The following is a 57,671-nucleotide window of genomic DNA, read 5'->3' on the forward strand; positions in this document are numbered from 1 at the left end:
CGATCAAAGGCGGGATCGAGCGTTCGGCCTGTCCGCTCGACGATCCGAAATATGCCGACATCATGGTGAACATCACCGAAGTGGCGTTTGGCGGGTTGAAGGAAATCGACCCGTCAGAACTGGACGATACGTGGAAGGCGATTGTCGGGACACAGCAGCCCATCGCCACCTTGTGCGAAATCCGCGATGCGGCGGGCACGATGCTGCGCAACAAGGGCTATCTGGCGGCGGTGCAGGTGCCGACCCAGAAGATCGAGGATGGCAAGGTCCGCATGGAGGTGATCTATGCGCGAATATCAACCGTTCGGGCGCGCGGCGAAACGCGCGGAGCCGAAGCAAAGCTGCAGCAGTATCTGGGCAAGCTGACCGGCGACGAGGTGTTCAACCAGCGCCGTGCGGAACGCTATCTGCTGCTGGCGCGCGATTTGCCGGGTTACAACGTGCAACTGACGCTGAAGCCTGCAGGAACGGGGCCGGGCGATCTGGTGGCCGAAGTGGCGGTGCTGCGCGAGGGCTATGCGGTTGACATGACCGTGCAGAACCTCGCTGCAGAAGCGACCGGGCGGTTTGGCGGCCAGGTGCGCGCGCAAGTGTTCGGGCTGACCGGCATGGGTGACGTTACGTCGCTGTCCTATTACGCGACGTCGGATTTTACCGAGCAGCATATCCTGCAAGGCTCGCATGAATTTCGCCCCGGATCGGAAGGGCTGATCGTGGGCGGGCAGTTCACGTATGCCTGGACCAAACCTGACGTTGCGGGCTTGCCAGCAGGTGTCTCGCTCGATGCGCGCACGCTTTATGCCAGCGTTTATGCGCGTTATCCTGTGCAGCGCTCACTGGCGCGCAACATCTGGGTGAGCGGCGGGCTGGATCTCGTCAACCAGAACGTGGACTTTATCGGCCCGCTTACGCGCGACAAGATCCGGGTGGGCTGGAGCAGGCTGGATATCGACGCGATTGATACCGCGCGGGTGCAGCCGCGCTGGCGGCTCGCCTCGTCGCTGGAACTGCGGCAAGGCCTTTCGATCCTTGATGCGACAAAGGCGTGCGTCGGAGCGGGTTGCGCAGCGGTGGTGCCCACCAGCCGGTTTGACGGTTCGACCAGTGCGACGGTGGTGCGCTGGCAGGGTGAATATGAGCGGGCGCTGGGGAGCAAGGTTTCGTTCCTGCTCGCCCCGCGCGGGCAATACGCGTTCAATCCGCTGTTCAGTTTTGAGGAGTTTTCGGCGGGGAACTTCACCATCGGGCGGGGCTATGATCCGGGGCAGTTGATCGGCGACAGCGCGATTGGCAGCACCGCAGAACTGCGTGGGCCACGGCTTGCCGTAGGCAGTGACAGTGATTGGCGGGTGCAGCCGTTTGTCTATTTCGATGCGGCCTGGGTGTGGAACAAGGGCATTGCCGGGTCAGAACGGCTGACCTCGGCAGGCGGTGGCATTCGCTCGGAGATCGGCTCGCGCTTCCGGCTTGAGGCGACCGTGGCCGTGCCGCTTGAGCGCTTGAGCGGGCAGACTGAGCGTTCCAAACCCCGATTTCTTGTGACTCTCACCACACGGCTGCTGCCGTGGAGGAGCTTCTGATGCGTGCGATCTCATCGGCAACCATGAAGCAGATGCTATCGGCATCGGGGCTGGCACTGGCAACCGCGCTGGTGGCAACGGGAACATCGTTGAAGGCGCAGTCGTTCAACGCCACCAATTCCGTGGTTGGCGGCTCTGCAACGATCTTTGATTCGACCGGCACCACAACAATAACGGTTTCAACGCCAAGCGCGGTGATCAACTGGACGCCGAGCGATACCGCGCCAACGGGCGGGCCGATCAATTTCCAGACTGTGGGCACGACTGCAACCTTCCAGAATGACTTCAACAATCCCGACTTTGCCGTGCTGAACCGGATTGAGCCTTCGGGGTCGACGCGGCCAGTGCAGTTCAACGGCAATCTGATATCGCAATTGCAGCAGGTGTCGGCTGCACCGGTTCCAGGCGGCACGGTGTTCTTCTACAGCCCTGGCGGCATCCTGATTGGCGGCGGCAGCGTGTTTGATGTCGGCAATCTGGTGCTGACCACGTCCGACCTGAATTATGACGCTGCCACCGGGGCGTTCGATACCAGCGGCTCCTATGTGTTCGAGGCAGCTACGGTGCCGGGATCGCAGATCGTGGTTTCGGCAGGAGCGCAACTGAACGCGACTGTCGATGGATCATACATTGCGCTGGTTGCGCCATCGGTGGTCAACAATGGCACTATCGACGTTAACGGCGCGGCGGCGCTGGTGGCAGCAGATGCAGCGACGATCACGTTTTCGCCCAACGGCCTGTTCGACATTGAGGTTAATTCGGGCACAAGCGCCACCGGCACCGTCGCGGCAAACAACGGCACGATCACCGGGCCTGCGGCGGTAACAGCCGGTAACTTCTTCCATCGTGTCTACATGGTTGCCGTGCCGAAGAACGATGCCATCACAATGGCGATTGGCGCGGGAAGTTCGCTGGGATTCGACATTGCCGGTGCAGCTGATGCAAGCGGCAACACCATTATCCTCTCCGCCGGGCAGGATGTTGTCGGCGGAGACCCAAGTCTCACACCTTCTGCTGGAGGCGGCACTGGTGTCGCATCGATCACCGGTGCGGACAGCATGTTCACGTCTGCCGTCACGGGGCGGGCGACGGGCGCGATCAATATGGTGGCGAATACCGCAAGTGGCATTTCGTTCGCTGGCACAGCTACCTTGCGCGCCAGGGCTCCGAATTCGAGCATCACTGCCAATGCGGGTAGCGTGGTGAACTTTGCGGAAACACTTCTGTTTTCGGCCAGAGCTGACGGTACGTCAGCCACGCCGAACGCTCAAGGCGGCGGCGTGGCACTACGCGCGCTTGGCGGCGGGTCGATCAACGTTGTTGGCGATGCCACCCTAAGCGCGGAAGCCTTTGGCGCTGCATCCACGATTGCCAACACTGTCAGTGGCAACGGGACAGGCGGGAGCGTGCTTGTCGAGGCGGTGAACGGCGGGACTGTTTCCTTCCAATCCGATCTCGATGTATTCGCCGATGGGGTTGGCGGAGAGCCCACTCTTGCCGGGATCGGCGGTGGTATTGGCACTGGCGGATCCGTTGTAATTCGCGCTTCCGGCACGACCGGTTCAGCGATCAACGTGGGTGATGACCTTACGATCAGTTCGAGGGGCGAGGGCACGGACGGGACCGGTTGTGCCAATTGTCTGTTTGACGGGGAAAGAGCGGTAGGCGGGGCAATCTCGCTGTTTTCACTGGGTAATGGCAACAGCGTGACTGTTGTTAGCAGCACCAACCTTGATGTCGGCGCTGACGCAGGAGAAGCGTTGACTGGCATCGCAGGCGACGCTGCTGGCGGGATAATCACGGTTCGCGCGAATGACGGCGCGATCATGTCATTCGTTGATTTTACTGGCACCGCATCAGCGGGTGGCGGCGGCAGCACCGGGACTGCGGCGGGCAATGCCGATGGTGGTTTGATTGAATTCTCTGCCAGCGGCACGGGCATCGGTGGGATTGATGTTACCGGCAACATGACGTTGCAAGCTGATTCCTTTGGCGGAAACGCGCTCGCTTTGGGGGGCGCTGGGGGAACGGCAGCGGGCGGATCGATTATCGTCAGCGCGCGCGATGAGAAATTCATAGATGTTGGCGGCACGTTTGACGCGACCGCCGACGCGACGGGTGGCGGTGGCTATGCCGGACCGAGGACGGGCATTGGTGGTGCCGTAACGATCGAAGCGCGAACTGCCGCGAGCCTGACCATTGATGGTTCTGCTTCGGTCGTGTCGCAAGGGACAGGCGGGCTTGGCGTTGATACGCAGGCAGGCGGCTTAGGGTCCGGCGGCGTTGCGGAAATTGCTGCGTTCGGCGGTGTGGTTTCGATTGCAGGTGACACAACCGTAATCTCGCAAGGACGAGGCGGCGATCAGATCGGCAATGCTGCGGCAGGTGCCGGGCAGGGCGGTACAGCACAAATCGTGATCGGAACGAGCGGGCTGGTCGAATTGCTGCAGGCCGCGACGATAGTTGCGCAAGGGGTGGGTGGTGCAGGCACCAGCGGTCCCGATGTGGTCGGCGGCACGGGTACAGGCGGTCTCGCGCGGTTCAATCTTGGTGGCGGCACGCTCGACATCACCGGTGACTTGACGCTCGATTCCACCGGTTTCGGCAATGTTGGCTCGGCGCAAGGTGGTAATGGCCTAGGCGGAAGCACTTCGATCCTTCAGAACGGCAACACGCTGACCGTGGGCGGCGTCAGCTATATCGGCGCGGCAGGCAGCGGCGGATTTTCGGCCTTTGGATCTGCTGCGGGCAACGGCACAGGCGGGACAATCAGCATCAACGCAAGCGGTAGCACGGCTGTGCTTTCGCAAACGGGCACGGTGATCATCGAAGCGACTGGGTACGGAGGAGCGGGCCGGGACGGCGGCGCTGGCACAGGCGGGTCCATTCAGGTCACGGCGGCCGCTTCGACGATCAGCGCGGGTAGCGAATTGCAGGTGTTCTCGGACGGCCAAGGCGGCGATGGCGGGCCGAACGGCGGAAATGGCGGCTTGGGCACCGGTGGTGCGATCAGCCTGTTTTCTACAGGGAGCGCCCTTGGGGCAAGCAGCATAACCGCACCTGTTGTGAACATCAGCGCAACCGGACGCGGCGGCGATGGCACCAGCGAGGTCGCCGCCGGGGGCGTGCAGGCAGGCGATGGTGGCGCAGGTGTTGGCGGAACGGTGTCGCTAAACACGGCACCCGATGGCGGAACCATTGAAACGCTCCAGCTGACAGCGAGCGCTTCAGGCGTCGGCGGACTTGGCGGCAATGGTGCGTCGTCTTCGGGGCCGGGCGAGCACGCTGGGTCTGGTGGATCGGCGACAGGTGGCACGATCAACTTCGGTTCAGTTCTGGGCACTGGAACAGGGACCGGTGGCTTCGTGCTTGGCGATGTGCTGGTCGATGCCGGTGCCAGCGCCGGAAATGGCGGGATTGGTGGAGCAGGCACTCCTCCGGGGCGCGCGGGCAGTGGTGGAAATGCTACGGGCGGCGCTGTTACTATGCTGCTGGACGCTGGCGGCAGTACACTGACAGTGGACGGCTTGCTGCGGGTTGGGGCCAACGCGGTTGGCGGTGTGACCGGGCCTTGCTTCACGGCCTGCACGATCACGGCAGGCACGGGCACTGGCGGAACGATCTTCCTCGGGTCCAACGGCCTGACGACGGGCAACCAGATTTCGGCGACGACGCTTGACCTTTCAGCGTTCGGTGAAGGTGGGAGCAGCGGCGCGGCAAGTGGCGCGCAAGGCACTGGCGGCTCGGTGTTTCTGAGGCTCGGTTCGGGCATGACGCTCACGGCCGGGGACGTCACGTTAAGCGCCTTTGCCGAAGGCGGCGATTCCTTCTCCGACGAAGTGGCTGACCTGCTGGGTGGTGCAGCACAAGGCGGAAACGCGCAATTCATTGCGTCTGGAACAAGCAGCGCAGTCATATCCGGTCAGGTTGGGATATCTGCAAACGCAGCCGGCGGCTTCAGTTCAGGCGCGGGCGGCGTAGGGGGTAACGGCACAGCAGGAACCGCACGGCTGTTTAGCGATGGTGGTAACATTGCCATCAGCGGCAGTGCTGATCTCCGAGCCAACGGCACCGGCGGTAATGGTGGCACCGAGGGTGTTGCCGGTGCGGGGGGCACGGGTCTTGGCGGCAGTGCATTGCTCACGGTCGGTACGCCTACCTTGCTGGGCAACAACGGCCAGATTGCGGTGGCAGGAATCGTCAACGCCAGCGCGGGGGCGCTTGGAGGGGCAGGCTTCAACGCGGGTAGTGGAACCGGCGGGCTGACGGCAATCGTTGCGCGGCAGGGCACGCTTGTGCTTGGGCAAGTGATTGCAACGGCGGACGCCACTGGCGGGAATTCCATCAACGGTGGCGTTGGTGGCGCTGCGACTGGCGGCGCAATCGAGATATTCGCGCATAACGCAGTTGAAGGCGGCGCATTGCTGACCGCTGACAGTCTGCTCGCGCAGGCAACCGCTCTTGGCGGAGATGGCGGCAACATCTTCAATCCCAACGCACTTGGCGCGGTGGGTGGAACTGCCGAAGGTGGCGAAGTTTCCGTGTTTGGCAGTGCAGGCAACGGCCAGATCGATATTGAGACTCTTGATCTTTCCGCCGACGCGATTGGCGGGACCGGCGGCACTGCTGTGTTCGATATTGGCGGGACGGGTGGCCTTTCCACCGGCGGAGCGGTCCAGCTTGGCCTTGCCAGCGGCATCGATACCGGGACGATCAATAACGGTTCGGCAAGGTTCGGGACGGTCGAGGCAACGGCATCGGCCACGGGCGGCGAGGGCGGTTCAGCGGAATTCGTCGGCGGAACCGGCGGCACGGCAATTGGCGGCGGCGTTACGTTGCTGGCGCGCGGCGGACTTGTCACCATCGATAACGCCTCGACGTTTGAAGCGGACGCGACGGGCGGAGCGGGTGGGGCTACCATTACCCAAGGCGATGGCGGCAACGCCGTGATCAGCAACTTGGCCGGGGAAACCTTTATTTCCGGCGTCAAACTGCTGGTGACCAACCGTTTCGACCAGCCCACCCAGCGCGGAAGCCTGAATGCGGCGGGGCTTGCGTTCACGGCTGCTGCGGTTGGCGGTAGCGGCACCGTCAACGGCACCACTTCTATGGCGCAGAGCGCGGTTCGGTTGCAGATTACCAATGGCGATTATACGGGCACCGATCTTTCGATGATCGCGCTGGCAGACAGCGTCAGTGCAGCCGCCGTGCCCGATCAATTCACGATGCTTGGCGGATCGATGGATCTCAGCGGGAATCTGGGTATTTTGACGCCGGGTCAATTCTCGCTCAGGCTCGACAATGCAACGGCTGTGGCTGACAGCGTGGCAATCTCGGCGGAAAACTGGACTCTCAGCGGGACGGACCCGGCAGTTCTCGGCACGCTGACAGGCGTGTCGTCGCTCAGCCTCACGTCGGGGCTGGATCTGGTGGGCCACGCCAATCTGCGGTCCGATGTGGACGTCTCGCTATTTGCAGATGGGCGGATCGCGTTCGGCGATGTGGTCAGTCTGGGCAGCATTACGGCACGAAGCGGCGGCTCCATCATGCTGGGCGGGCTTTCCGCACAAGGGTTTGTGGATCTGTTTGGCGGCACCGATGTGGAAACCGGGCTGATTGCGGCCATCGGTTCGGTTTCGATCGGTACGCCCGGTTCGATCACCACCGGCAACGTGAATGCAGGCAGCGGGACGCCGGGCGCTACCGATCCGAACAGCATCGTTCTTGACGCTGGCAGCAATGTCAGCACCGGCAACCTGACATCGTCGAGCGATGTTCTGGTCATTGCAGGGGGCGACATCGGGACCGGCGTGATCGCAGGCTATGATGCGCTGATCCTTGGGCATGGCAACACCGCGCTGGGCGGATTCGATCTGGTGAACCGCCTGCTTGTTGCTGATCGCGCATTGGCATTTCCCGGACCGGGCGGCGAACTTGCGAGCAAGGATGAGATATTCGCAGCCACCCCGGTGGCAACTTTGGGTGCGGTCAGCATCAACGATCCGTCCGCTGCGGCATCGCTGCTGATTGCGGCGGGGACGACTGCGGACATCGCCGATATCACCGCCACTGGTGACATCAGCATTTCAAGCGGCGGCAACGCGACGCTGGGCATGTTGCAAAGCAGTGCCGGTTCAATCGAGTTGACGTCATCGGGCGGTTCGATCGCAGCGGGTGACGTCAGTGCCGCGTTCGGCCTTTCTGTCAGCGCCAATGGAGACCTGCAGCTCGGGGCGGTTTCAGGCAGCGGAGTGACACTGGACTCCGGCGCTGGATTGACTGCGGGCAACGTGGTCGCCGGGGCTTCAGGCATGACGCTGACGGCGGGTAGCAACATGCAGGTGGGCAATCTGACGTCTCTGGCGGATGTTGTTGCGGTCGCGTCGGGCAACCTGACTGCGGGGTCTGTGCAGGCGGTTGACGCGCTTCTGCTTGGCGGCGGGAGCGTGACGGCGAATAGCTTTACAGTGAGCAATCGTGCGCTGATCGCCAACGCTTCGATGGTGCCAAGTGGCGGCCCTATCGACAAGGCGCAGATTCTGGCGGCGGCTCCGGTGGCGACGGGTGGTGCAGTCACGCTTGCCAATGCTTCGAACGTCGGATCGCTGCGCATTGCGGCAGGGACCACGGCGGCGACAGCAGGTGTGCAGGCCAGCGGCAATATCGGCGTGACCAGCACCGGCAGTGGCAGTTTCGGCACGCTGGTAAGCACGGGCGGGAATGTTGAACTGATCGCGCGTTCCGGCAGTGTGGCTGCCTCGGCGATCAACGCGCGCCTCGATGTGCTGGCAAGCGGTGCAGGCGGATTGAATCTGGGTACGGTTGCCGGGCGCAATCTGGCGCTGCTTTCGGGCGGGAACGTGGTGGTCGGCACGGCGCGGGCCGGGGTGATCAGCAATGCTGCTGGCCAGATCACAGGGGCGACCGGTCAGTTGTACATCGCCAACGCGTCGATGCTACCGGTGACGGCGGTACCGGGAGCGATTGGTTACGCCGGACTGTTCGCGGCGACTCCGGTGGCAGCGGGCGGGACCGTATCGATTCAGAACGCGGCCATTGCAGGGCGCATTCTCAGTTCCTCCAACGGGGCGATGACCGGGGGAGCGCTGACAGGTTACAACCGGATTGACGTGATCTCGAATGCCGGGGTGACCGTGGCCCAACGCTGGTTCGCACCAGCGGTGCAGATATTCAGCGGCGATATCACGATTGTGGGCAATGGTGCAGGTTTGCCGCAGAGCCTGCCTACAGGCATCCGCACCACGCAGGATGGCACGGTCGGCATCGCCTCTATTTCGGCATCGCCCGCGCTGATTGGTGATGGGTTGACCGGATCTGGCTTTGCATTGAGCAATGCTGAAATCGCGTTGATTTCCACCGGTCAGTTGACCATCGCTGCGGCTGATCGTTCCGCCAATGCGATCGACATGCAGATCGGCCGGTTGGACCTGACCGTTGGCAGCAGCATTGGCAGCGGCACGGTGGTGGGTTCTGCCGGACGCCTGATCTTCGCCACGGGCAATGCCTCTACACAGACATTGGGCGGTGCGATCCGTGTAACCGGGGCGATCAACGGAACGGGGTTCGGTTCGGGCAATGTGCTGGAATTCAGCACAGGACGCTTCGAACTTGACGCAACGACCGGCTCTATCAGCCTTGCCTCCACCGGCACCACGCTGGGTGGCATCGCCGAATTCAACGCGGCGAACATCCATGTGGCGTCAGCAACTATTCTCGACAGGCTGGCGGCCAATCCGCTCTATGCCGGGCGGATTGCCGATCTGAATGCGCCGGCGACGGTGCAACGGCCTGACGGCGTGCTGCGGGCGCTGGGTCTCGACTTCTATCCCACCGGCACGCTCTATATCCAGAACACCGGCACCGCCCTGAATCCGGCAGGGTTTTTTGCCGACATAGAATTTACTGATGTGACCGCTCCGGCCAATGCGCAGGCGGGGTCGGTTTCGGTGGTGGTCAACGGCGCGTTCCAGACCCCCGCCGGGATTGTCGCTGGTGTGGATGCACACGCGCTTGCCGTGGCCGAGGCGGATGACCTTGCGCCATTCAGCGCTGACAGCCAGATCAACGGTTGTCTGTTCTCGGTGGCGGAGTGCATTGCGCCCGTTGCGGTGGACGAAGGTGAGCCGGATGTGATCGGCGCGATTTCGGCGCAGTTCGAAGTTGGTGCCAACGATCCTCTCGGCAGCACGCCTGCTTTCACCGAGGAACCAGCGGACGAGACTGGCGAGCCGGATGAGGAAGACGCTCAGGTGCAACTGCCCGTCGAAGATGTTGGCCAAGCAAGCCCGATTGTGCCGCCGATGAGCATTATCAACGACGGTCCGCTCGACACGCAAAGTGAGATCGAAGAACCCGTGACCGGCGGTGGCAACCCCGCGTTGATCGGTTCAATGGCAATCGGCACCGGCCGGACAGGAGACGCCCAGTGAGCGCGACTTTCGCACACTACCGCCGTAGCCTTTTTGGCTGCGCGCTTTCGGCCATAGCGCTGACGCTGGGCTGCGCCCCAGCCATCGCGGCTGATGCCTCGCAGCAGCCGCTCTCGGTCCGAAACTCGTTTCGCGTCGGCACTGCGGGCGTGACCTGCACGGCGCAGAACGCGCCGCTTGATGCGCGGCTTGGCGGTATGTTCGACCGGAGTTATCGCTTGAGTTGCCGCGATGCGGCGGGCGCGGTGGGCACGCTGATTGCAGTGCGGCGCGATGTTTCGCTGAGCAGCGAGCCTACCGGGTTGAACGGCATTGCGCTGGCCTGTGGCGAGGCCGGCTCTGTTACCATCGACGGGATTGGCCGGGTCGATGCCGTGAACTGCCGCGATCAGGGCGCAAGCGTCGGGTACAAGCGCTATCTGATCAAACGCGCAGGGATCACCTATCTGGTTGAGGGCCTTGCGGGTTATGATCCGGCGCTGCGACTGGCGCTGGCAAGCGTGGTTACCGATGCATCTGTGTCGGGTGAAATTCGCGTAGCAACGACGGAAGTCTCGGATACGGCGGCCTTTGCGCGGGTGCAGGCGGGCCAACTTGACCGGCTTGGTGCGCGCGATGAAGGCTATTTGCGCAACAATAGCGGTCGCTTTGCTGAATCGTCCGAGTTTTTTGAAGCATTGGCAAGCCGTGATCGCAGTTCAGGCGGCATGGGACTGGCCGAGGCTATGGCCAATCAGGGATTGCAGCAATCCAACCTTGGCAACTTCGTCGGATCAGATCGCCTGCTTACGCAGGCTGGAAGCGCAATTGCGCGCGGCGATGGCCTGACCGAACGGTTGCTTCGCAACTACCGTGCGATCGACCAGCTGAATCAACGAAAGCCTGATGCGGCACTGCAGGAATTGGCAAAGCCGGTAAGCGTAGTGGGCGGCACCTTCGACCGTGAGAGCCTGTCTGCCGGTTTGATCACGCGCCCCCTGGCCGAACAGATCAATCGCGAAAGCTCCGGTCTGAAGCGGCTTGGCGCAGTTGATCCTGGCCTGACGGATCTTGAACGCGGTGAAATTCTTGACGCGCAGGCTGTTGCGCTGGGCGCGACGGCTGCGCGGATGCAGGGGCGTTTCGCAGAAGCGCAAGTGGGATTCGAGGCGGCAACGGCAAGGCTGGCCAAAGTGCGCGATGGGCAAGTCGTGTCAACGGCTTGGCTCCGTTCGGAAATCGAAATGGAGCTGGCGCTATTGGCCGAGGCACAAGGGCGCAGCAGTGCGGTGGGGGCTGGTTATGACCGGGCGCTGGGCGTGTTGCGAAATGCTTTCCCGCAATCGCCTGCGTTGCTGGCAGCAGAAGCCCGCAAGGCGGCGTGGCTGAGCAGGTCTGGTAACGAGGCTGAAGCGTCGGCGCTTTACGCGCGCATCGTGGCAGACAGTTTGGTTATCCCGGACGCCGGTTCGACCTTGCGTGATCTGCTCGGCCCCTACTTTGGACTGCTGGCCAAGCGGGGAGGAGCAGAAAGCGCAGGCGCGGTGTTTACGGCTTCGCAAGTGCTGCAGCGCCCCGGCGTGGCGCAGACACAGGCCGTGTTCGCGCGGCAGATGTCCGAAGGCAATGACGAGGCTGCGGCGCTGTTCCGTCTGTCAGTGGCACGCAGCCGCGACATTGCCCGGACCGAGGCGACGATCGCGCAACTAAGCGCTGCGCCCGCGCCGGATGGGCAGCAAGAAGCCGCGCTTAAATCTGCGCAGGACAACCTGGCATACCTTCAGCGCGAGCAGACCGAGTTGACCAGCAAGCTGGCAGCCTTCCCGCGCTACAGCGTACTTGCGCCCAAGAGTGTGGAACTTGCCGAACTGCAAGCCGCGCTTCGTCCGGGTGAAGGGTATTTCAAGCTGATGAATGTGGGCGACAGGACATACGGCCTGTTCGCCACTGCACAGGACGCCCGGGTCGTGCCCATCGCGGCCAGTCCTGAAGTGCTCGCCAACGAAGTGCAGGCACTGCGCGATACCATCGTGAAGGTCGAGAACGGGCGACAGGTCAACTACCCGTTCGATGTCGAAAAGGCGCACGCGCTTTACAAGACGCTGTTCGGCCCCGTCGAGGAGATGCTGGGAGCGACCCGGCACCTGATTTTTGAACCCGATGGCGCAATGCTGCAATTGCCACCGACGGTTCTGGTTACCGATGCCAAGGGCGTTGCCGATTACAACGAACGGATGGAAAGCCCGGACGGTGATCCGTTCGATTTCACGGGCATAGCGTGGCTGGGGCGAGGCCGCGAAGTGTCCATCGCGGTCAGTCCGCGTGCATTCCTTGATATCCGAAAACTTGCTGCGTCATCGGCCCCGCGCAACTATCTGGGCCTTGGTCACAATGCCAAGCCAGCAGCGCGCCCGATAGCTGCCGTGGCCGATGAATGCGATTGGCCGCTGGCAACGTGGATGAACCCGATTTCGGCTGACGAACTGCTCTATGCGCAGGGCAAGCTCAATCGCGGTGGCAGTGCGGTGCGCACCGATATGGAGTTCAATGACACCGCGCTGCTGGCTGAGTCAGACCTCGATCAGTACCGAGTCCTGCACTTTGCCACGCACGGCCTTGTCACTGCCCCACGCGCTGGTTGCCCGGCGCGCCCTGCGCTGGTGACCAGTTTTGGTGGGGCGGATTCCGATGGTCTGCTCAGCTTCAAGGAGATCTTCGACTTGAAGCTCAATGCCGACCTGGTGATCCTTTCCGCCTGCGATACGGCCGGCGTTGCTTCGGTAGCGGCCAGTCGCGAGGCAGGGGTGACGAGCGGCGGCAACTACGCGCTCGACGGGCTTGTCCGTGCGTTTGTGGGCGCAGGGGCACGCTCCGTCATCGCCAGCCACTGGCCAGTGCCGGATGATTTCGATGCCACCAAGCGGTTGATCAGCGGGGTGATCGAATCAAAGCCCGGCCAAGGCCTCGCCAACGGCCTTGAGGGTGCGCAGGAAAAGCTGATGGACGATCCCAACACATCGCACCCGTTTTATTGGGCGGCCTTCGTGATTGTGGGCGATGGTGCCAAGCCGCTGCTTATCGCGCAGGCCCCGCAACCGGTCCAGACAGCCGCACGATGAGGTTCGGGTAACCGGTGCTTTCGCGTGGTTACGTAGGAATGCGCAGCCCGCCAGCCGACATGCTGGCGGGCTGAATTGTCTGGTTAATGTGCCGTCCTTCCTTGTGTGCAGGGTTTGCACCGGGAGAATGGCAATGTGGCTTGATCACAGCGAAGCGCAGGTTGCAAAGCCTTGGAATCCGCAAAGGTTGCCAGCCCCGCTCGTCGCCAACTACCGGCGCGGGATTCTGCGCGCCAAGGTTAACGTGCGGCACCTCACGCGCTTTGCAGCCTCGATTGAGTGCTTGGAATGCCCGCGCGTCGGGTCGCTGGTGTGGGTCACTTTGCCGGGCCTTGAAGCGCGCTCAGCCACAGTCGAGGCGAGCGAAGGCTTCGTTTCGCACTTGCGCTTCACCGAACCATTCCATCCGGCGGTGCTCGAGGCATTTTTGTGTGGGCGCATCGCGAGCATACACTGACAAGACATCGGATTGCCGCCCTTTCGGGAGTTTCCAGTCGATGTGTATGAAACCTGCCGCTTGCGGCTAACTACCTCAATCGAGGTAGAAAATGGCTCCCTGAGTAGGATTCGAACCTACGACCAAGTGATTAACAGTCACCTACTCTACCGCTGAGCTATCAGGGAGCAGCCTCGGTTGCCCGGGGCAGGTCCGCGCTAATAACAGGCGATTCCGGTTTGGCAAGCACCTGTTTTCAAATTTTCCTCAGACCATGAACTGTTCGGCGAAGATGCGGTCCTCAAGGCTCTGTCCGCGATCGAACAGCAGCGTCAGCCGATGCTCGGGCCAAGCCTTCACGCGCACCTCGCGCACATCGCGAACTTCCTTCTGGTCCGCCACGACGAGTACCGGGCGCTTCACCGATTCCAGCGCCTTGAAGACGATCTCGTAGGTATCAGGCAGAATCGCACCGCGCCATCTGCGCGGGCGAAAGGGGCTGATCGGGGTCAGCGCCAGCATGTTCGATGAAAGCGGCAGGATCGGGCCGTTGGCCGAAAGGTTGTAGGCGGTTGACCCTGCAGGCGTTGCCACCAGCACACCGTCGCAGGCAAGCTCAGGCATGCGGACCTTGCCGTTGACGCTAACTTCCAGCTTTGCGGTCTGGCGCGTTTCACGCAGGATAGACACCTCGTTGATCGCGCAGACCGAATGCATTTCGCCAGTGTTGGTCATGGCGGTCATGCGCAATGGCGAAATGGCGACGGCGGTGGCTTTTGCCAGCCGCTCGTCAAGGCTCCGTCCAGAACGATACTTGTTCATTAGAAAGCCGACGGTGCCAAGGTTCAAGCCGAAGGCCGGGATCACATGGTCGATGTCGAGCATGGTGTGGAGCGTCTGTAGCATGAAGCCATCGCCACCGATAACCACCGCCGCATCGGCCTGCTCCAAAGGCACCCATTCACGCTGCTGTTGCAGGGCGTCGCAGGCTTCCTGCGCTCGCTCCGTCGGAGAGGCAAGCAATGCCAGGCGGCTGTATTCAGGCATGGTGTTTGCGCCTCCCCGGCGTGTGCTGCTGCCGGGAGATATGGGGTGCCGGGCATTGGCGCAATGCACAAAAGCATAGGGTTGGCATGCAGCTTTCGGGCAGAGGCCAGGAACCTGAACGGTTTGGCAAGACTTGGCGGGCTATGGCCTCACCTCATGGGTGATCCCGCCGCCACATTCGCACGCGATCCGCTGACGGGCCTTGCCGGTTCGGCTGAGGCGCTGGCGTGGTTGGAATGCGCGCCGGAGCCGGATTTCCTGCAGGCCATGTTGATCGGCCTGCACCGCTTCCGCTCGGTCAATATCGCCTATGGCAGTGCTGGTGGTGATCTGGCGCTGGCAGAAATTGCACGCCGCATCCGCGACTTTGCGGTTGAGGAGCTTGGTCCTGCTGCGATTGTTGCGCGGATCGGCGGGGGTGAGTTTCTTGTTGCCTGCAATGGTGCCCTGCCGCGTGAGCGTTGGCAGTGGCTGGCAGAGGCGCTTGGGCGCACGGTCGGGCGTGCGCTGCCGGTGCATGGTGATGTCCTCCACTTGTTGCCGCGTATCGCCTTGCTGCGTCGCGGACCGGGTGAGAGTGGTGGGCGCATGATCGACAGGCTCGATCAAGCGCTGGGCAAACTTGAACAGCAACCGGGACGCCGCGTAATGTGGGCGGATGGCTCGCACCGGTCACGCGGGCGCAGCGCGGCGCGGCTTGAGGCAGATCTGATCGGCGCGATGGCGCGCGATGAGATTGGCTTGGTATTCCAGCCACAGTATTCCGTGAACAACGGGGCACTTGCCGGGGCGGAAGTGCTGGCCCGATGGGACCACCCGCAGCTTGGCCGGATCGGGGCGGAAACGCTGTTCGCCATTGCCGAGCGCGGCGATCACATCGCCCAGTTGTCCAGCCATATCGTGTTGCGCGCCTTGGCCGCTGACGTGTCTTGGAAGGGCCGCCTGCCGCTATCGATCAACATAACTGCCGAGGATCTGGCCGCCGACGATTTTGCGGCCAGTTTCGAACGCAAACTGGCCAAGACAGCTTTCCCGCCGGCGATGGTCACGCTGGAAGTGACAGAGCAGAGCCTGATCGGTGATTTCGTGCGCTCAGCCGAAACTTTGCGCGCGATTGCCGCGCTGGGCGTGCGGATTGCGCTGGATGATTTCGGCACGGGCTATGCCAATTTCCGCACGTTGAAAGCGCTGCCCATCGACACACTCAAGCTGGATGCCTCGCTGGTGGGTGATGTCGACAGCGATCCGCGTGATCGCGCAATCCTGAAAGCCATTGTCGCGATGGCGCGGGCGCTGGGACAAAAGATCGTGGTCGAAGGGATTGAGCGCGAAAGCCAGTTGGCCGTGCTGGCCGAGGAAGGCTGCGACGTATTTCAGGGCTTCTTGCGCTCCGGTCCGGTATCGGCCGATGCCATTGGCGAAATGCTCTAAGCGGCCTTCTTCTTTGCGCGATTTACAATCGCGGCAAGGCCCTTCGTCAACTGGACCAACCCGTTCAGCCGCCCTTCGGCTGTGCCCCATGCGCGGGTGATGACCAGCTTGTTGTCTGGACGCAGCTTAGCCACACCGTTCAACCGTTCAACATAGGCGATCAGGCCAAGCGGATCGGGGAACTGGTCCTTGTGGAAGCTGACCAGCGCGCCCTTGGGGCCAACGTCAATCTTGGCGATGTTGGCGGCGATGGCCTGACGCTTGACCTCGATCAGGCGCAGCAGGTTCTGCGTGGGGCCGGGCAAGGGACCGAAGCGGTCGATCATTTCGGCGGCAAGCGCTTCCACAGCATCCGCCCCATCGGCATCGTTCATGCGGCGGTAAAGCGCCATGCGCACGGCGAGATCGGGCACGTAATTCTCAGGGATCATGATGGGCGCGTCGAGCGTGATCTGCGGGCTTAGCGCCTCCCGTTCACGCGCAAGGCCAATGTCGCCTGCCTTGGCGGCGAGGATCGCATCTTCCAACATCGATTGGTAAAGTTCGAAGCCCACTTCCTTGATGTGGCCCGATTGTTCGTCACCCAGCAGGTTGCCCGCGCCGCGCAAGTCCAGATCGTGGCTGGCCAGTTGGAATCCTGCGCCAAGGCTGTCCAGATCGCCCAAGACCTTGAGGCGCTTTTCGGCGACTTCGGAAAGCGCAGTGTTTTCCGAATGGGTGAGGTAAGCATAGGCGCGGATTTTTCCGCGACCCACGCGCCCGCGCAGCTGGTAAAGCTGGGCAAGGCCGAAACGGTCGGCGCGGTGGATGACGATGGTGTTGGCGCTGGGAATGTCGATGCCGCTTTCCACGATGGTGGTGGACAGCAACACTTCGTACTTCTTCTCGTAGAACGCGCCCATGCGGTCTTCGACCTCGGTCGGACTCATCTGGCCGTGCGCGGCGATGTAACGGACTTCGGGCACGTTGAGCCGCAGCCATTCCTCGACGTCAGGCATATCGGCAATGCGCGGCACGACGATAAAGCTCTGTCCGCCGCGCTGGTGTTCGCGCAACAGCGCCTCGCGCATCACCATATCGTCCCACGGCATCACATAAGTGCGCGTGGCAAGGCGGTCGACCGGCGGGGTCTGGATCGTGGACAGTTCGCGCAGGCCAGACATCGCCATCTGCAGCGTGCGCGGGATGGGCGTTGCGGTGAGGGTGAGGACATGGACGTCCGCCTTCAGTTCCTTGAGCTTTTCCTTGTGGGTCACGCCAAAGCGCTGTTCTTCATCCACAATGACAAGGCCGAGGCGTTTGAATTCGATGGACTTGGCCAGAAGCGCGTGGGTGCCGATGACGATATCGACGCGGCCGTCGGTCAGCCCGATTTTGGTTTCGGCTGCTTCCTTAGCAGTCACGAGCCGTGACAGACGCCCGATTTCCAGCGGGAAGCCTTTGAAGCGCTCGACGAAGTTGGTGAAGTGCTGGCGGGCGAGCAGCGTTGTTGGTGCAACGACTGCAACCTGAACGCCGGACATTGCAGCAACGAACGCAGCGCGCAGGGCGACCTCGGTCTTGCCGAAGCCAACGTCGCCGCAAACCAGACGGTCCATCGGCTTGCCTTCGACCATGTCGGACAGGACATCGCCAATCGCGCGCTCCTGATCCTCGGTTTCGTCCCACGGGAAGCGGTCGACGAAGGGACCGTAGCTGGCAGGATCAACCGGGAGAATCTCACCCTGCCGCAGTGCGCGGTGGGCGGCCGTGGCCATAAGCTGGCCCGCCATCTCCAGAATGCGCTCGCGCATCCGCGCCTTGCGGCGTTGCCATGCCTCGCCACCCAGCCTGTCTAGCGCTACGCCATCGGAGTCTGAACCGTAGCGAGAGAGGACGTCTAGGTTCTCGACCGGGATGTAGAGCTTGTCGCCGCCGTGGTATTCAAGCTGCACGCAATCGTGCGGCGAATCCCCCACGCCGATGGCTTCAAGGCCGAGGTATCGCCCGATCCCGTGGTCCATGTGGACGACGAGATCGCCGGGAGTGAGCGCCGACAACTCCGCGAGAAACGCATCTGCATCCTTGCGCTTCTTCTTGCGGCGAACGAGCCGGTCACCAAGGATGTCCTGCTCGGTCAGCAGTTCCAGATCGTCACTGGCAAAGCCGTGGTCGAGCGGCAGGACGACCGCGACCGGCTTGCCCGTCGCGGCAAGGCCAAGCGCTTCCTGCCAGCTTTCCGCCATCAGCGGCGCGGCCTTGCCAGCTTCGGCTAGCAGCGAGGCGAGGCGAGAACGTGATCCGGTGGTATAGGCCGCGACGATCGGCTTTTTGCCGCGCGTGCCGAGGGCGGCGATGTATTTGGCCGCCGATTCATAGATATTGTTGCCGCCTGATGTGGCCGCAGCGCGCTCTGGCGTGAAATCGTGGCTTGAGCTGAACCCGAAATCGACGACCTGTTTCGATTCCGGCTCGGCAAAGATCGTGGTGCGGTGGACCGGCCAGCCCGCCAGCGCGCGGTCCAGTTCATCTCGCGAAACGTAAAGCGCGTCTTCGGCCAGTGGCCGATAACTGCCGGGGGCCTTGGACGAGGAATCGACGCGCGACTGGTGATAGTCCGTGATGTCAGCCACGCGCTGTTCGGCGGCCTTGATCGCGGTGCCATCAACCACCACGAGGTCATCTTCGCCCAAGTGGTCAAACAGCGTGACGAGCCGGTCTTCGAACAGCGGCAGCCAGTGTTCCATGCCCGCAAGGCGGCGACCGTCGCTGATTGCCTGGTATAGCGGATCGCCGGTGGCGTTGGCGCCGAACAGTTCGCGGTAGCGGCTGCGGAAGCGTTTGATGCTGTCTTCATCGAGCAGCGCTTCGCTCGCCGGGAGCAGAAGGTGGGTTTCAACTGGCTGCACTGATCGTTGCGTGTTCGGATCGAACAGGCGCAACGTTTCCAGCTCATCCCCGAAGAAATCGAGCCGCAAGCCGTGGTCCAGACCGGACGGGAAGATGTCGAATACCGAACCGCGCACCGCGTATTCGCCCGCGTCGACTACTGTATCGGTGCGTGAATAGCCCTGTCGTTGCAGCAGTGCGATCAGGCTTTCGCGCCCGATCTCCGCTCCCGGGGAAAGAAGGCGGGTGGATTCGCGAATGCGGAACGGGGTGAGCGCGCGCTGCAGCACCGCGTTGATCGTGGTGACCAGAAGCTGCGGGCCAGTGCGTTTGTGCTGGAGTTTCTGAAGTGCCGCAAGACGCCTTGAACTGACACTGAGCGCGGGCGAGGCGCGGTCGAACGGCAGGCAATCCCACGCCGGGAAGTCTATAACCTCAAGGTCGGGCGCGAAGAAGGCGGCGCTGTCCGCCACCGCGCTCATCGCGGCTTCATCCGGCGCGATGAACACCGCGCGGCCCTTTGCGGTGCGGGCAAGATCGGCCAGCACAAGAGGCTGCGCCCCGCGCGCGATGGACGCGAGTGTCAGCGGCGATTTGGCGGAGAGGATGCGGTTCAGATCTGACATGGCAAGGTTGCTAGTGCGCGAGACGCAGGATCAGCGAGGGATTTCAACGTAGTCGAGCTTGCGCATCACGTCCATCATGGCACCTGCATACTCCGGGGGCACAGATTGCGTGCCGAGCGCCCAAGCCATGATGTCCACGTCTTCTTCCTCGATCAACGCTTCGAACCACGCGACCTGATCGGCATTCCACGTGGCGTTGAAGCGATCGAAATAGCAGCCGATCATATAGTCCGCTTCACGCGTGCCGCGATGCCATGCGCGGAATTGCAGGCGCTTGAGGCGTTCGGGCGTAATCTCGGCTGCGCTGTTCGTCATGGCATTGCCGTTAGGCCGAACCTGCGCCTGAAACAAGGCCGCGCAGCCTGTTCAAGCGGGCATGTGGCGCAAGATCCCGGCACACGTGGCTTCCGCGCGCCGGGATAGTTGCCGCCCTACTTGCTGCGCAGCGCCGCGATGATCTGTGTAGGCTGGCGGTCCATGAAGTCCTTCGCCAGTTCACCGATGACAGCGCGCTGCACGGCCTTGCTGTAATGGTGCCGCAATTCGCCCAGCGTACGTGGCGGAGCGATGACTACGAGTTGTTCGATCTTGTGGTCCTGCACCTGCCGGTTCAGCCATTCGGCAACCGCTGCCGCATGCGCGTCTTCATCGCGCTGATTGCCCGATGGATTGGCGGAGCTGACCGCGTGGCGGCCGCCCGATCCGTGGTTGCTTTCAACCAGTTCTGGCGTTGCCATCTCGGTCAATTCAGGCTCGGCTTCCGTTCCGCTGTTGCGCAGGATCTGCCAGTCTTCACCATCGACAAGCGCGATGACGGCACCGTGGGGGATCAGCATTGTGTAAAAACTCCTGTGACTGTTGCCTACTGAACGGATGAGACGCGCACTTGGCTCCACGCTCTATGCGCTGCATCAAAATTGGCGTGATTTTCACACAGGCCACCATTGGCGAAATACGTGTGGTCGGACTATGTCGGCGCGATGCGTCCCGATGTGCTCAACCCGCTATTCGCCGAATCCGGCAGCCTGAAAGGTGTAGGGCCGGGGCTTGCCCGTCCGCTTGAGAAGCTTGGCCTGACGCGGGTGAAGGACTTGGCCTATCATTTGCCCGACCGCTTCGTTGCGCGGCGCGCCGTCGCCAATCTGGACGAGGCGGGCGTTGGCGAGCAGATCGTGGTGGCGCTAACCCCGCGTGAGTACAAGCAATCCGCCGGGCGAGGGCCGTTCCGGGTGATGGCCGAGGATGCGCTGGGCAACTACATCGCACTCACCTATTTCGGGCGGGCGTCCTATTCGGGCAAGAAGCAGTTGCCGCTGGACGAAAAGCGCTGGGTTGCGGGGCGTTTGGACCAGTATGGCCAGACGTGGCAGATGGTCCACCCGGATCATGTGAGCGAAGACAGCGCAGGCATGCTCGGCCATTTGAACGAGCCGGTCTACCCTTTGTCCGACGGGCTTACGCAGGGTCGCTTGCAGGCGCTGGTTCACCAGTCTCTGGAAGGACTGCCGGAGCTTCCTGAATGGATCGAACCTGGGCTGGCCGCAAAGATGGACTGGCCGCGCTGGCATGAAGCCTTGCCGCTGGCTCACAAGGCCGAACATCCGCAGGCGCGGGACCGGCTCGCCTATGACGAGCTTCTGGCCAACAGCCTTGCTCTGCTGCTGGTGCGCGAAAGCAACCGCGCCAAGAAGGGAACGCCGCTGCATGGCGATGGGCGTTTGCGGGCAAAGCTCAACCTGCCGTTCGAACTGACCGGCGCGCAGAAGCGCTCGATTGCCGAAATCGAAGGAGACGTGGCCCAAGGCGCGCCGATGTTGCGGCTGCTGCAAGGCGATGTCGGATCGGGCAAAACGGCGGTGGCGCTGAACGCCATGCTGATCGCGGTGGAGGCCGGAGGGCAGGCGGCGCTGCTTGCCCCGACGGAAATCCTTGCACGCCAGCATGCGGAAACGCTCAGCCGCATGGCTGCAGGCACCGGCGTGACCATTGCCCTGCTGACGGGGCGTGACAAAGGCAAGGCGCGCGAGTCGATCCTCATGGGGCTGCTGGACGGCAGCATCGACATTTGCGTTGGCACCCACGCAATTTTTCAGGACACGGTCGCTTATCGCAATCTTACGCTGGCAGTGATTGATGAGCAGCACCGCTTTGGCGTGGGCCAGCGGCTGATGCTGTCCCAAAAGGCAAAGCGCACGCCGCACTGTTTGGCGATGACAGCAACGCCTATTCCGCGCACGCTGACGCTGGCCCAGTATGGGGAGATGGACGTCTCACGGCTTGATGAGATGCCGCCGGGGCGTCAGGCAATTGACACCCGCGTGGTGGCGCAGGATCGCCTTGCCGATGTGATCGAAGGGATCGGACGACACATCGCCAAAGGTGCGCAGGCCTATTGGGTCTGCCCGATGGTGCGTGAACTGGAAACAGCCGACATTGCCGCTGCCGAAGCCCGCCACGCGCTGCTGTCAGAGCGGTTTGGCGATACCGTCGTCATGGTCCACGGCCAGATGCGGCCCGAGGCCAAAGACGCGGCAATGGAGCGCTTTGCACGCGGCGATGCCAAGCTACTGGTTGCGACAACGGTGATTGAAGTGGGCGTGGACGTGCCAAACGCCACGCTGATGGTGATTGAGCAGGCAGAGCGTTTTGGCCTTGCCCAACTGCACCAGTTGCGCGGGCGCGTGGGGCGGGGCAGCCAGCAATCGACCTGCTTGCTGCTGCGCGGTGATGCTTTGTCGGAAACCGGGCGGGAGCGACTGGCTTTAATGCGGGAAACGCAGGACGGTTTCAGGCTGGCGGAGGAAGATTTGCGGCTGCGCGGCGGCGGCGAACTGCTCGGCACGCGGCAATCGGGAGATACCCCGTTCAAGGTGGCCGACTTTGAACAGATCGCCCGGCTGCTGCCTTTGGCGCATGATGACGCGCGCCTTCTGATGGAGCGAGATGGCGGCCTTTCTTCACCACGTGGTGAGGCTGCACGAACGCTGCTTTACCTTTTCGAGCGTGACTGGGGCGTCCAACTACTCAGGGGCGGGTAAAGGCGAAGGCGGCGCACCTGCACGCCGCCTTCGTTTCGGGTTTACTTGCTCGGCGCTGGGGCCGCTGCACTCTTGGTTGCGTCGGCGAACTGTTCAGCGCTCATGCCGATGTAGAGGCCAGTCTCGGCCTTCGCCACGGATGTGCGCGGCAGCTTGACCTTGGCGGTTCCGGTATCGAGCACGAAATCGGTTTCGCTCACTTCGCTGATCTTTCCAAGCACGGTCGCCTTGTCTGACGCATGCACTGGCGCGTCGGCGACGATGGCGGATGCCAGTTCTGCCTGTGCAGCACCTGCGGCCTTCTCGGCGGCGGCATCAAGTTCAACCTTTGTCATGCCCAATACCGGACCCTTAGGCCCGGTGCCGAGCGCGGTCAGCGCCAGCGTAGCCATATTTTTGCCGGTATCGATCACGAAATTCGGGGCAGTTACGCTTTTGATGGTCCCGACTTCAGCACCGGCGGTGTCATAGACGGTTGCGCCCACGGTCGGTGTTGCGGTTGCCGTGGCGGCCGCACCAGCGGCAGCTTCCTGCGCCATAGCCGTGGTGGCAAAAGGTGCGGTCGCGGCAAGGAGGGCGAGGGTGAGATTACGGATTTTCACGGAAGGGTTTTCCTGTCCTGTTTATGGGTAGCCCTGCCAAGGTCGGCAATCCTGCGCTGAAGCGAAAGGGCTCTTGCGTTTGGCTGCCGGAAAATATGCGGTGAATTGAAGGACTTGTGCTTCAGTTGCGACGAGTTGCGGCAAATGCACAAACGAAAAGAGCGACCCGAAGGCCGCTCTGTTTCTCACCACTGAGGGTGAAGTGGTCGGGGAAAGAGGATTCGAACCTCCGGCCCCTGCCTCCCGAAGACAGTGCTCTACCAGGCTGAGCTATTCCCCGACCGATCCGCAAGCCAGTTACCCGGCTGCGAGGCAGGCGCGCCCTATACGAAGCACTTCCGGGGCTGGCAAGCGCGCGCACGAAGTTTTTTCCGCACGGAATTTTGCGGGGAATTTTCGCAGTCCGGCTTTTGCGCAGGCGTGCAGGTGCGGATAGAAGCGGTGCCATGATCGCATCGCCCGAATCCGCGCGCCATCCAGAATGGCAGTACCTTGATCTGATGCGCCGCATCTGGGAGCAGGGCGACGAGCGCGTTGATCGCACAGGCGTGGGGACGCGGTCAGTGTTCGGGGCGCAGTTGCGGTTTGACCTGTCGGAGGGGCGCATGCCGCTGCTGACGACCAAGCGCGTGTTCTGGAAAACCGCCACGCGCGAGTTCCTGTGGTTCCTTACCGGTGACACAAACATCCGCAACCTGTGCGCACAGGGCGTGGAGATCTGGACCGACTGGCCGCTGGACCGTTATCGCAAGGCGACCGGCGACCACATTTCCCGCGCGGACTTCTCAGCCCGCATCGTGGATGACGCAGCGTTTGCGCTTGCATGGGGTGACCTTGGTCCCGTCTATGGTAAGCAGTGGGTGAATTGGCCGGTTTACGAACCTGCGGGCGACGGCTTGTTCAGCCAGCGGCCCAAAGGCGTGAATCAGGTAGCCGACGTCATCGAATCTCTTCGCAAAAACCCCGGCAGCCGACGCCACATCGTGGAAGGGTGGAATGTGGCGGAAGTGGACCAGATGGCGCTGCCGCCGTGCCATAAGACCTATCAATTCCATGTCAGCGGCAACAGGCTGAACGGCCTGCTTTACCAGCGCAGCTGTGACGTTGCGCTGGGCCTGCCGTTCAACCTGTGGGGCGCGGCACTCTTTGTCCGGTTGCTCGCGCAGCAATGCGATCTGGAACCGGGTGAACTGGTGTGGATGGGTGGAGACACGCACCTTTATCTCAATCATGGGGATCTTGTCGAAGCACAGCTTTCCCGGGAACCGGACGGCGATCCGCGCCTTGCTATCCTGCGCCGACCCGATAGCGTGTTCGGCTATCGGATCGAGGATTTCGAGGTGACCGGATATTCGCCACAGGGCCAACTGTCTGCCCCTGTTGCCGTCTGACACTGCGATTGACTCGAAAAGGCGTGTGAAATAAAATAACACACGTTTATAACTTTGCACTCGTCGAGCTTTTGCATTCGCATAGGCTGATTCGGGTGCTGGAGAGTCAGATGCAGGTGTTCTCAAGATGAGTGGAACCGCGCGTGGCAACCTTCCGCCGCTTGCGCTTCACGTGCCGGAACCCAAGTTCCGGCCGGGCGACAAGGTCGATTATTCGCACCTGCAGATTTCGGTCGCCGGAGAGCAACCTCGTCCTGACGAGGGCTGTGCCGCGGTAGAAACGCATCCGCTGTGTCTCGACCTGGTGCGCGTTCTGGGCGAGGATCACCGGGCCGTTGGTCCGTGGGATCCGAAACTTGATGCCGACACGCTGCGCCGCATGCTGCGCACGATGGCGCTGACCCGCGCCTTTGATGATCGCATGTATCGCGGGCAGCGGCAGGGCAAGACCAGCTTCTACATGAAGTGCACCGGCGAGGAGGCCACCTCGGTTGCTCCGGCGATGGCACTGGCTGACGACGACATGGTGTTTCCAAGCTATCGCCAGCAGGGCATCCTGATCGCGCGCGGCTATCCCATTGTCGAGATGATCAACCAGATCTATTCAAACCGCGCCGACAAGCTGAAGGGTCGGCAACTGCCGATCATGTATTCGGCGCGCGAGGCTTCATTCTTTTCGATCAGCGGCAACCTGGCCACGCAGTATCCGCAGGCGGTGGGTTGGGCGATGGCGAGCGCGATCAAGGGCGATACCCGCATCGCTGCGACCTGGATCGGTGAAGGATCGACGGCGGAGGGCGATTTCCATTCGGCCATGACATTTGCGGCCGTTTACAATGCGCCGGTCATCTTCAACGTGGTCAACAACCAGTGGGCGATTTCGAGCTTTTCCGGGTTTGCCGGGGCCGAGCGGACGACCTTTGCAGCGCGTGCCATCGGTTATGGCATCGCCGGCATTCGCGTTGACGGGAACGATCCGCTGGCTGTTTATGCAGCAACGCAATGGGCCGCCAACCGTGCGCGTTCAAACGCCGGGCCAACGCTGATCGAGCACTTTACCTATCGCGCTGAGGGACACTCAACGTCGGATGATCCGGGCCAGTATCGCTCAGCACACGAGCGCGAAGAATGGCCGCTGGGCGATCCGGTCAACCGCCTGAAGCAGCACCTCATCGCGCTGGGCGAGTGGTCTGAAGAGCAGCATGTTGAAATGGACCGTGAATTGATGGAGCAAGTGAAGGCCGCAACCAAGGAGGCCGAGAAAAACGGCATTCTTGGCCACGGCCTGCACCACCCGTTCCGCACGATGTTCGAGGACGTGTTCGAGGAACTGCCCTGGCACCTCAAGGAACAGAGCGAACAGGCAATTCATGAGCGCCAGGTCAAATGGCCGGATTGGAAAGACGCATGACCTACGCACAGAATTTGGCCGATGAATCCCCGGTCAGTCTCTCGCAAGCTCCGGTCCGCCGTCTGAACATGATCGAAGCGATCAACGACGCGCTGGATATTATGCTCGAGCGTGATCCCGATGTCGTCGTGCTGGGCGAGGATGTCGGCTATTTCGGCGGCGTTTTCCGCGCGACTGCCGGCTTGCAGGCCAAGCATGGCAAAACCCGTGTGTTTGATACGCCGATCAGCGAATGCGGGATCATCGGCGTTGCGGTGGGGATGGGGGCCTATGGGCTGCGCCCGGTGCCTGAAATCCAGTTTGCGGACTACATCTATCCCGGGCTTGACCAACTCGTGTCTGAAGCAGCACGCCTGCGCTATCGTTCGGCGGGCGAGTTCACCGCGCCGATGACGGTGCGTTCGCCTTTCGGTGGCGGCATCTTTGGCGGGCAGACTCACAGCCAAAGCCCCGAGGCCCTGTTTACGCACGTTTCAGGCATCAAGACGATCATCCCCAGCACCCCGTATGACGCAAAAGGCCTGCTGATCGCGGCGATCGAGGACAACGACCCCGTCATCTTCTTCGAGCCGAAGCGCATCTATAACGGCCCCTTCAACGGCTACTACGACAAACCGGTTGAGCCGTGGGCCAAGCATGCGGACAGCGCCGTGCCGGAGGGATATTACTCCATCCCGCTGGGCAAAGCGCGGATCGTGAGGCCGGGGCAGGCTTTCACCGTGCTGGCTTATGGCACGATGGTCCATGTCGCCGCAGCAGTCTGCGCTGAAAAGGGCGTCGATGCCGAAATCATCGACCTGCGCACTCTGGTCCCGCTCGACATCGAGACTGTGGAAAAGTCGGTGGAAAAGACCGGCAAATGCCTGATCGTCCACGAAGCGACGCGCACCTGCGGTTTTGGCGCGGAGCTTTCGGCTCTGGTGCAGGAGCGCTGCTTCTATCACCTCGAAGCGCCGATAGAACGCGTGACCGGTTTTGACACGCCTTATCCCCACAGCCTCGAATGGGCCTACTTCCCCGGCCCGGTCCGCATTGGCGAGGCCATCGACCGTTTGATGAAAGCCTGAGTCATGGCAACATATACATTCCGCCTGCCCGACATTGGCGAGGGCATCGCCGAAGCTGAAATCGTCGCTTGGCACGTGAAAGTCGGAGACACGGTCGAGGAAGACGGCCGCCTTGCCGACATGATGACCGACAAGGCCACGGTTGAAATGGAAAGCCCGGTTACCGGGAAGGTCGTCTCGATCGCAGGCGATGTTGGCGATGTCGTGGCGATTGGTTCGGCGCTGGTAGTGATCGAGACCGAGGGGGAGGCGGCTGACGGGCACGCTGCGCCTGCGCCCACGGAAAAGGCTGTGGCTGAGCGGATCGAGGCGGAGAATCCCGATGCTGGTGATGTGGCGAAAGTTGAGGCTGCTGTCGCGCCGACTGCACCAGAGCCAATGCCCGCCCCGGTTGAGGTGGTCGAAGTTTCCGCAAAGCACGATGTCGACGCCAAAGTCCTAGCCAGCCCCGCCGTGCGTCAGCGCGCCAGCGATTTGGGCATTGACCTGTCCGAAGTGCGCTCCTCCGAGGAAGGCCGCATCCGCCACGCCGATCTCGACCAGTTCCTCTCCTACAATGCAAAGGGCGGATACCGCTCCGCAGGCCGCGAACGTGGCGATGAATTCATCAAGGTTATCGGCATGCGCCGCCGCATTGCCGAGAACATGGCCGCGTCAAAACGTCACATCCCGCACTTCTCCTATGTCGAGGAATGCGATGTGACCGCGCTCGAAGCGATGCGTGAACAGCTGAACGCCCATCGCGGCGATAAGCCGAAGTTGACGCTTCTGCCGCTGCTCATCACCGCCATCTGCCGTGCGCTGCCCCAGTTTCCGATGATCAACGCGCGGTATGACGATGAGGCAGGTGTGGTAACCCGCTATGGCGCGGTCCACCTCGGCATGGCGGCTCAGACCCCGGCAGGCCTGATGGTTCCGGTGGTCCGAAACGCGCAAAGCCTTAATCTATGGCAATTGGCGCGCGAGATTGTCCGCCTTGCAGAGGCCGCGCGCAGCGGCAGTGCAAAGTCCGAGGAACTGTCGGGTTCCACGCTGACGGTCACCTCGCTCGGCCCGCTGGGCGGCGTTGCGACAACCCCGGTCATCAACCGCCCTGAAGTTGCCATCATTGGCCCCAACCGCATCGTCGAGCGCCCGATGTTCGTGCCTGACGGCATGGGGGGGGAGCGTATCGAGAAACGCAAGCTCATGAACATTTCGATCAGTTGCGATCACCGGGTGGTGGACGGCCATGATGCTGCAAGCTTTGTTCAAGCAGTCAAAAAGCTGATCGAAACGCCGGTACTTTTGCTGGGAGATTGATGTGGTATCCTCCCTGAAAAGGGAGACGCCCATGCCGACAATCGATCCGCGTATCGATGCGCACATTGCCAAGGCAGGAGAGTTTGCCCGCCCGATCCTTGAACGCTTCCGCGCGCTGGTCCATCGCGAAATCCCGGACTGCGTCGAAGCGATAAAATGGGGCATGCCGCACTTCACATTGCGGGGTAAGAACCTCGCCGGGATGGCCGCATTCAAGGCGCACGTCTCGGTGTTCTTTCACGATGATGAGCAGTTGGGCGGCACAGGCCCCTTCCGCAAGATCGCCAGCCTTGACCAGTTTCCTGACGAGGAACAGGTCATCCAGCGGCTGAACGCGGCGGCGGAACGGCTCTCTACTGCGTCAACCTCTCCAAAACCGAAGGCCGCACCAAAGCCTGTTCCCGACGTGCCATCCAGTTTTGCCGATGCTCTGGAAACCGCCGCTGTGCGTGACCGTTTTGACGCGATGGCACCGGGTCAACGCCGGGAATACATCGAATGGATTGTAGAGGCCAAGACCGACGCCACTCGCGACAAGCGTATCGCGCATGCCGTCGAATGGATCGGGGAGGGCAAGCCACGCAACTGGAAGTACCAGAAATGCTGACCCAGTCGGGGCATACCAAAGGAAATTTGCGGAGAGCCGAAAATGCTGCACGAACAGCGTTGACAGCCCGCAAGCTCTGCCATAGAGGCGGCGCTCCCAAGGGTGAGCGGGTGTAGCTCAGTTGGTTAGAGTATCGGCCTGTCACGCCGAGGGTCGCGGGTTCAAGTCCCGTCACTCGCGCCATTGGGAAGATTTAAAAGGCGCCTTCGGGCGCCTTTTTCTTTTCCTGATTTCCGCGTCACGCGCTGTGGAAAACTTCCCGAAATCTGGCCGTTGACACTCCGCTGCACCTGCCATAGAGGCGCGTCTCCCAAGGGGCACGCGGGTGTAGCTCAGTTGGTTAGAGTATCGGCCTGTCACGCCGAGGGTCGCGGGTTCAAGTCCCGTCACTCGCGCCACCTTGGGAATTTCTTTCAGAAGCGGTTTGTCTGACGGTGCAGGGGCTTTACGCCCCGCTCCACTCAGACCTGCGCTTCAATCACCCCCAGCGCCCGGTTTCCATCCAGATCAGGAACCGCCGCAGGGGCAGCAGCCACACTGTACCGAACACGACATACGCCAGTGTCTGCAGCAGAACGTGCCACCCACCGATGATCGCCGAAGCTGATGCAACAGCAAAGACATAGACGCACAGCGCCAAGACCAGCCCAATGATGCCTACCGGTTTACGCCAGGTTGGGCGCCAATCCGGCCTTTCAGGTTGTGTCACGCTGCATGCTCCCAAGGTCCATAGATTCGCGTTGGCGTTACCACGGCGTGGAGCGGAACGTCATGCGGCTCACGGGGCAGATCGTCTACCAACTGGCAGTCCCACGCCAAGCCGATGGGCAGCGCCGATGGATTGGCCTCCAGCCAACGGTCATAATGCCCGCCGCCTTGCCCCAATCGGCCACCATCGGCTGCAAATCCGACCAAAGGCACAAACAGCACATCGGGGATAAGCATCGCTGCATCGCCTGCCGGTTGCACAATGCCCTTCCACGGGCCCGGCACAAGCAGATCATCCACCCACGGCGAGGCCCATTCGCGGAAGACCATTGGCGATTCGCGCGATTCAAACCACGGCAAGGCAACCTTGTGCCCTGCTTCGTGAAAGTGCCGTGCATAGGCGGTTGCCGGTGCTTCCGCAGGCCCGGCAAGATAAAGGCCAACTACAGCATCATCAGGAACGAGTGCAGCCACGGGCGAGGGCGGGCGTTTGAACATCAGCGCCATCACGCGCGGGTCAATCGCCAGAACATGGGCATTGCGCCGCGCTCTCAGTTCACTGCGCAGCGCATTCTTGGCTTCCACGCGAGGCTCCGTGATTCTGCAAAATAAGGAGGGTGACGGGCCCACCGTGGTCGTTAGCTCGGAAAATCCTCTGACGCCTCGACGTCAGGTGGGGACCGCTTGCCCGGGACCAGGATCCCAGACAGGGGCAGCCCCCTTGGATTGCTTATAGCCTCAGGGATGTTCATGCGGCTCGTGCCGGGCAGATCCCGTCCCCCTTGATCTAGGCACTCACTGGCCTTTTCTCAAGGGGCTTGTTCCAAAGTCGCCGCCACAGATTCTATCCGTTCGGCAAGTCGGGTCACGCGCTCGACGATCAGGTCGTCCACCTCGGCGATGGCCACGGGTTCGTCGGCTGTCGGTGGCGGTGCCACGATTGGCGCGTGCCGGTGTGCTTCGTGCAGTTCATCGGCCAGCATCAGCGCTGAAAACAGCAGCATGCGCGGCTCGGTCTGCCCACTGCCCATGCGGCTTGCGCGCTCGTCGATCATTCGGCCGAGCATCGCAATATGGTCTTCTTCGCCATCCGCACACGATACTGTGAAGGGACGGCCACCGATCATCAGTGTCAGGTTGCTCATTTGGGCAGGCCTGCCAACAGCAGGTCCAATTGCCGCAACTCCTGCGCAACCGTGTCTTTCAGCTTGCGGTGACGGACCTTGAGAAGCGCAAGCTCCTCGGCCGTTTCACCGCCCTGTTGTATAACCGCAGCTTCAACCCGCACGAGCGCTTGCTCAAGCCGGTCCAAAGCGGTGCCCAATCCATCCATCGTCATGGTCGATGAAACTACCAGATCGGGCCTTTATCGCAACCGTCGCTCAACCCTTATTCGGGGGAATGCTGTTGCATCGTGCTAAAGACAGCGCAGGACAACGCATTTGCAGCAAAGAACCCTGTCCCGCAGCCTTGACCCATCGCCCTGCCATGACCAAAGAGGCCCGGCTCCGAATCAGCGGATTTCGTGCGGGCCAGATGCTGGCGGCACGAACAGGGAAGGGCTAATTTCAAGCATGACACGCGAAACCACCGCGCTGGCACCTATGGCCAACGCGATCCGTGCGCTTGCCATGGACGCAGTCCAGGCAGCCAATTCGGGGCATCCCGGCATGCCGATGGGTATGGCCGATGTCGCCACGGTGCTGTGGACGCAGTTCCTGAAGCATGATCCTTCGGCCCCCGACTGGTCGGACCGTGATCGCTTCGTGCTGTCGGCCGGTCATGGGTCGATGCTGATTTATGCGCTGCTGTATCTGACGGGTTATGAAAGCCCGACGATGGATGACATCCGCAAGTTCCGCCAGATCGACAGCGTTTGCGCCGGTCACCCCGAAAACTTCCTGATCGATGGCGTTGAATGCACCACCGGCCCGCTGGGGCAAGGTGTGGCAATGGCCGTCGGCTTTGCGATGGCAGAGCGTCACCTCAACGCTCAGTTCGGCGACGATCTGGTTGACCACAAGACCTGGGTGATCGCCGGCGACGGCTGCCTGATGGAAGGCATCAACCACGAAGCTGTGGGCCTTGCTGGCACGCTCAAGCTCGGCCGCCTCAACGTGCTGTGGGACGACAACAAGATCACGATTGATGGCGATACCTCGCTTTCGACCACCGAGGACATCCTTGGCCGCTACACTGCGTCGGGTTGGCATGTTACCACGTGCGATGGCCATGACTTTGCCGACATTGCCCGCGCTCTGGCCGAAGCAGAAGTCGATCCGCGCCCGTCGCTGGTCGCCTGCCGCACGGTGATCGGCAAGGGCGCGCCCAACAAGCAGGGCGGTCATAACGTCCACGGCTCGCCGCTGGGTGCTGATGAAATCGCAGCCGCGCGCGACTATCTGGGCTGGACTGCAGCACCGTTCGAAGTGCCTGCAGACATCCTTGCCAACTGGCGTGCTGCCGGTGAAGCAGGCAAGGCCACACGTGCAGCGTGGGAAGCCCGCGCCGCCGGGAGCGACAAGGCAGCAGAACTCGCCCGCCGCATGGCTGGCGAACTGCCCGCCGAAACCGGTTACGACGCTTATATCCAGTCGCTGATCGCCAATCCGCCCAAGGTTGCCACGCGCAAGTCCAGCGAAATGGCGCTCGAAGCGTTCACGGCGAATGTGCCGGAAATGGTTGGTGGATCGGCTGACCTTACCGGTTCGAACAATACCAAGACCAAGTCGACCACGCCGTTCACGCCCGAAAGCTACGAAGGTCGCTATGTCTATTACGGCATCCGCGAGTTCGGGATGGCCGCTGCGATGAACGGCATGGCGCTGCACGGAGGCGTGATCCCCTACGGCGGTACGTTCCTGATCTTCTCGGACTATTGCCGCAACGCAATCCGCCTCTCGGCGCTTCAGCACCAGCGCGTGGTCTATGTTCTGACGCACGATTCCATCGGTCTTGGTGAAGATGGGCCGACGCATCAGCCGGTCGAGCATGTCATGTCGCTGCGCATGATCCCGAACCTGCTGGTCTTCCGCCCGGCCGATGCGATTGAAACGGCTGAGGCTTGGTCGCTGGCGCTGGCCAACAAGGATCGGCCCAGCGTTCTGGCGCTTACCCGTCAGAACCTCGCGCCGGTCCGTTTCGACGCTGAAATGCAGAGCGCGAAGGGGGCGTATCGCCTCGTCTCCGCCAATGCCGCACGCAAGGTCGTGCTGCTGGCCACTGGTTCGGAAGTGGCGATTGCCAAGGACGTTGCTGTGGCACTCGAAGCGCAGGGCATCGGCGCAGATGTCGTGTCGTTCCCGTGCTGGGAACTGTTCGAAGAACAGGATGCCGCTTACAAGACTGACCTGCTGCCGGCAGACGCACTCAAGGTTTCGATTGAGGCAGGCGTAACACTGGGTTGGCAGAAGTATGTGGGCGATGGCCTGACCATCGGCATTGACACCTTCGGCGCATCTGCCCCGATCGACGTTCTCTATGACTATTTCGGCCTCACCGCCGACAAGATTGTCCCGCAGATCCTTTCGCGGGTTTCGTAAATCAACAGGAGATACCTGACATGGCTATCAAGGTTGCAATCAACGGTTTCGGTCGCATCGGGCGCAATGTCGCCCGCGCCATCCTCGAACGGCCCGATTGCGGCCTTGAGCTGGTTTCGATCAACGATCTTGCAGACGCCAAGGCCAACGCCCTGCTGTTCAAGCGTGACAGCGTTCACGGCGCGTTCTCGGGCGATGTTTCGGTTGATGGCAACGATCTGATCGTAAACGGTCAGCGCATCCAGGTGACCGCCGAGCGTGATCCCGCCAACCTGCCACATGCCGCCAACGGCATCGACATTGCGATGGAATGCACCGGCTTCTTCACCAACCGCGAAGGTGGCCAGAAGCATATCGATGCAGGCGCCAAGCGCGTCCTGATCTCTGCACCGGGCAAGAACGTCGATCTCACGGTCGTATTCGGCGTGAACCACGACAAGCTCACTGCCGATCACAAGATCGTGTCGAACGCCTCGTGCACCACCAACTGCCTCGCACCGATGGCCAAGGTTCTGCACGAAGCCATCGGGATCGAGCGTGGCCTGATGACGACGATCCATTCGTACACCAACGACCAGAAGATCCTCGACCAGATCCACAGCGATCCGCGCCGCGCCCGCGCTGCGGCGATGAACATGATCCCCACCAGCACCGGCGCTGCCGTGGCTGTTGGCGAAGTTCTCCCCGACCTGAAGGGCAAGCTCGATGGTTCGTCGATCCGCGTGCCGACCCCGAACGTTTCGGTCGTCGACCTGACCTTCACGCCAAAGCGCGACACCACGCTTGAGGAAGTCAACGGCGTGCTCAAGGCTGCTGCCGAAGGCGCACTGAAGGGCGTGCTGGGTTACACCGACGAGCCGCTGGTCTCGATCGACTTCAACCACGATGCGCACTCGTCGACCATCGACAGCCTCGAAACCGCTGTCCTCGAAGGCAAGCTGGTCCGCGTCCTTTCGTGGTATGACTACGAGTGGGGCTTCTCGAACCGGATGCTCGATACAGCAGGCGCGATGGCCAAGTTTCTTTGATCTATTTCACTGACGGGTGGATAAAGTGAACGGGCGTCTCGGGGGTATTGCGCGGCACGATAAATCGCGCGGGCCTATTGAGACGCTCGATCACGTTGCGGTGACCCGCGCGGACGGCGTTCACGGCGATCGTCGCGGTACGATCCGCGCCGGAAAGTCCGGCCGCCGCCAAGTCTCGCTGATCGAAGCGGAAAGTTGGGCTGCTGCGATGGCCGAACTGGAACTTCCGGCGGAGAAAGTGCTGGCTTGGCATGTGCGCCGCGCGAACCTTCTGGTTGAAGGTGTGCGCCTGCCTCGCGAGGCTGGAAAAGTTATCGCCATCGGCAATGGCCTGCGCATAGAAGTCACCTGCGAATGCGATCCATGCTTCCGTATGGATGAAATTCTGCCCGGCCTGAAACACGTGCTGTTGCCAGATTGGCGCGGCGGAGTGCTGGGTTGCGTGCTGTCCGATGGTGAAATCGCTATTGGTGATGAAGTGAGGATCGAGGAATGACCTTCAAGACTCTGGACGATCTCGGCGACCTGACAGGCAAGACCGTGCTGGTACGTGAGGATCTCAACGTGCCGATGGCCGACGGTATGGTCACTGACGATACGCGCCTGCGCGCCACCGTGACCACGCTGTGCGAACTGGCGGACAAAGGTGCAAAAGTCCTCGTACTCGCCCACTTCGGTCGCCCCAAAGGGCAGCCATCCGAAGAGTTCTCGCTGAAAAAGCTTGCAGCGCCGCTCGCCCATGTACTGGGCCGCCCGGTCAGCTATATTGACTGGGAGGGCGACAAGGCCGCCGTCGCTGCGCTGTCGTCCGGTGCCATCGCGGTCCTTGAAAACACCCGTTTCTTCGGCGGCGAGGAAAAGAATGACCCCTCCGTAGTCGAGCGCTTTGCCAGCCTTGGCGACATCTACGTCAATGACGCCTTCTCTGCCGCCCATCGCGCCCATGCCTCGACAGAAGGTTTGGCGCACGTCCTGCCAGCCTATGCAGGACGTGCAATGGAGGCTGAGTTGAAGGCACTTCAGAAGGCCCTAGGTGCGCCTGAGCGCCCGGTCGCGGCTGTTGTCGGTGGTGCCAAAGTTTCGACCAAGCTCGACGTGCTCAAGCATCTGGTCAGCAAGGTTGATCACCTGATCATCGGCGGCGGCATGGCCAACACCTTCCTTGCGGCGCGTGGCGTTGCCGTTGGCAAGTCGCTGTGTGAGCATGACCTGACCGGCACCGCCGAGGAAATCCTCGACAATGCTGACAAGGCGGGCTGCACGGTCCATTTGCCTTACGACGTTGTCGTCTCGAAGGAATTTGCGGCAAACCCGGCGTCGCTTCGCACGTGCAACGTGCATGAAGTGGCAGCAGACGAGATGATCCTTGATGTCGGTCCTGCTGCCATCGAAGCGCTGGCTGATGTGCTGAAAACTTGCCGCACGCTTGTCTGGAATGGTCCAATGGGGGCGTTCGAAACCGAACCCTTTGACACTGCTACGGTGGCATTGGCGAAGAGTGCCGCTGCGCTGACCAAGGAAGGCTCGCTTGTTTCGGTCGCGGGTGGCGGTGACACCGTTGCTGCGCTCAATCATGCTGGCGTTGCAGGCGATTTCTCCTACGTTTCGACGGCAGGCGGTGCATTCCTTGAATGGATGGAAGGCAAGGAACTGCCCGGCGTCGCCGCGCTCGAAATGTAAAAAAATCGCGGAGCGCGTGTTGCACTGCGGCACGCGCTTCTTTATGGCGTGATCTCGCATAGGTATGCGCCTTTTCCCCAGACGCTCGCACGATGGCTGAGCGTCTTTTTATGGCGCATTCGCGCATAGGTATGCGGAGCCGGTATTCCGGGGTTTCCGCCAGAACAGGACGGACCGATGAACACGACCGAAATGACCGCGAAGATGGCAACCGGCAATGGCTTCATCGCCGCGCTCGACCAGTCAGGCGGTTCGACTCCCAAAGCGCTGGCAGGCTACGGCGTGACAGAAGATGCCTGGACCACCGAAGAGGAAATGTTCGGCCTGATCCACGACATGCGCGCCCGCATCATCCGTTCGGACGTGTTCCACGGTGAGAAGGTCATCGGCGCGATCCTGTTCGAACGCACGATGGACGGCCATGTTGATGGCAAGTCTGTGCCTGCCGCCTTGATCGAAAAGGGCGTCGTGCCCTTCATCAAGATCGACAAGGGTCTGGAAGACGAAGTCAACGGCGTTCAACTGATGAAGCCGATGCCGACGCTCGACGCGCTGCTCGAAAAGTCCAAGGCGCTCGGCGTTTATGGCACCAAGGAACGCTCGGTCATCAACTCGGCCAACCGCGAAGGCATTGCCGCCGTGGTCGCGCAGCAGTTCGAAGTGGGCATGCAGGTTCTCGGCCACGGCATGATGCCGATTATCGAGCCTGAAGTGAACATCAAGAGCGACACCCGTGCTGAATGCGACACGATGCTGCTCGACGAAATCCTCAAGGCCCTCGACGTGCTGCCGGAAGGCACGCAGGTCATGCTCAAGCTTTCGCTCCCCGTCGCGCCTTGCACGTTTGACCCCTTGGTCAATCACCCCAAGGTCCTGCGCGTCGTCGCGCTTTCCGGCGGATTCAAACGTCCCGAAGCCTGCGTTGAACTCGCCAAGAACACCGGGATCATCGCCAGCTTCAGCCGCGCTCTGCTCGAAGACCTGCGTCACCAGATGACCAATGCGGAATTCGACGCTGCGCTTGGCGCGGCCATCAACGACATCTACACCGGCTCGACGCAAAAGACCCTCGTCGCTGCATAACCTGTTCGTTTGAGAGGACGGAAAGGCCACCCCGCCACCAGCAAAGCTGGGGCGGGGTGTTTTTATTGCGCAATGCTGAAGTGGAAGCGGTAATCCGACGGCTGCAGCGGTGTGCCGGTCATTTTCCCCGGCTCTACCGTATCGAGCATGATCCCGTCGCTCGAAGGTTCGCCAAGCATCAACTGCCGGCGTTCCGAGACGCCGCCGCGTGTGACGGCAGCATCGACCACAACACGGCCAGCCCAGACGCAACGGGCGTTCATCGGGCACCGGCTGTGCTCAACCACACTTCTCGGTCGTACCTTTACCGCGCCAACACGAGTCGTCTGACCAATCACAGCAAAGCCATCGCTGCGTTCGGCCGAAGGGATGACGGCGCAACCGGTAAGGCATACCGACGACAGCGGAAGCAGGAAGAGGAATGCGTGTTTCATAGCTGCTGCGTCGCACCGGCACGATGAACCGCATCGGAACCAGCGTTGCAGGCAAGCGCAACTCCCGATAAGGCCGCCCGCATGGCCAAGCTTTCTTCAGAACTCTACCTGATCTCCCCGCTCGAAGTCGGCGGTATTTTCCCCGATCGTCTTGCTCGCGCGCTCGATGCCGGGCCGGTGGCTGCGTTCCAGTTCCGCGTCAAGGATATGGACGAACACGCCGCAGCAGTTCTTGCCGAGCCGCTCCAGCGCATCTGCGCGGACCATGACGTTGCCTTCATCGTCAATGACTCGATCAGCCTGGCCAAGCGCCTCGGGGCCGATGGGGTCCACCTCGGGCAGGACGATGGTGACATATCCGATGCGCGTGAACGCCTCGGCCGCAATGCCCAGATCGGCGTGACTTGTCATGACAGCCGCCATTTCGCGATGGATGCTGGCGACAAAGGCGCGGATTACGTGGCCTTCGGCGCGTTCTTCCCGTCGAATACCAAGGAAACGAAACACGTTGCGGGCCTCGATCTGCTTGAATGGTGGCAGTCGATCTTCGAACTGCCCTGCGTCGCGATCGGCGGCATCACACCAGCCAACTGTCCTCCGCTGATTCAGGCAGGTGCGGACTTCCTCGCTGTCAGCAATGCAGTCTGGAACGGGGATGAGGCTGCCAACGTTGCTGCGTTCTTCGATGCGATCCGCGCCAACCCCCGCGTCAGTTCCGACGCCTGAAGGAACGCGCATGGCTTCCGGCGGTTCTGTAGCAAACAGAACGCGGAGCCATGATGTACCGAACTTTCAATGCCGCCATTGCCCTGACCATTTCCAGCGTCGCCCTCTCGGCTTGCCAGTCTGAAAAAGCCGATCCCGCAGCTTCGGAAAGTGCAACGGCCAAAGCGCCATCTTTCGTGGTTCCGATGGCATCCAATGACCCGGCACCGGGGCAGGCCGGCGAGCAGGAGGATGCAGCACGCCCTGTGATGCAGGCACAAGTCGTGCTCGAACGGCTCGGCTTTGCGCCCGGCGTAATTGACGGGAAGACCGGCCTTTCCACCACCAACGCCGTCAGCGGCTTCCAGAAGGCTAACGATCTACCCGTCACCGGCAAATTCGATGACCCGACGATGCAGGCGTTGACCCGCTGGTCCAACATTGCCGCAACGCGCGTTGTCACCATTCCGCAGGACTTTGCAAAAGGCCCATTCGCACCTCTGCCAAAAAGCCCGGAAGAACAGGCAAAACTGCCAGAGATGGCCTACACATCGCTCGATGAAAAGCTGGCTGAGCGCTTTCACACCACGCCAGAAGTGCTGCGTGGATTGAACCCGCAACTGCAGAATGCTCCCTTCGCAGCCGACCAGAAGTTCCGCGTTCCGAACGTTGGTGGAGATCGGATCGATCCGGCTCACGTGGACAACAAGGGATGGCTGGCTACCTTGGCTACACTGGGCGTCAGCGATGCGCAGCCGGATGCAGCACGGATTGTCGTGAGCAAATCGAAAGGTACGCTGGAGGTTTATGACGGTGCCGACAAGCTTGTCGCGCTGTTCACGGTCACGACCGGTTCCGAAAAAGACCCGCTGCCGCTGGGGGATTGGACGATCAACGGCAAGTCCTACAATCCTGAATTCAGTTATGATCCCAGCCTGTTCTGGGACGTGCCCGACAGCAAAGGCGAACACCTCTTGCCGCCAGGCCCGAACGGCCCGGTCGGCGTCGTTTGGATCGATCTGTCCAAGGAGCATTACGGCATCCACGGCACGCCCGAACCGCAGACAATTGGCCGCGCCGAAAGCCACGGTTGCGTGCGCCTGACCAATTGGGATGCGGCACGCCTTGCACAGATGGTCACCGGATCGACGAAGGTTTCGTTTGTAAGGTGATGCGGCTTCCCTCTGGCGTCCTGCCGTGCAAGACAGGACGAAAGATGTACAGGATGGAGCGCACATGACCGGGATAGCCAGCCCAAGGGAACTGACATTTCGGGGCATCGTGCTCGGCGCGATCCTCACGGTCGTGTTCACTGCTGCGAATGTCTACCTTGGCCTGCGCATCGGCCTGACATTTGCCACCTCCATACCTGCTGCGGTTATATCGATGGCGGTTCTGCGCGCTTTTTCCGGGACGACCATTCAGGAAAACAACATCGTCCAGACCATTGCCAGTTCGGCAGGGACGTTGTCAGCCATCGTCTTCGTGCTGCCGGGGCTCGTCATGGTCGGATGGTGGGCCGACTTTCCCTATTGGGAGTCGGTCGCGGTCATCGCGGTCGGCGGTGTTCTGGGGGTGATGTACTCGGTCCCGCTCCGGCGTGCGCTGGTGACCGGCTCTGACCTTCCATACCCGGAAGGCGTCGCTGCCGCCGAAGTGCTGAAAGTCGGTGCGGGCGTTGGCGGGGCTGAGGAAAATCGCAAAGGCCTTGCTGCAGTCACCGCCGGTGGTCTGCTGTCTGCGCTCTATCCGTTGCTCGCCAAGATGAAGCTGGCGGTCGAGGAAGTGGGTGGCGCATTCAAGGTAGGCTCGGGCGGATCGATGCTGTTTGGCGGACTTTCGCTGGCACTCGTTGGCGTCGGCCATCTCGTTGGCCTTGCGGTCGGCATTGCCATGCTCATCGGCATTGTCATCAGCTTTGGCGTGTTGCTCCCGCAATTGACCGCAGGGGGCATTCCTGCAGGAACCGAACTTGCCGATTTCGTCGGCACCGTGTTTCGCGAAAAAATCCGCTTCATTGGCGCAGGCACCATCGGGGTGGCGGCAATCTGGACGCTGCTGCGCGTAATCGGCCCGATCGTGCGTGGGGTGACCTCAGCCATTGCCGCCAACGCCTCACGCAAAGGCGGCGGGATCGACAGCCTCGACATTACCGAGCGAGACATCCCCATCGGCATCGTCGGCGGCACGATTCTCGCCTCGATGATCCCTATTGCGCTGCTTCTGGCCGATTTCGCCGTGGGTGGCCCTGTCGCGGGCGCTCTGGGCATGACGCTCATCGCCTCGGTCGTCTATGTCCTGATCGCCGGGATTATCATTGCCTCGGTCTGCGGCTATATGGCGGGCCTGATCGGCGCGTCCAACAGCCCGATCTCGGGCGTCGGCATCCTTGCTGCGTTGGGAATTTCTCTCCTCCTGCTGGGTCTGTTCGGGCAGGGCGGCAGTGAGGAAGATACCAAGGCGCTGGTCGCCTTCGCGCTCTTCGTCACTGCCATCGTATTCGGCGTTGCCACGATCTCCAACGACAACCTGCAAGATCTCAAGACCGGCCAACTCGTTGGAGCGACGCCTTGGCGTCAACAGGTCGCACTGATTCTTGGTGTGCTGTTCGGCGCACTGGTGATCCCGCCGATTCTCGATCTGCTCAACTCCACCTTCGGCTTTCAGGGTGCGCCGGGGGCAGGGGAAAACGCACTGTCCGCGCCGCAGGCCTCGCTGATCTCGGCCATTGCACAGGGAGTCCTCGGCGGCAGTCTCGATTGGAACCTTGTCGGCCTTGGCGCGGCGATTGGTGCCGGGGTGATCGTGGCCGATGAGCTGCTCAAGCGTGCAGGGAAGGGATCACTCCCGCCACTCGCGGTCGGCATGGGCATGTATTTGCCCACGCAAGTCACGCTCATGGTTATTCTCGGCACCGTCCTCGGCCATCTTTACAACCGCTGGGCCGCGCGCCAGTCAGCGCCCGAATTTGCAGAGCGCATGGGCGTGCTTACCGCCACGGGGCTTATTGTGGGTGACAGCCTGTTCAACATCGCGTTCGCTGCAATCGTTGCAGGCACCGACAACACCGAGGCACTGGCCGTGGTCAAGGATTTCCCGGCCAGCCTGCCCTTCGGCGTTGCCGCTTTCGCCGCAATCATCGCCTATGCCTACTGGCGTATGCGGCGCGACAGCGCTTCGGTTTAACCTGGAGTCGCAATCCTGACTGGGCCGGCGTGTACGCAGCGTATGCCAATTGGCGTGTCTGCCTGCGTCACTTCACGCATGATTTCCTCGCCATCCATCACGAACCTGCGCCCGGAGAATATACCACTGGTCAGCGTCAACCGGTCCGCCAGTCTGAGGTAGGTGCCCGTCGACCCATCGGGGGCAACATAGCTTGAATCTGCGATGGTCTGGAAACCAAGTTCGGGCTTTTCAGTCGCCAGCGTGTTGGCATCACCCGGAATTTCGCAGGTCCAGCCCCCCTTTTGCAACACCGTCAGCTTCCCTCCCGGCACTGCCTGAGCGGCACTTGCAACAAACATGGCAGCGATGGCGATGATCGGAAATGGCTTCATGGTCTTGCGCTAGCACGCCCGCCCCATTTCAGGCAATCGCGCTTGAAGCTGCGGCTGCGAACGGCTAAGGGCCGCGCTTCCCTACTCACGGTAAGGCTCTTTCCATCATGAAGATCAGCGGCGTGGACATCCGTCCGGGCAATATCCTGGAATACGAAAAGGGCATCTGGAAGGTCGCAAAGACCCAGCATACCCAGCCCGGCAAGGGCGGCGCGTTCATGCAGGTCGAGATGAAGAACCTCATCGATGGCCGCAAGACCAATGTCCGCTTCCGCAGCCAGGACACGATCGAGCGCGTGCGCCTCGACACCAAGGACTTCCAGTTCCTCTATGCCGAGGGCGATGATCTGGTGTTCATGGACGTTGAAAACTATGACCAGATCACCCTGCCCAGCGATCTTCTCGGCGATGCCGCAGCATTCCTGCAGGACGGCATGACCGTGCTGCTCGAAATGTATGACGAGCGCCCGATTTCGGTCCAGCTTCCCGATCAGGTCGAAGCCACCATCGTCGAAGCCGACGCCGTGGTGAAGGGGCAGACCGCCTCGTCGTCCTACAAGCCGGCGATACTCGACAATGGCGTGCGCGTCATGGTTCCGCCACACATCGGCAGCGGTACGCGCATCATCGTCGACGTTTACGAACGCACTTACGTCGGCAAGGTGGGCTGATTAGATGGCAGCCATTTCCGGCCTGATGCGCGTGATGGAGCGCGCGGCGCGCAAGGCAGGCGGCCGCCTGCGCCGTGATTTCGGCGAGATCGAGCATCTGCAGGTCTCGAAGAAAGGCCCTGCGGATTTCGTTTCCAAGGCCGATCAGCATTCCGAACGCACCCTGTGGGACGAACTGCGCGTGGCGCGGCCGGGCTGGGGCTTCCTGATGGAAGAAGGCGGCGAGATTCCGGGTGAAGATGGGAAGCCGCGCTTCATCATCGATCCGCTCGATGGCACCACCAATTTCCTCCACGGCATTCCGCACTTTGCCATTTCTATCGCCGTGCAGGAACCAACGCTGGATGGAAAGGGCTGGGGCGATGTCACCGCCGCGCTGGTCTATCAGCCCATCACCGACGAAAGCTTCTGGGCCGAAAAGGCGCAAGGCGCTTGGCTGCAGGATCGCCGCCTGCGCGTGTCGGCGCGGCGCCACCTCGATGAAGCGCTGATCGCCACCGGCATTCCGTTTGCAGGCCGGGGCGACATCAACGAATGGGCGCGCATCTACGCTGAACTCGGCCCCCGCATTGCTGGCATCCGCCGGTTCGGTGTGGCTTCGCTCGATCTGGCCTGGGTCGCCGCCGGTCGGTTCGACGGTTACTGGGAAAGCAGCCTCTATCCGTGGGATACCGCTGCCGGTTGCCTGCTGGTGCGCGAAGCAGGCGGTTTCGTTTCGGATTACAAGGGGCGCTCGCAGCCGATCTGCGATGAAACTGTCCTTGCAGGCAACGATGCGCTGCACTCAAAGCTGCACAAGCTGTTGGCAGGCGCGCTGCGTAACACTTGACCTTTCGGGACGGCTCTGGCTAAGGGCCGTCCCGGAATGTGCCCCTGTGGCGGAATGGTAGACGCGAACGACTCAAAATCGTTTGTAGCAATACGTGCCCGTTCGAGTCGGGCCAGGGGCACCATCCGTATTTGCGTCAGTCGACGCTATCCGATCCGGCTCGCGCTGCTGCGGCGGTAGCCAGTGCACTGATCTGCGCCTGCGTAGGGACAACAGGCCCTTGCTCCATTCGCTTGCGCCGCTCGGCTTCGAGCATGCGGAGATAGGCCTTGCGCTGCTCGGGCGACATGCGCGCCATCGCGGCACGGTCTGCTTCAACGATAACTGGTGCGGCGCTCACAGCAAGATATGCCGGGATAACACCGCTAGTGCCGTCGCCACCGCCGTCCATCGGCCCGTCGATAGTATCCTGAAACCCGCTGCCCCGCCCGCGCGATCCCCCTTCGCTGCGTTTGTCTATCAGCTTCTTGGCGCCAAACTTCTTCTGTTCTGCGCGCTTCAGTTCGGCCTGCTCGTTGCTCTGTGCGATGGCCTGCTGCGCCTCACCATTGGCAAAAAGTGCGACCATGCCCGATATCGCAAGCGTCAGTGCTGCGAAGTGGCGGTACATCTTGGGGTCGATCCCCAGAACCTGTTTGGACATGCGGGCCATACGCATGGTCATATCCACCGCGCGTTAAGGATAACGCCAGCCTTCATGGTTAGCAAACTGCTACCGGAATGGCGCAACTACGCTTGCGTTCCACCTATGTTCTGATAATTGGGGGCGATGGCCAAACCCAAACGTCGCTTCGTCTGCCAGGCCTGTGGCAGCGTCTCCAACCGCTGGCAGGGCCAATGCGCCGATTGCAGCGAATGGAACACGTTGGCCGAAGAAGCGCCAGAAACGATTTTCTCGGCCAAACATGATTTGTCGAGCGGGGGCCGCCGCGTCGCCTTCGTCAGCCTTGATGCACCGGTCACGCTGCCACAGCGCCGCAAGACTGGCATTGCCGAGTTCGACCGCGCGTTGGGCGGGGGCCTCGTGCCCGGATGTGCCATCCTGATGGGCGGTGATCCCGGTATCGGCAAATCCACGCTTCTGCTTCAGGCCGCAGCCAAGGTCGCCATGTCTGGCGGCACCGCAGTCTACATCAGCGGCGAAGAAGCGTCAGACCAGATTCGCCTGCGCGCAGATCGGCTCGGCCTTGGTAAAGCGCCGATCCAGCTTGCCGCTGCCACATCGGTCCGCGATATTCTCACGACGCTCGGCACTATGCCAACCCCCGATATTCTGGTGATCGATTCGATCCAGACGATGCACTCCGATCAGATTGAAGGCGCGCCCGGCACGGTCAGCCAAGTGCGCGGCTGCGCCTTTGAACTGATCCGTTTTGCCAAGGAAACCGGCACCGCGCTCGTGCTGGTCGGCCACGTGACCAAGGATGGCTCTATCGCCGGTCCCCGCGTGCTCGAACATATGGTCGATGTGGTGATGAGCTTTGAGGGTGAACGAAGCCACCAGTACCGCATCCTTCGCGCGATCAAGAACCGCTTCGGCGCGGTCGACGAAATCGGCGTTTTCGCGATGGCGGGGGCAGGGCTTGAGGAAGTTGGCAATCCCTCCATGCTGTTCCTGTCTGGCCGTGAGGAGCAGGTCGCAGGCAGCGCCGTCTTCCCTGCACTCGAGGGCACGCGCCCGGTTCTCGTGGAAATTCAAGCGCTCACCGTCCGCCTCGCCAGCGGTGCCACGCCACGTCGGGCCGTGGTCGGGTGGGATTCAGGGCGCCTCGCAATGCTTTTGGCAGTTCTCGAAGCCCGCTGCGGCCTCAATTTCTCCACGGCAGAGGTCTATCTCAACGTGGCGGGTGGGTATCGTCTGACCGATCCCGCCGCCGATCTCGCCGTCGCGGCTGCGCTCATTTCCGCCCTGTCAGACAGACCGTTGCCTCCTGCCTCGATCTGGTTCGGCGAGGTCTCGTTGGCCGGAGAAGTACGTCCCGTCGCCCACACCCCTGTCCGCCTGCGCGAGGCTGCAAAGCTTGGCTTCCGCCTTGGCTGCGGCCCGGATGCCGGCGCTGAAAAGGTTGATGGCCTGCGCTATTCACCGCTCAAGCTGCTGCCAAATCTCATTGACCGCGTGATGGGCGGCTCATAGGTTCCGGAGCGAAATGACCGGCTTCGATTATGTAGTTCTGCTCCTCGTCGGCATCGGTGCCGTCGGCGGATTCCTGCGTGGGTTTGTTGAAGAGGTGCTATCACTTGCCGCTTGGTGCCTTGCGCTGCTGGCGGTGCATTATTTCCACGAACCATTGACTTACTGGCTGGCCGCGCACCTGCCGACCGAAACCGGGGCAGGGGTGCTCGCGTTCTTCCTGCTGTTGCTAGGCCCCTATATCGCTACCCGAATCATTGCGCGCCGGATGGGTAGCGCAAGCCGCGATTCGGTTATCGGTCCGATTGATCGCTTGCTGGGCTTCGGCTTCGGGGCAGTGAAGGGCTTCATCATCGTCGTGCTCGGTTATTCCGTTGTCACCTTTGGTTATGACCTTGCTTGGGGTGAAGATGGCCGACCGGAATGGATCACAGAGGCGCGGACTTATCCATTCCTCAACGCCGCCAGCGAAGAACTGTTGACCCTCATTTCCGAACGCCGCGAACAGGCTGCAGATCAAGCGCGCGACGTTGCCAGGCGTAAGGCGCGCGAACAGATTTTGGGCGATTGAGATGAGCGCTGGAAGGGGTCTCTATACCCCCGACATTCTCGCCCTTGCGATGGAACTGACTGCCAGCCCTTGGGATGAAAACTTGCTCCATAAGGGCACTGCACGTTCGCGTAGTTGCGGCAGCACGATTGACCTTGCGCTCAATACAGACGCTGCCGGCGCCATCACCGCCATCGGGCTGCGTCCGCACGCTTGTGCCGTCGGGCAGGCAGCCGCTGCACTATTCATCCGATCCGCCAAAGGACGCAATCTGGCGAACATCGAAGGATCGCGCATTGCCATATCCCAATGGCTGGCGGGTGAAGCTTCACGTCCTGACTGGCCAGGCCTCGAATCCCTCGAAGCCGCCCGGGCCTATCCAGCGCGCCACGGAGCGATCTTGCTGGCATGGGACGCCGCCCTCGATGCCCTTGCCGCCACAAAAGCGGCTTGAAATGCAGGGCTTGCGGCGCAGCCATCAGCTTCGCTACAGCCTCACCGTATAGCCAGACGAAAACAGGGCCGGGGGAAGTTCAGCGTGTCAGCCAGCAATGCCAGCAATGCGATGTCTGAAGGCGGGAAGCTGGAGCCTAGCGCGTCCGACATCCGCCTCGTTATCGCCGCAAGCTCTGCGGGAACGGTTTTTGAATGGTACGACTTCTTCATCTACGGCACGCTCGCCGCGATCATCGGGAAAACCTTCTTTCCGTCCGACAATGCAACGTTGCAGCTGTTGCTGGTATGGGCCGGTTTCGCGGTCGGCTTCGGGTTCCGACCCTTGGGCGCAATCCTGTTCGGTTACCTCGGTGACAAGCTGGGCCGCAAATACACCTTCCTCGTCACGGTCACGCTGATGGGCATTGCCACTGCCGGGGTGGGCCTGATTCCTTCGGCAAACAGTATCGGGCTGTTCGCACCGGCCATCGTACTGCTGCTGCGTGTGCTTCAGGGCCTCGCATTAGGTGGAGAATATGGCGGCGCCGCAATCTACGTGGCTGAACATGCTCCCGGCGGGCGGCGCGGTTATTACACCAGTTACATACAGGCGAGTGTTGTTGGCGGGTTCGTTCTCAGCCTGGTTGTTGTGCTTTCCAGCAAGGCGTTGATGTCTGAAGCGGTTTGGCAAAGCTGGGGCTGGCGGGTTCCTTTCCTCCTCAGTCTCGCTCTGCTTGCCATTTCGCTGTGGATGCGGCTGAAGCTGTCGGAAAGCCCGGTTTTCCAAGCGATGAAGGAGCAGGGTGAGCTGGCCGGCAACCCCTTTGTTGAAAGTTTTACCTATCCCGGCAACAAGCGGCGCATCTTCATCGCGCTCTTCGGCATTGCAGCTGGCCTCACGGTGATCTGGTACACCGCAATGTTCTCCAGCCTCGGCTTCCTCAAATCGGCTGCGCGCATGGACGATACGCTGGCGGAGATCGTCGTGGGGATCGGCGGTGCGATTGGCATGGTGTTCTATTTGATAGCTGGCGCATGGTCCGACCGGGTAGGCCGCAAGAAGCCCATCGTGATCGGGTACGCGCTCACTTTGCTGCTGATGTTCCCTGCATTCTGGCTGCTCGGCGCGTCAGCCAACCCGGAACTCGCCGCTGCGGCCAAGCGCAATCCAGTGGTTATTGCCGGGCCTGATTGCAATTACAGCCCCTTCGCCGCCGAACAGTCGAGCCAATGTGCCAAGCTGCTATCGGATCTTGCTTCATCAGGTATCAGTTACCGGCTTGAACAAGGCCCGCTTTTCACCGCGACCGTTGGCAGCGCGTCGATGGCAATTGACAATTACCCGTGGACTGACAAAGCCGCCACCCGGATAAAGGCATTGCAAGCCGACCTTTCCCAGCACGGCTATGACTTTGCCAAGGTCAAGCCCACCACCGGCAGGCTCGTCATGGTCATTGCCGCACTTGTGCTGCTTATGGCGCTGTCCGGTGCAACGTATGGCCCGGTTGCCGCACTGCTTTCGGAAATGTTTCCGCCGCGTATCCGTTACAGTTCGATGTCGATTCCCTATCACCTTGGCACCGGCTATTTTGGAGGTTTCCTCCCTCTCATTTCCAGCTACATCGTTGCGCGCACCGGCGATCCCTACGCCGGGCTTTGGTATACCTGGGTCGTTGTCCTCGTCGCGTTTCTGGTCGCCCTTTGGGGCCTGAAGCCGGGGCTGCCCGCCGATTTCACGGACGACTGACATTTCTTCGCACCCTCCCGCCACTTTGCGTCTGGCCTTCGATCCGCAAGCCCTTGCCGCCAACTGGCGCACACTCGATGCAATGTCGGGCATTGCTGCAGCCGGTGCTGCGGTAAAGGCAGATGCTTATGGCATCGGCGCGGAACGGGTGGTGCGTGTTCTTGCCGCCGCGGGATGCAGTGACTTTTTCGTCGCGCACTGGTCTGAAGTTCCCGCGCTCCTCCCGCACATTCCTGCGGCGCGTATTGCTGTGCTGCACGGCCCGGTTAACCGTGACGAAGCCCAGTTTGCGCGCAGCACGGGCGCGCGCCCGGTCCTCAATTCCTTGACCCAAGTGCAGCGCTGGTCCGAATCCGGCGGCGGCCCTTGCCATGTCATGATCGATACTGGCATGAGTCGGCTTGGTATTGAATGGTCGCAAGTGGCAGACCCGGCCATTGCTGCTCTCGACATCGATATTTGCCTCAGCCACCTGGCCAGTGCGGACGAGGATTCACCGCAGAACGCAGACCAGTTGCATCGCTTCGAGCAGGTCCGTCGCAAAGTGTCTGCCCGCCGGTACAGTTTGGCCAATAGCGCAGGGATCGCGCTCGGGAGTGCGTACCACGGTGATCTCACCCGGCCCGGCATTGCGCTGTATGGCGGCGTAGTTCGTCCCGAATTCGCTGGTGTGATCGTGCCAGTGGCAAGGCCAGAGGCTGCGGTAGTGCAGGTCCGAAACCTCGAACCGGGTGACAAAGTCGGGTATAATGCATTGTTCTGCGCCAGCAAATCGATGCGAGTGGGCATTTTGTCCATCGGCTACGCTGATGGCTATTTGCGTTGCTGGACAGGCACAGGCCAGTTCCTGTGGCAAGGGCGCCGCGTGCCTGTGCTTGGCCGCGTCTCTATGGACCTGACCATCGTCGACCTGACTGACCTGCCCGATTGCGGCGAGGGCGATTGGTTGGCTGCAGACTACGATCTTCCTGCTGCAGCCGCGCAGAGCGGGCTTTCGCAATACGAACTGCTCACGATTATGGGCCAACGTTTTTCGCGCCAAACTGGTTCTTAACGCTACTTGTTAAGATTTGTTGCGCTGCACATACTGCACGTGCTAATACATAGAAATGTCGCAGTGAGGTGCCAGATCATGGCCAGTGAATCCAAGAATGGCGGCACGGTTATAATCAAGAAATACGCTAACCGTCGCCTCTACAATACCAGCACTTCGAGCTACATCACGCTCGACCATCTCGCGCAGATGGTGAAGGAAAATATCGATTTCAAAGTGATGGATGCAAAGACGGGTGCAGATCTTACGCACGCGATCCTTACGCAGATCATCATGGAGGAAGAGGCCGCCGGTGAGCAGATGCTGCCGACGAATTTCCTGCGCCAGTTGATTTCGATGTACGGCAATTCGATGCAGGCGTTCCTGCCCGGGTATCTTGAAGCGTCGATGGAGCATTTCCGCGACAATCAGGCCAAGATGCGCAAAGCGATTGAAGAGAGCATTGGGTCCAACCCGCTTGCCCAGATCGCGCAGCGCAACATGGAAATGCTGAAGGCAGCCGCAGCCGCCTTTGTTCCGGGTGCGCAACCTGCGGGTGAGGCCAAGGCGGCCGAAGAAACTGACGACCTTGATGCCCTGCGCAAGCAGATGGCTGATATGCAGAAGAAGCTCGACCAGCTTTCCAGCTGATTTGGTGCCCGCAATGCTCATACCGGGCATTGCGGGAAACATCTTTGCGCTTTAACGCGCAGGTCATGAACCAGCTTTCCAAGAACCCTTCGACCATCAAGCACGCGCTCAATGTGAAGCGCGCCGAAGACTTCGCGCAGTGGTATCAGGCCGTGATCGCCGAGGCCGAGCTTGCCGAAGAATCCGGCGTGCGCGGCTGCATGGTCATCCGCCCGTGGGGCTATGGCATCTGGGAACGCATCCAGAAGCTGATGGACGCACAAATCAAGGAAGCGGGCGTCGAGAACTGCTACTTCCCGCTGTTCATACCGCTGTCCTATTTTGCCAAAGAGGCCGAGCATGTCGAAGGCTTTGCCAAGGAAATGGCGGTTGTCACGCACCATCGCCTGATTTCTGACGGGAAAGGCGGCCTTACGCCCGATCCCGAAGCAAAGCTTGAAGAACCGCTGGTTGTGCGCCCCACATCGGAAACCGTGATTGGCGCGGCGATGGCGCGCTGGGTGCAATCGTGGCGCGATCTGCCGCTGATGGTCAACCAGTGGGCCAACGTCGTGCGCTGGGAAATGCGCACGCGCATGTTCCTGCGCACCAGCGAGTTCCTCTGGCAGGAAGGCCACACCGCCCATGCCGACGAAGCTGATGCGATGGTGGAAACGCTGCGCGCGCTTGAAATGTACCGCGCTTTTGCCGAAGGTCCGCTTGCCATGCCGGTGATCGCTGGTCCTAAGCCAGAGAACGAGCGTTTTCCCGGTGCGGTCGAAACCTTCTCGATCGAAGCGATGATGCAGGATGGCAAGGCTTTGCAGGCCGGCACCTCACACTATCTTGGAACCACGTTCGCGCAGGCTGCCGGCATCCGCTATCAGGACAAGGAGGGCCAGCAGGCCCTCGCCCACACCACATCGTGGGGCGTCTCCACCCGGCTGATTGGCGGGGTGATCATGACCCACGGCGATGATGACGGGCTGCGGGTGCCGCCCCAAGTGGCGCCGCAGCAGATTGTCATTCTTCCCATGCTGCGCGACAACGAGGGCGACGACGCTCTGCTCGCCTATTGCGAAGAAATTCGCGCTGCACTCGCCAAGCAGAGCGTGTTCGATGAACGCGTCCGCGTCCTGCTTGATAAGCGGCCCGGCAAAGCGACGCAAAAGCGCTGGTCATGGGTCAAGAAGGGCGTGCCGCTGATCCTCGAAATTGGCGGCCGCGATGCGGAAGGAGGACAAGTCTCCGCCCTGCGCCGCGATCAGTTGTGGCGCGCCGATGCCAAGCCCAACTTCGTCGGCCAACCGCGCGAGCAATTCATCGCTGCCGCCGCGTCCGAATTGGAAGCCATCCAGTCCTCGCTCTACGAAGAAGCCCGCGCCCGCCGCGATGCCCAGATCGTGCGTGACGTGACTGATCTTGATGGCCTGAAATCCTACTTTGCCGAAGGCAACAAGTATCCGGGCTGGGTCGAAATGGGTTGGTCCAAGCCCACCGGTGCCGCGCTTGATGCGGTGGTCGAACAGCTCAAGGCGCTGAAGCTGACCATTCGCAACACGCCCTTGAACGCGCCCGCACCCACCGGCATTTGCCCGTTCACTGGCGCGCCCGCGACAGAGACCATTCTCATCGCGCGGTCTTACTGATTGCCCGAAAGGGTGGCGCGCAATCGCCACCCTTTCGCGCCACTGCGCTTGCAGCAAAGGCGCGCGCGTTGCATTACGCTTTCATGCGCAACTATCTGATCCTGTTCCCGCTCCTCGTGTCAACGGCCGCTCATGCTGCGCCCGAGGATGCCATTTCCGAAGCCCGCCTGCGCGCCAATGTTGAAAAGCTCGTCAGCTTTGGCACCCGGCACACGCTTTCGACGCAGACTGATCCCAAACGCGGCATCGGCGCGGCGCGCAAATGGGCTGAGGCAGAGTTCCGCAAGGCCTCGGCCGCATGCGGCAGTTGCCTTGAAGTGGTGCTACCGGAAACCACGGTTACCGGCGACCGCGTTCCTGCGCCCACCCGCCTAGTCAATGTCGTGGCCATCCAGCGTGGCAGTGAGCGCCCGAACGAGGTTGTGATCGTTCAAGCCCATATCGATAGCCGCGTTTCCAACGTGCTTGACGCTACGCAGGACGCCCCCGGTGCCAACGACAATGCCTCGGGCACCGCGCTGGTTCTCGAAGCCGCCCGCGTCCTTTCGCGCGAAAAGTTCCCCACCACGATCATCTACGCCGCCCTTTCAGGCGAAGAGCAGGGGCTGCTCGGCGGCAAACTGCTCGCCGATTATGCCGCTGCGCAGGGCTGGACGGTCAAAGCGGTCCTCAACAACGATATTGTTGGCGGCTCCACCGGTTCGGACGGTTACCGCGACAACACCAATGTCCGCGTTCTATCCGAAGCCTTGCGCGCTGATTCTACCGATGCGTTGCGCGCCCAGATGCGCCGCTTTGGCGGGGAGAACGACAGCCCCTCGCGCAATATCTCGCGCTGGGTCGCCAGCCTTGCCGAGGCGGACGAAGGCAAAGGCCTCGCTGTCCGCCAGATCTGGCGCGCAGACCGCATGGGCCGGGGCGGGGACCAGTTGCCCTTCTCGGACAAGGGCTACCCTGCCGTGCGTTTCACCGTCGCGGTCGAGGATTACGAGCACCAGCACCAGGATTTGCGCACAGAAGGCGGCGTGAAGTTCGGCGATACGGCGGACGAGATGGACTTTCCATACCTTGCCAAGGTCACGCGCCTCAATGTCCGCGCGCTGGCCAAACTCGCCCGCACCCCGATGCCACCGGCACCGGTGGTCAAGGGCGCGGTCAAGCCCAGCACGGACATAGAATGGCAAGCTGTGCCCGGCGCGGTCCGCTACAGGTTGTGGCAGCGCCGCACCGATGCACCGATGTGGGACACGCAACTGCTTGAAACCGCAGATACCAAAGCCAGCCTGCCCGGCGTTCGTGCCGATGACTGGCTGTTCGGCGTCAATGCCGTGGCCGCAGATGGCTCCGAAAGTCCGGTCGCCTCTGCCGTTCCCGGCGGTCAATTCGCGCCGCTCGCCCCGGTGGCTCCGAAGCCCTAACAGCTTGCCATCGGGGGCATGAAAGACCACATGCCACCCATGACAAAACTCCGTTATCCCCAAGGCCTCCCCACGCGCCAGCAGGTGCTCGATTTCATCGCACAGTCCGATGAACCTGCCGGCAAGCGCGAGATGGCCAAGGCATTCGGCCTCAAAGGCACGGAAAAAATCGCGCTCAAGGGCCTGCTCAAGGACATGGCCGATGAAGGCCTGATCGACGGCAACCGTAGCGCTTTCCACGCTATGGGCGGCGTGCCAAAGGTCACCGTTCTGCGCATTGTCGAGATCGACGAGGGCGAACCTGTTGCCGTGCCAGACAGTTGGCAACCGGATGACGCAAGCCCCCCGCCGCGCATTCGCGTCATCGAACCGCGCGGCAAAGTGCGAGATCGGAATGCCGCACTGCGGGTGGGTGATCGTGTGCTTGCGCGCACCGAAGAAGCCGGCAGCGGCTGGATCGCGCACCCGATGAAGAAGCTGCAAGGCGGCGAAGAGCAGATGATGGGTGTTGTCGAACTCGATGGCGCGGGCAAGGGCTGGCTCGCCCCGGTTGACAAGCGCGTGCGCAACGCTGTGCCCATCTCCGACCTTGGCGGCGCGGAGAAAGGCCAACTCGTCCTTGCCGAACCCGCTGGACGTTCGCCGCGCTCCGGCATGAAAGTCGTCGCGGTCCTTGGCGATCCGCTTGCTCCGCGCGCCTTCAGCCTGATCGCCATTCACAAGCACGGCATCCCCTTTGTGTTCCCCGAAGGCGCGGTGACAGAAGCCGAAGCCGCTGCCAAACTCCCGCTTAGCGAAGAGACCCGCGAAGACCTGCGCCATCTGCCCATCGTCGCCATCGACCCTGCCGATGCGCGCGACCATGACGATGCGATCTGGGCTGAACCCGATGGCGAAGGCGGCTTCCGGGCGCTCGTCGCCATTGCCGACGTCAGCTACTATGTGCGCCCCGGCGGCGAAACCGACCGTGAGGCGCGCAAGCGCGGAAATTCGGTCTACTTCCCCGACCGCGTCGTACCGATGCTGCCCGAAGTGCTCAGTGCCGATGTCTGCTCGCTCAAATCTGGCGCGGACCGCGCGGCTATGGCTTGCCACCTGACTATCGACAGTTCGGGCAACGTCCGCGAATGGCGCTTCACGCGTGCCGTGGTGCGTATCGCCGAAGTCATCGCTTATGAGGAAGCGCAGCGGCGGATTGATGCCGATGAGGCTGCACCGCATCTTCAAAACCTCTGGTCCGCATGGCGCCTGTTGGAAAAAGCCCGCCACGCCCGCGATCCGCTCAACCTTGACCTGCCCGAGCGGCGGGTGGTGCTGAACAGCGAGGGCAAGATTGCCGAAATCGCCATCCGCGAGCGGCTTGATGCCCACCGCGTGGTCGAAGATTTCATGATCGCGGCCAACGTCGCTGCCGCCAAGGCGCTCGAAGCCAAAGTCGCGCCAGTCGTTTATCGTATCCACGAACCGCCAAGTCGGGAAAAGCTGACCGCGCTGAAAGACTATCTCGCCACGTTCGACCGCAAGCTGTCGCTGGGGCAGGTCATCACGCCCTCGCTGTTCAACCGCATGCTGAAGGACATTGCGGACGAAGCTGAAAAGGCGCTGATAATGGAGGCCGTCCTGCGCAGTCAGACGCAGGCCTATTATGGCCCGCGCAACGCTGGGCACTTCGGCCTCGCACTTGGTTCCTATGCGCACTTCACCTCACCGATCCGCCGCTATTCGGACCTGCTGGTCCACCGCGCGCTGGTGGATGCCTATGGACTGGAGCAGCCCCGGCCAAAGGCCGATCTGCCCGCCGCCTCCGGTCTGTCGGACCGTGATCGCGCCGATCTCGCCCGCGTTTCCGAAGCGCTCAGCAATGCCGAACGCCGCGCAATGGAGGCAGAGCGCGACACGATTGACCGTTATGTCGCTGCATGGCTTTCGGGCAAAGTTGGCGAAGTCTTTGACACGCGGGTTACTGGCGTACAGAAATTCGGCTTGTTCGCCACGATCATCGGCCTCGGCGGCGATGGCCTGGTGCCTGTTTCCACATTGGGCGCTGAACGCTTCAATTATGACGAAAAGGCCCAGCGCCTGATTGGCGAGCATAGCGGCGAGGAGTTCGTGATGGGCCAGATCCTCAAGCTGCGCCTTGCCGAAGCCAACCCGTTGACCGGTGCGCTTAAATTCGAACCTGTGGACGTTCCCGAAGGCGTCCAGCGGATCGAACGTCGCGGCGAAAGGGCCGGCCACAAAACCGATCACAAGGCGCGCCGACAAGGCCAACACACCGCCGGAAAACGCGGACGCCCTTCAAACATTCGGCATCAGGGCCGCAAGAAGTAGGGTGCCACCCGCGCTCCGGAACGCTTGTCATTCCCGCCTGCGCGGGGATGACGCAAATCCTGTGGGATCAACTGAACCGGTCGATTTCCTCGTCCGACATAACGCCTGGCACGATCATGAGCGGGCAGGGCAGTTGGCCCGCAATGGCCGAAAAGTGCGTCACCAGCGGTCCCGGTGAGCCACCTTCTGCCGCCCCAAGGACCAGCGCAGAAACTTCCGGGTGCTCATCAAGATAGTGACGGACGGCCTTTGGTCCATCGCCCTGCAGCACCGAAATTACCGGATTTAGCCCTGATTCGCTGGCAAGGCTGCCGGCCATGCTTATCGCCAGCACTTCGGCACGGTCACGGGTTTCCTGCTCCATTGTTGCTTGCACACCGCCAAACGCCACGAATTGCTGGCGCGGGACAAGGGCAAGGATATGAACCGTGCCACCGGTGCGCACTGCGCGACGGGCCGCAAACCGCAAGGCACCGCGCGCCTCGTCAGTCTCGTCCATGATGACCAGATAGATGCGTTGGGGCATTCCATTCATCCTTCCCGGCCCTTCGTAGTGGCAAATTCGTATGCGGTGCAAGCGCCAAGCCACTTGACCCGGCGCGCCATGCTGGTGAAATGGGGCTGACAAAAGATGCAGGAGAGGTTTCCGCTACGGCACTCTCCCTCCTGCGCATCAGGACACGGAAAACACGCCCATGCCCATCGCGATCAAGATGCCTGCCCTTTCCCCCACGATGGAGGAAGGGACTCTCGCCAAGTGGCTCGTCAAGGTGGGTGACCAAGTCCGCTCGGGCGACATCATGGCCGAGATTGAGACTGACAAGGCCACGATGGAATTTGAAGCAGTCGATGAAGGCACCGTTGTGTCCATCGACGTGTCCGAAGGCAGCGAAGGCGTGAAGGTCGGCACTGTAATCGCGATGATCGCCGGTGACGATGAAGATGCCAGCGCTGCTGCGCCCGCACCAAAGGCGGCCGAGCCTGCTGCAGCGTCCAAGGCTGAAGCTGCTCCGGTTGCAACTCCCGCCGCCACTGCAGCCCCGGTCGCCACTGCGCCCGCGCCCAAAGGTGACCGCGTGATTGCCAGCCCGCTGGCCAAGCGTATTGCCGCAGACAAGGGTATTGATCTTGCCGCCGTTGCCGGTTCCGGCCCCAACGGTCGTATCGTTCGCGCCGACGTCGAAGGTGCCAAGCCTGCCGCAGCTGCACCGGTGCTCGCAGCAACCGCTGCCGCTCCGCAAGCCACTCAGACATCCGCTCCCGCCGCGGCAGCAGTGCCGGACTTCGGCATCCCGTTTGAATCGCAGAAGCTCAACAACGTCCGCAAGACCATCGCCCGCCGCCTGACCGAGGCAAAGCAGACAATCCCCCACATCTACCTCACGGTCGACATTCAGCTTGATGCCCTGCTCAAGCTGCGCAGCCAGCTCAACAAGGCGCTGGAACCGCAGGGCGTCAAGCTGTCAGTCAACGACCTGATCATCAAGGCGCTGGCCAAGGCGCTGGTGCAGGTGCCCAAGTGCAACGTCAGCTTCGCAGGCGATGAACTGCGCAGCTTTACCCGCGCCGACATTTCGGTTGCAGTTGCTGCACCTTCAGGCCTGATCACGCCGATCATCGTCGATGCGGGAAGCAAAGCGATTTCAGCCGTCGCCACAGAAATGAAGGTGCTGGCGAACAAGGCGCGCGAGGGCAAGCTGCAGCCGCACGAATTCCAAGGCGGCACAGCGTCGCTCTCCAACCTTGGCATGTTCGGCATCAAGAACTTCGATGCGGTGATCAACCCGCCGCAAGGCATGATCATGGCTGTCGGCGCGGGCGAACAGCGGCCTTATGTCATCGACGGCGCGCTTGGCATCGCCACGATCATGTCGGCCACCGGCAGCTTCGATCATCGCGCGATTGACGGCGCAGACGGCGCTGAACTGATGCAGGCGTTCAAGGCCCTGATCGAGAACCCGCTTGGTCTGGTCGCCTGATTGCCTGACTAATCTGCGAGCGGCCACGCGCCGCTCGCTACGCTAGACGATTGGCCTGACGAGGGCCTGAAGGAGCATTTGCGTGGCTGATCAATACGACGTCATCATTCTGGGTTCCGGCCCCGGCGGCTATGTCGCGGCGATCCGCTGCGCACAGCTTGGCCTCAAGACCGCGATTGTCGAGCGCGAAAACCTTGGCGGGATCTGCCTTAACTGGGGCTGCATCCCCACCAAGGCGCTGCTGCGGTCGGCCGAAGTGCTGAACCACATGAAGCACGCGGCGTCGTTCGGCCTTGCCGCCGACAACATTCGGGCTGATCTGGACGCTGTGGTGAAGCGCTCGCGCGGGGTGGCCAAGCAGCTCAATCAGGGCGTCACCCACCTGATGAAGAAGAACAAGATTGCCGTCCACATGGGCAACGGCGTTCTGAAAAGCGCGACCAGCGTTGAAGTGACCGGAGACAAGGGCACCGAAACGATCTCGGCCAAGCACGTCATTGTTGCCACCGGTGCCCGCGCCCGTGATCTGCCCTTTGCCAAGGCCGATGGCGAGCGCGTGTGGACCTATCGC

45 protein-coding genes and 5 tRNA genes (1 of these 50 running past the window's edge) are annotated in these 57,671 nt (G+C 61.8%); 35 read left to right on the forward strand and 15 right to left on the reverse strand.

The window, feature by feature from the left end:
* The 4 genes from Q8R81_RS12930 to Q8R81_RS12945 all read left to right on the forward strand — a co-directional run.
* Positions 1-1,580, forward strand: a 1,580-nt coding sequence (locus Q8R81_RS12930; RefSeq protein WP_305618459.1) for a ShlB/FhaC/HecB family hemolysin secretion/activation protein, incomplete at its 5' end; no start/stop codon positions are given.
* The gene (locus Q8R81_RS12935; RefSeq protein ID WP_305618460.1) at positions 1,580-10,030 is read left to right on the forward strand and encodes a hypothetical protein; all 8,451 of its coding nucleotides are present in this window, start codon (positions 1,580-1,582) and stop codon (positions 10,028-10,030) included. The genes Q8R81_RS12930 and Q8R81_RS12935, both read left to right, overlap by 1 nt.
* On the forward strand, positions 10,027-13,128 hold the full coding sequence (locus Q8R81_RS12940; protein ID WP_305618462.1) for a CHAT domain-containing protein: 3,102 nt from the start codon (positions 10,027-10,029) through the stop codon (positions 13,126-13,128). Before Q8R81_RS12935 ends, Q8R81_RS12940 begins: the two co-directional genes overlap by 4 nt.
* Positions 13,129-13,261: 133 nt before the next feature.
* Positions 13,262-13,585: a hypothetical protein gene (locus Q8R81_RS12945; RefSeq protein WP_305618464.1), complete on the forward strand. Its 324-nt coding sequence runs from the start codon at positions 13,262-13,264 to the stop codon at positions 13,583-13,585.
* A gap of 92 nt (positions 13,586-13,677) precedes the next feature.
* On the opposite strand, the gene Q8R81_RS12950 is transcribed toward Q8R81_RS12945, so the two are convergent.
* Both Q8R81_RS12950 and Q8R81_RS12955 read right to left on the reverse strand, forming a co-directional pair.
* A tRNA-Asn gene (locus tag Q8R81_RS12950) sits at positions 13,678-13,752 on the reverse strand.
* A 79-nt stretch (positions 13,753-13,831) separates the two neighbouring features.
* Positions 13,832-14,611 carry an NAD kinase gene (locus Q8R81_RS12955; RefSeq protein WP_305618465.1) on the reverse strand — a complete coding sequence of 260 codons (780 nt, stop codon included), beginning with the start codon at positions 14,609-14,611 and terminating at the stop codon, positions 13,832-13,834.
* A 156-nt stretch (positions 14,612-14,767) separates the two neighbouring features.
* On the opposite strand from Q8R81_RS12955, the gene Q8R81_RS12960 reads away from it, so the two are divergent.
* Positions 14,768-16,042, forward strand: a complete 1,275-nt coding sequence (locus Q8R81_RS12960; protein ID WP_305618467.1) for a bifunctional diguanylate cyclase/phosphodiesterase — start codon at positions 14,768-14,770, stop codon at positions 16,040-16,042.
* On the opposite strand, the gene mfd is transcribed toward Q8R81_RS12960, so the two are convergent.
* The 3 genes from mfd to Q8R81_RS12975 all read right to left on the reverse strand — a co-directional run bounded on the left by mfd (position 16,039) and on the right by Q8R81_RS12975 (position 20,372).
* The gene (gene mfd / locus Q8R81_RS12965) at positions 16,039-19,536 is read right to left on the reverse strand and encodes a transcription-repair coupling factor (protein ID WP_305618468.1); all 3,498 of its coding nucleotides are present in this window, start codon (positions 19,534-19,536) and stop codon (positions 16,039-16,041) included. The genes Q8R81_RS12960 and mfd overlap by 4 nt on opposite strands.
* A 30-nt stretch (positions 19,537-19,566) precedes the next feature.
* A complete protein-coding gene (locus Q8R81_RS12970) occupies positions 19,567-19,851 on the reverse strand; it encodes a succinate dehydrogenase assembly factor 2 (protein ID WP_305618470.1) in 285 nt (94 codons plus the stop codon).
* Between the two features lie 116 nt (positions 19,852-19,967).
* Positions 19,968-20,372: a host attachment protein gene (locus Q8R81_RS12975; protein ID WP_305618472.1), complete on the reverse strand. Its 405-nt coding sequence runs from the start codon at positions 20,370-20,372 to the stop codon at positions 19,968-19,970.
* Positions 20,373-20,516: 144 nt separating this feature from the next.
* Between Q8R81_RS12975 and recG the strand changes: the two genes are divergently transcribed.
* Entirely contained in the window at positions 20,517-22,574 is a 2,058-nt protein-coding gene (gene recG, locus Q8R81_RS12980; RefSeq protein WP_305619383.1) for an ATP-dependent DNA helicase RecG, read from the forward strand.
* A gap of 41 nt (positions 22,575-22,615) precedes the next feature.
* Here the strand turns inward: recG and Q8R81_RS12985 are convergent, their stop codons facing one another.
* Both Q8R81_RS12985 and Q8R81_RS12990 read right to left on the reverse strand, forming a co-directional pair.
* A complete protein-coding gene (locus tag Q8R81_RS12985; RefSeq protein ID WP_305618474.1) occupies positions 22,616-23,176 on the reverse strand; it encodes a hypothetical protein in 561 nt (186 codons plus the stop codon).
* A 203-nt stretch (positions 23,177-23,379) separates the two neighbouring features.
* Positions 23,380-23,456, reverse strand: a tRNA-Pro gene (locus tag Q8R81_RS12990).
* A gap of 166 nt (positions 23,457-23,622) precedes the next feature.
* On the opposite strand from Q8R81_RS12990, the gene thyA reads away from it, so the two are divergent.
* From thyA to Q8R81_RS13025, 7 genes are all read left to right on the forward strand, one after another.
* A complete protein-coding gene (gene thyA / locus Q8R81_RS12995) occupies positions 23,623-24,567 on the forward strand; it encodes a thymidylate synthase (RefSeq protein WP_305618476.1) in 945 nt (314 codons plus the stop codon).
* Between the two features lie 127 nt (positions 24,568-24,694).
* The gene (locus Q8R81_RS13000; protein ID WP_305618478.1) at positions 24,695-25,978 is read left to right on the forward strand and encodes a 3-methyl-2-oxobutanoate dehydrogenase (2-methylpropanoyl-transferring) subunit alpha; all 1,284 of its coding nucleotides are present in this window, start codon (positions 24,695-24,697) and stop codon (positions 25,976-25,978) included.
* 68 nt (positions 25,979-26,046) lie between these two features.
* On the forward strand, positions 26,047-27,045 hold the full coding sequence (locus Q8R81_RS13005) for an alpha-ketoacid dehydrogenase subunit beta (RefSeq protein ID WP_371135384.1): 999 nt from the start codon (positions 26,047-26,049) through the stop codon (positions 27,043-27,045).
* 3 nt (positions 27,046-27,048) lie between these two features.
* Entirely contained in the window at positions 27,049-28,347 is a 1,299-nt protein-coding gene (locus Q8R81_RS13010; RefSeq protein WP_305618481.1) for a dihydrolipoamide acetyltransferase family protein, read from the forward strand.
* 31 nt (positions 28,348-28,378) lie between these two features.
* The gene (locus Q8R81_RS13015) at positions 28,379-28,954 is read left to right on the forward strand and encodes a YdeI/OmpD-associated family protein (protein WP_305618483.1); all 576 of its coding nucleotides are present in this window, start codon (positions 28,379-28,381) and stop codon (positions 28,952-28,954) included.
* Positions 28,955-29,060: 106 nt separating this feature from the next.
* Positions 29,061-29,137, forward strand: a tRNA-Asp gene (locus Q8R81_RS13020).
* A gap of 138 nt (positions 29,138-29,275) precedes the next feature.
* Positions 29,276-29,352, forward strand: a tRNA-Asp gene (locus Q8R81_RS13025).
* A gap of 80 nt (positions 29,353-29,432) precedes the next feature.
* Here Q8R81_RS13025 and Q8R81_RS13030 read toward each other — a convergent pair.
* From Q8R81_RS13030 to Q8R81_RS13045, 4 genes are all read right to left on the reverse strand, one after another.
* Positions 29,433-29,663, reverse strand: coding sequence for a DUF2842 domain-containing protein (locus Q8R81_RS13030; protein WP_305618485.1), 231 nt, complete (start codon positions 29,661-29,663; stop codon positions 29,433-29,435).
* Positions 29,660-30,247, reverse strand: coding sequence for a 5-formyltetrahydrofolate cyclo-ligase (locus Q8R81_RS13035; RefSeq protein ID WP_305618487.1), 588 nt, complete (start codon positions 30,245-30,247; stop codon positions 29,660-29,662). Before Q8R81_RS13035 ends, Q8R81_RS13030 begins: the two co-directional genes overlap by 4 nt.
* A 224-nt stretch (positions 30,248-30,471) precedes the next feature.
* On the reverse strand, positions 30,472-30,807 hold the full coding sequence (locus tag Q8R81_RS13040; RefSeq protein ID WP_305618489.1) for a cell division protein ZapA: 336 nt from the start codon (positions 30,805-30,807) through the stop codon (positions 30,472-30,474).
* A complete protein-coding gene (locus Q8R81_RS13045) occupies positions 30,804-31,001 on the reverse strand; it encodes a hypothetical protein (protein ID WP_305618491.1) in 198 nt (65 codons plus the stop codon). Before Q8R81_RS13045 ends, Q8R81_RS13040 begins: the two co-directional genes overlap by 4 nt.
* A gap of 235 nt (positions 31,002-31,236) precedes the next feature.
* On the opposite strand from Q8R81_RS13045, the gene tkt reads away from it, so the two are divergent.
* From tkt to Q8R81_RS13070, 5 genes are all read left to right on the forward strand, one after another.
* Positions 31,237-33,204, forward strand: coding sequence for a transketolase (gene tkt, locus Q8R81_RS13050; protein WP_305618493.1), 1,968 nt, complete (start codon positions 31,237-31,239; stop codon positions 33,202-33,204).
* A 20-nt stretch (positions 33,205-33,224) separates the two neighbouring features.
* Complete coding sequence (gene gap, locus Q8R81_RS13055) at positions 33,225-34,232, forward strand: type I glyceraldehyde-3-phosphate dehydrogenase (RefSeq protein WP_305618494.1); 1,008 nt, start codon at positions 33,225-33,227, stop codon at positions 34,230-34,232.
* Positions 34,233-34,257: 25 nt separating this feature from the next.
* Positions 34,258-34,728 carry an MOSC domain-containing protein gene (locus tag Q8R81_RS13060; protein ID WP_305618496.1) on the forward strand — a complete coding sequence of 157 codons (471 nt, stop codon included), beginning with the start codon at positions 34,258-34,260 and terminating at the stop codon, positions 34,726-34,728.
* Positions 34,725-35,912 (forward strand): phosphoglycerate kinase, encoded by a 1,188-nt coding sequence (gene pgk / locus Q8R81_RS13065; protein WP_305618498.1) that lies wholly within the window; start codon positions 34,725-34,727, stop codon positions 35,910-35,912. Before Q8R81_RS13060 ends, pgk begins: the two co-directional genes overlap by 4 nt.
* Before the next feature lie 177 nt (positions 35,913-36,089).
* Positions 36,090-36,995 (forward strand): fructose bisphosphate aldolase, encoded by a 906-nt coding sequence (locus Q8R81_RS13070; protein ID WP_305618500.1) that lies wholly within the window; start codon positions 36,090-36,092, stop codon positions 36,993-36,995.
* Positions 36,996-37,057: 62 nt separating this feature from the next.
* On the opposite strand, the gene Q8R81_RS13075 is transcribed toward Q8R81_RS13070, so the two are convergent.
* Entirely contained in the window at positions 37,058-37,429 is a 372-nt protein-coding gene (locus Q8R81_RS13075; RefSeq protein WP_305618501.1) for a hypothetical protein, read from the reverse strand.
* Between the two features lie 81 nt (positions 37,430-37,510).
* Between Q8R81_RS13075 and thiE the strand changes: the two genes are divergently transcribed.
* The 3 genes from thiE (at position 37,511) to Q8R81_RS13090 (ending at position 41,320) form a co-directional block, all read left to right on the forward strand.
* Positions 37,511-38,155, forward strand: a complete 645-nt coding sequence (gene thiE / locus Q8R81_RS13080) for a thiamine phosphate synthase (protein WP_305618503.1) — start codon at positions 37,511-37,513, stop codon at positions 38,153-38,155.
* A 53-nt stretch (positions 38,156-38,208) separates the two neighbouring features.
* The gene (locus Q8R81_RS13085; protein WP_305618505.1) at positions 38,209-39,306 is read left to right on the forward strand and encodes a L,D-transpeptidase; all 1,098 of its coding nucleotides are present in this window, start codon (positions 38,209-38,211) and stop codon (positions 39,304-39,306) included.
* A gap of 64 nt (positions 39,307-39,370) precedes the next feature.
* Complete coding sequence (locus Q8R81_RS13090) at positions 39,371-41,320, forward strand: OPT family oligopeptide transporter (protein ID WP_305618507.1); 1,950 nt, start codon at positions 39,371-39,373, stop codon at positions 41,318-41,320.
* Here the strand turns inward: Q8R81_RS13090 and Q8R81_RS13095 are convergent.
* Positions 41,317-41,694 (reverse strand): hypothetical protein, encoded by a 378-nt coding sequence (locus Q8R81_RS13095; RefSeq protein WP_305618509.1) that lies wholly within the window; start codon positions 41,692-41,694, stop codon positions 41,317-41,319. The two genes, Q8R81_RS13090 and Q8R81_RS13095, sit on opposite strands and share 4 nt — an antisense overlap.
* A gap of 107 nt (positions 41,695-41,801) precedes the next feature.
* On the opposite strand from Q8R81_RS13095, the gene efp reads away from it, so the two are divergent.
* The 3 genes from efp to Q8R81_RS13110 all read left to right on the forward strand — a co-directional run bounded on the left by efp (position 41,802) and on the right by Q8R81_RS13110 (position 43,318).
* Complete coding sequence (gene efp / locus Q8R81_RS13100) at positions 41,802-42,365, forward strand: elongation factor P (protein ID WP_305618510.1); 564 nt, start codon at positions 41,802-41,804, stop codon at positions 42,363-42,365.
* 4 nt (positions 42,366-42,369) lie between these two features.
* Positions 42,370-43,194, forward strand: coding sequence for an inositol monophosphatase family protein (locus tag Q8R81_RS13105; RefSeq protein ID WP_305618512.1), 825 nt, complete (start codon positions 42,370-42,372; stop codon positions 43,192-43,194).
* 40 nt (positions 43,195-43,234) lie between these two features.
* Positions 43,235-43,318 (forward strand) — tRNA-Leu (locus Q8R81_RS13110).
* A gap of 12 nt (positions 43,319-43,330) precedes the next feature.
* Here Q8R81_RS13110 and Q8R81_RS13115 read toward each other — a convergent pair.
* Positions 43,331-43,858: a hypothetical protein gene (locus Q8R81_RS13115; RefSeq protein ID WP_305618514.1), complete on the reverse strand. Its 528-nt coding sequence runs from the start codon at positions 43,856-43,858 to the stop codon at positions 43,331-43,333.
* A gap of 105 nt (positions 43,859-43,963) precedes the next feature.
* On the opposite strand from Q8R81_RS13115, the gene radA reads away from it, so the two are divergent.
* From radA to Q8R81_RS13160, 9 genes are all read left to right on the forward strand, one after another.
* Positions 43,964-45,331, forward strand: coding sequence for a DNA repair protein RadA (radA, locus tag Q8R81_RS13120; RefSeq protein ID WP_305618516.1), 1,368 nt, complete (start codon positions 43,964-43,966; stop codon positions 45,329-45,331).
* A 13-nt stretch (positions 45,332-45,344) separates the two neighbouring features.
* Complete coding sequence (locus tag Q8R81_RS13125; RefSeq protein WP_305618518.1) at positions 45,345-45,899, forward strand: CvpA family protein; 555 nt, start codon at positions 45,345-45,347, stop codon at positions 45,897-45,899.
* Position 45,900: 1 nt separating this feature from the next.
* Positions 45,901-46,332, forward strand: coding sequence for an iron-sulfur cluster assembly scaffold protein (locus tag Q8R81_RS13130; protein WP_305618520.1), 432 nt, complete (start codon positions 45,901-45,903; stop codon positions 46,330-46,332).
* Between the two features lie 111 nt (positions 46,333-46,443).
* Entirely contained in the window at positions 46,444-48,060 is a 1,617-nt protein-coding gene (locus Q8R81_RS13135) for an MFS transporter (RefSeq protein WP_305619385.1), read from the forward strand.
* Between the two features lie 25 nt (positions 48,061-48,085).
* Positions 48,086-49,114, forward strand: a complete 1,029-nt coding sequence (alr, locus tag Q8R81_RS13140) for an alanine racemase (protein WP_305618522.1) — start codon at positions 48,086-48,088, stop codon at positions 49,112-49,114.
* Between the two features lie 78 nt (positions 49,115-49,192).
* Positions 49,193-49,744 carry a polyhydroxyalkanoate synthesis repressor PhaR gene (gene phaR, locus Q8R81_RS13145; protein WP_305618525.1) on the forward strand — a complete coding sequence of 184 codons (552 nt, stop codon included), beginning with the start codon at positions 49,193-49,195 and terminating at the stop codon, positions 49,742-49,744.
* Positions 49,745-49,809: 65 nt separating this feature from the next.
* Positions 49,810-51,372: a proline--tRNA ligase gene (proS, locus tag Q8R81_RS13150; protein WP_305618527.1), complete on the forward strand. Its 1,563-nt coding sequence runs from the start codon at positions 49,810-49,812 to the stop codon at positions 51,370-51,372.
* An 83-nt stretch (positions 51,373-51,455) separates the two neighbouring features.
* Positions 51,456-52,790: a M28 family peptidase gene (locus Q8R81_RS13155; RefSeq protein WP_305618528.1), complete on the forward strand. Its 1,335-nt coding sequence runs from the start codon at positions 51,456-51,458 to the stop codon at positions 52,788-52,790.
* Between the two features lie 39 nt (positions 52,791-52,829).
* On the forward strand, positions 52,830-55,121 hold the full coding sequence (locus Q8R81_RS13160) for a ribonuclease R family protein (RefSeq protein ID WP_305618530.1): 2,292 nt from the start codon (positions 52,830-52,832) through the stop codon (positions 55,119-55,121).
* A 67-nt stretch (positions 55,122-55,188) separates the two neighbouring features.
* Here the strand turns inward: Q8R81_RS13160 and Q8R81_RS13165 are convergent, their stop codons facing one another.
* Complete coding sequence (locus tag Q8R81_RS13165) at positions 55,189-55,647, reverse strand: universal stress protein (protein WP_305618532.1); 459 nt, start codon at positions 55,645-55,647, stop codon at positions 55,189-55,191.
* Between the two features lie 169 nt (positions 55,648-55,816).
* Here Q8R81_RS13165 and Q8R81_RS13170 point away from each other — a divergent pair, with 169 nt between their 5' ends.
* Positions 55,817-57,100: a pyruvate dehydrogenase complex dihydrolipoamide acetyltransferase gene (locus Q8R81_RS13170; RefSeq protein ID WP_305618534.1), complete on the forward strand. Its 1,284-nt coding sequence runs from the start codon at positions 55,817-55,819 to the stop codon at positions 57,098-57,100.
* Between the two features lie 82 nt (positions 57,101-57,182).
* A protein-coding gene (gene lpdA / locus Q8R81_RS13175) for a dihydrolipoyl dehydrogenase (RefSeq protein WP_305618536.1) crosses the window boundary here: on the forward strand, positions 57,183-57,671 show its 5' portion. Its footprint extends 924 nt past the window's final position; only the first 489 of its 1,413 coding nucleotides appear in the window; its start codon is at positions 57,183-57,185; its stop codon lies off the right edge, out of view.

The sequence above is a fragment of the Novosphingobium sp. genome (genome assembly GCF_030696665.1).
GTDB lineage: Bacteria > Pseudomonadota > Alphaproteobacteria > Sphingomonadales > Sphingomonadaceae > Novosphingobium.

What these genes read in the sequence shown, in the direction of transcription:
- Q8R81_RS12935 (WP_305618460.1), top strand. Translation starts at nt 1,580, where the DNA reads ATGCGTGCGATCTCATCGGCAACCATGAAGCAGATGCTATCGGCATCG.
- Q8R81_RS12945 (WP_305618464.1), top strand. Translation starts at nt 13,262, where the DNA reads ATGTGGCTTGATCACAGCGAAGCGCAGGTTGCAAAGCCTTGGAATCCG.
- Q8R81_RS12955 (WP_305618465.1), bottom strand. Translation starts at nt 14,611, where the DNA reads ATGCCTGAATACAGCCGCCTGGCATTGCTTGCCTCTCCGACGGAGCGA.
- Q8R81_RS12960 (WP_305618467.1), top strand. Translation starts at nt 14,768, where the DNA reads ATGGGTGATCCCGCCGCCACATTCGCACGCGATCCGCTGACGGGCCTT.
- mfd (WP_305618468.1), bottom strand. Translation starts at nt 19,536, where the DNA reads ATGTCAGATCTGAACCGCATCCTCTCCGCCAAATCGCCGCTGACACTC.
- Q8R81_RS12970 (WP_305618470.1), bottom strand. Translation starts at nt 19,851, where the DNA reads ATGACGAACAGCGCAGCCGAGATTACGCCCGAACGCCTCAAGCGCCTG.
- Q8R81_RS12975 (WP_305618472.1), bottom strand. Translation starts at nt 20,372, where the DNA reads ATGCTGATCCCCCACGGTGCCGTCATCGCGCTTGTCGATGGTGAAGAC.
- recG (WP_305619383.1), top strand. Translation starts at nt 20,517, where the DNA reads ATGCGTCCCGATGTGCTCAACCCGCTATTCGCCGAATCCGGCAGCCTG.
- thyA (WP_305618476.1), top strand. Translation starts at nt 23,623, where the DNA reads ATGATCGCATCGCCCGAATCCGCGCGCCATCCAGAATGGCAGTACCTT.
- Q8R81_RS13000 (WP_305618478.1), top strand. Translation starts at nt 24,695, where the DNA reads ATGAGTGGAACCGCGCGTGGCAACCTTCCGCCGCTTGCGCTTCACGTG.
- Q8R81_RS13005 (WP_371135384.1), top strand. Translation starts at nt 26,047, where the DNA reads ATGATCGAAGCGATCAACGACGCGCTGGATATTATGCTCGAGCGTGAT.
- Q8R81_RS13010 (WP_305618481.1), top strand. Translation starts at nt 27,049, where the DNA reads ATGGCAACATATACATTCCGCCTGCCCGACATTGGCGAGGGCATCGCC.
- Q8R81_RS13015 (WP_305618483.1), top strand. Translation starts at nt 28,379, where the DNA reads ATGCCGACAATCGATCCGCGTATCGATGCGCACATTGCCAAGGCAGGA.
- Q8R81_RS13040 (WP_305618489.1), bottom strand. Translation starts at nt 30,807, where the DNA reads ATGAGCAACCTGACACTGATGATCGGTGGCCGTCCCTTCACAGTATCG.
- Q8R81_RS13045 (WP_305618491.1), bottom strand. Translation starts at nt 31,001, where the DNA reads ATGACGATGGATGGATTGGGCACCGCTTTGGACCGGCTTGAGCAAGCG.
- tkt (WP_305618493.1), top strand. Translation starts at nt 31,237, where the DNA reads ATGACACGCGAAACCACCGCGCTGGCACCTATGGCCAACGCGATCCGT.
- gap (WP_305618494.1), top strand. Translation starts at nt 33,225, where the DNA reads ATGGCTATCAAGGTTGCAATCAACGGTTTCGGTCGCATCGGGCGCAAT.
- pgk (WP_305618498.1), top strand. Translation starts at nt 34,725, where the DNA reads ATGACCTTCAAGACTCTGGACGATCTCGGCGACCTGACAGGCAAGACC.
- Q8R81_RS13070 (WP_305618500.1), top strand. Translation starts at nt 36,090, where the DNA reads ATGAACACGACCGAAATGACCGCGAAGATGGCAACCGGCAATGGCTTC.
- Q8R81_RS13075 (WP_305618501.1), bottom strand. Translation starts at nt 37,429, where the DNA reads ATGAAACACGCATTCCTCTTCCTGCTTCCGCTGTCGTCGGTATGCCTT.
- thiE (WP_305618503.1), top strand. Translation starts at nt 37,511, where the DNA reads ATGGCCAAGCTTTCTTCAGAACTCTACCTGATCTCCCCGCTCGAAGTC.
- Q8R81_RS13085 (WP_305618505.1), top strand. Translation starts at nt 38,209, where the DNA reads ATGTACCGAACTTTCAATGCCGCCATTGCCCTGACCATTTCCAGCGTC.
- Q8R81_RS13090 (WP_305618507.1), top strand. Translation starts at nt 39,371, where the DNA reads ATGACCGGGATAGCCAGCCCAAGGGAACTGACATTTCGGGGCATCGTG.
- Q8R81_RS13095 (WP_305618509.1), bottom strand. Translation starts at nt 41,694, where the DNA reads ATGAAGCCATTTCCGATCATCGCCATCGCTGCCATGTTTGTTGCAAGT.
- efp (WP_305618510.1), top strand. Translation starts at nt 41,802, where the DNA reads ATGAAGATCAGCGGCGTGGACATCCGTCCGGGCAATATCCTGGAATAC.
- Q8R81_RS13105 (WP_305618512.1), top strand. Translation starts at nt 42,370, where the DNA reads ATGGCAGCCATTTCCGGCCTGATGCGCGTGATGGAGCGCGCGGCGCGC.
- Q8R81_RS13115 (WP_305618514.1), bottom strand. Translation starts at nt 43,858, where the DNA reads ATGACCATGCGTATGGCCCGCATGTCCAAACAGGTTCTGGGGATCGAC.
- radA (WP_305618516.1), top strand. Translation starts at nt 43,964, where the DNA reads ATGGCCAAACCCAAACGTCGCTTCGTCTGCCAGGCCTGTGGCAGCGTC.
- Q8R81_RS13125 (WP_305618518.1), top strand. Translation starts at nt 45,345, where the DNA reads ATGACCGGCTTCGATTATGTAGTTCTGCTCCTCGTCGGCATCGGTGCC.
- Q8R81_RS13130 (WP_305618520.1), top strand. Translation starts at nt 45,901, where the DNA reads ATGAGCGCTGGAAGGGGTCTCTATACCCCCGACATTCTCGCCCTTGCG.
- Q8R81_RS13135 (WP_305619385.1), top strand. Translation starts at nt 46,444, where the DNA reads ATGTCTGAAGGCGGGAAGCTGGAGCCTAGCGCGTCCGACATCCGCCTC.
- phaR (WP_305618525.1), top strand. Translation starts at nt 49,193, where the DNA reads ATGGCCAGTGAATCCAAGAATGGCGGCACGGTTATAATCAAGAAATAC.
- proS (WP_305618527.1), top strand. Translation starts at nt 49,810, where the DNA reads ATGAACCAGCTTTCCAAGAACCCTTCGACCATCAAGCACGCGCTCAAT.
- Q8R81_RS13155 (WP_305618528.1), top strand. Translation starts at nt 51,456, where the DNA reads ATGCGCAACTATCTGATCCTGTTCCCGCTCCTCGTGTCAACGGCCGCT.
- Q8R81_RS13160 (WP_305618530.1), top strand. Translation starts at nt 52,830, where the DNA reads ATGACAAAACTCCGTTATCCCCAAGGCCTCCCCACGCGCCAGCAGGTG.
- Q8R81_RS13165 (WP_305618532.1), bottom strand. Translation starts at nt 55,647, where the DNA reads ATGCCCCAACGCATCTATCTGGTCATCATGGACGAGACTGACGAGGCG.
- Q8R81_RS13170 (WP_305618534.1), top strand. Translation starts at nt 55,817, where the DNA reads ATGCCCATCGCGATCAAGATGCCTGCCCTTTCCCCCACGATGGAGGAA.